The following is a 57,671-nucleotide window of genomic DNA, read 5'->3' as shown; positions in this document are numbered from 1 at the left end:
AATTTTGTATTTGAGAATTAATTTGTTAAAAGAGCATGACATAAAACTGTCATGCTCTTTTGTTTTTCTTTTATATAAAATTTAACGATAAAAAAAATCCTTTAAATAATAATTTTTTATTGTAAAACGATAAAACTTGTATTAAAATCAAAATCATAATAAATGAGTGAGGTGCTTTTGTTAAAAGGTAACAACCTTATTTTTTAAATTAGAGGAGGTATAACTATGAACATTAACAATTTGATTGTTAAAAATATGGATAACCCCCATGAGTTGGAGAAGATGTATAGAAAAGATCCGAAAGCTTTTAAAAAAGCATTCTCACAAGCATGGGACCAAAATCCTGATTCCCAGGTTCTAGCTGCTTGGTATGAAAGGTTGCATTTCAAGGAGAAAGTAAATAAAGAAAAAACATCTTTGTTTCAAAAAGGTTTCTTATTCATGGGCCTTTTAGCTATTCTGGCCGGCATAAGCACCAGGATCATTTTCCACTTTGTTGAGCAGGAAGCAATTGCTCCAATTAACTTGGCTTTTGGTGTAATTCCCTTTATTGCTGCTTATTTTGTTTACAATAATACTCCGAAAAAAAGTATTATTTATTCCCTTGCAGCGTTGTTCCTAATTTCCGGGTATTATCTTAATACGCTGCCAGTAAATTATAAAGACAGTACCATACTTGCGTATTTACATCTTCCTATATTTTTATGGGTCTTAGTAGGGCTTGCATTTACAGGAAATGAATATTCAAAAGGCAGTACAAGATTAGCCTATATTAAATTTAATTTAGAATATTGTCTTCTCTACGGGAGCATGGCAGTGAGCGGAATGATACTTGCGGTATTCACCATGCGTTTATTTAGCTTTGTTGACTTAGATATAGGAGAATTCTATTTTAGTAATGTTGTTTTATTTGGAGCAGCGGCTCTCGCTATTGTGACTGCATACTTAGTATCAATGAATCTTAAGCTTGCTAAAAATATTACACCATACATATCTAAAATTTTTAGTCCTCTCGTCCTGATTACGTTGCTTATCTATCTTATAACGGTAATTTGGGTCGGGAAAAATCCATTCTTGGATCGCAATTTCCTAATGGCCTTCAACGGAATATTGCTTGGCGTATTGGCTGTTACTATATTTTCTATCGTTGAGAGTGACTCGGACGAGAAAAAGAACATTTCAGATTATATAAATTTTTCCTTAATTGTTCTGGCGCTTATTATTGACACTGTCGCATTGTCAGCCATAGTATTCAGACTTTCTTCTTACGGGATTACACCTAATAGACTTGCTGTTTTAGGAGTAAACATACTGATTTGGGCAAATCTCATTTGGATTATGTTTGCCTATATGCGTTTCTTGCAAAATAAATCAGGACTAAAAGCTATCCAAGATGCCGTTACGAAGTATTTGCCAATATACGGACTTTGGGCAGCTTTCGTTATATTTACGTTTCCTATCATTTTTAATTAGAAAGGATCTGTTAATGCGGGAGTGGTGAGGGCTAATAATCATTGGGGGATTAACAAAACCCCCAATGATTAAAGTTTCACTTTATTACAATTGGTATTATTACGTTTGTAGTTTCGGTAATTTCATTTGTATTGATAAATAAGAAGCAAGTGTTGTATGTAATCTTTCCATAATAAAAACCGTCCCAAAATGGGACGGTTTTTATTATGCGTATTGCCGTTTTTTCTTAATAAGCAACAAAACTTGTGAAACAAAAGCTAGTACCGGTAACTCAATCAACGGTCCAATAACGAGTGCAAGTGCGATAAGAGGCTCGTCTGGAAAAGCTGTTACAGCGATAGCGAGTGCAACAGGTGAGTTTCTTGCTAACGTTGTTAAGCTTAGACTTACTGTATCTTTGTAAGATAAATGCATGATGCGCCCGATAAATTGTCCTAGTAAAAAATTAATGATGAAGAACAATAGAACAGGAACGAGTAATAATAAAACGACATTCATATTTTGCAGTAAATATTTACCTTGTGATGCAAACATCGCTATTATTGCTAAACTTAAAAATACAATTTGAGCAGAGCTGAAAAACGGAATGAGTTTATTCTCGAGAGTTTCAGCTTTTTTCATTTTATTCATAATGAATTTTGTAACGTGTGCAAGTATAAATGGTAAGACGATTACGATAACAATACTTTCTACTAAAACAGAAACCGCTACAGTTTTCATGACACCAGCAAATAAAAATAAATAAATTGGAAGGAGTAGTACTTGCAAAATTAAATTTACAGGTAAAATTGCAGTAGAAAGTGCTACATTTCCTTTCGCTATTTCAGTAAAGATTAAGTACCAATCTGTGCATGGAGTAACCATTAACATTATAAATCCAACCCAAAGTGCTGGATGATCTGAAAGAAATAGTGCTCCTAATCCCCAAGCGAGTAAAGGTGTCCATAAGAAGTTAATAGTAAGACTTGTTCCAGCAAATTTTAAATTACGAAATCCGTTTTTTATTTCTTTTAATGGGATGCTGAGGAATAATCCATATAGCATGAAAAATAAGAAGGGGACAATAAACTGGTCTGAATACGTATGTATCATATTAAATTGTCCGAGTACGATGCCGCATGTAACAGCAAAAAGAATAATAAAAGTTTGAATCTTTTCTATAGTGCTCATGAATAAATCCTTTCTATATATGAATTTTCCTCTCTAAGTTTATTATACAAGTAATAAAGATGTATTTGGTGTTCAATTGTATTTTAGTTAATATTTTTGAATTGAGATTTTATTTTTTATTAAAAGTTACTTGACTAAAGTAAGTGACTATATTACAATCACTTACATAAGGTAATTAAATAACAAAAAGTTTTGATAGCTTAACTTAAGGTATCTATTGGAACTTTTTCTTAGAATAAGAATTTTTATGATGATGAATAATGAATATGAAAAGAAAGATTAGGTGAAGAAAATGGGACTATTTAGCTCATTATTTGGTAAAAAAGAAGAAAATACGAATGTAGAGGGGAATAAAAAAATGTCAAAAGTATTATTTGTAAAAGCAAACGATCGTCCAGCGGAGCAAGCAGTTAGTTCAAAAATGTATGAAACATTTGTAAGTACTTATAAAGAAGCAAATCCAAATACAGAAATTACGGAATTAGATTTATTTGCATTAGATCTTCCTTATTACGGAAATATCGCGATTTCAGGTGGATATAAACGTAGCCAAGGCATGGAGTTAACTGCTGAAGAAGAGAAGGCAGTTGCTACAGTAGATCAATATTTAAATCAGTTTTTAGAAGCTGATAAGGTTGTATTTGCATTCCCATTATGGAACTTTACAGTACCAGCGCCATTAATCACATATATTTCATACTTATCTCAAGCTGGAAAAACGTTTAAATATACAGCAAATGGCCCAGAAGGTTTAGTTGGTGGTAAAAAAGTAGTTGTGTTAGGTGCTCGTGGTTCAGATTACTCTTCAGAGCAAATGGCTCCTATGGAAATGGCAGTTAATTACGTAACAACGGTACTTGGATTCTGGGGAATTACAAATCCAGAGACAGTTGTAATTGAAGGACACAATCAATATCCAGATCGTTCACAACAAATTGTTGAAGAAGGTCTAGAAAACGTTAAAAAAGTAGCAGCAAAATTTTAATTCATGATAGTAAATGGAAAAACCAACATGGATGACCATGTTGGTTTTTTAGTCTATTTTTCATGTTAAAAAATGTATATTTATAAAATAAAAGAAAAGTTCGAAAATAGTATTGCAAAATATTATATAGCAAACTATAATGAGTTCAAGAATAGTTGATACTTAAATTAAATATTCAGAAAATTCAATTAGTTAAAATTGGAAAATGAGATAAGGAAACTTGAATGGGGGTTATATTATGGCGAATAAAGTACCGTTTTCGTTCATAGTAGTTATTGGATTAATGTTATTTGCACTATTTTTTGGAGCGGGAAATTTAATTTTCCCAGCGATGCTTGGTCAATCAGCAGGAGAGAATGTATGGATTGCTAACGCTGGATTTTTAGTAACTGGTGTTGGATTACCATTACTAGGTGTGCTAGCATTTGGTTTTTCAGGTAAAGATGATTTGCAGTCGTTAGCTAGTCGTGCTCACCCAGTGTTTGGGATTGTGTTTACAACAGTTTTATACTTAGCGATTGGTCCGTTATTTGCAATACCGAGAACAGGAAATGTTTCTTATGAAATTGGTCTTAAACCGTTTATGCCAGAAGGAGTAGGTTCTACACCTTTAATTCTTTTCACAATTATATTCTTTAGTATCACTTGTTTTTTTTCGCTAAATCCCGCGAGAATTGTCGATATTGTTGGAAAAATCTTAACACCAATTAAGTTGACTTTCATCGGTATTTTAGTAATCGTTGCTTTTATACATCCGATTGGAGATATGCAAGCACCAGTGGAAGCTTATACATCACATGCATTCTTTAAAGGATTCCAAGAAGGATACTTAACGATGGATACGCTTGCATCATTCGTATTCGGGATTATCATTATCAATGCTATTAAAGAAAAAGGTGCGAAAACGAAAACACAAATTATGGTCGTTTGTGCAAAAGCGACAATTATTGCAGCATCTATTTTAGCAATTATCTATACAGCACTTTCTTATATGGGTGCTTCAAGTGTTGCAAAGCTTGGACATTTAGAGAACGGCGGAGAAGTATTAGCAAAAGTTTCTAACTACTATTTCGGATCATATGGCGGAGTATTATTAGGATTAATGATTACAGTAGCTTGTTTAACAACTAGTGTGGGACTTGTATCAGCATGTTCTTCATTCTTCCATAAGTTATTCCCAAATGTTCCTTACAAAGCAATTGCAATCACGCTATGTGTATTTAGTGCAATTGTTGCAAATGTAGGATTAACACAGTTAATCGCAGTTTCTGTTCCAGTATTAACAGCAATTTATCCACTAGCAATCGTATTGATTTTCTTAACATTCTTCCATTCATTATTCAAAGGAAGAGCTGAAGTTTATCAAGTGAGCTTAATCGTAACATTTATCATCAGCTTATTCGATGGATTAAGTGCAGCTGGAGTTAACATTGAAGTAGTAAGCCAAGTGTTCACTAAATTCCTTCCGATGCAGGAAGTAGGATTAGGCTGGATCTTCCCAGCGATTATCGGTGGATTTATCGGATATGGACTTAGCATTTTAAAAGTGAAAAACCAAGTTCAACCAGAAACTAGAGCGGATAAGAAAATAGGTTAAATAAAAAAGTTATAGAACTTGTTTCTATAGCTTTTTTTGTTACTATTAATAATGAGAAAAAATAAAGTAGTAGGGGAAATAAAATGAAAAAAACAATTGATCATATCGGAATCGCAGTTCGTGATATAGATAGTACGATACGTTTTTATGAACAGGTTCTATCAGGAGAATTAATAGATCGTTACGTAAGTGAGGCAACAGGTGTAGAAAGTGAAGTAGCCATTCTTGAAGTGGATGGAGATAGAATTGAATTACTTGCACCGACAAATAACACCACTTCACCAATTGCCCGATTTATAAAACAAAAAGGTAAAGGTGTACATCACGTTGCGTATCGTGTCGATGATTTAGATGTGGCTCTAGAAGAGTTAAAAGAACAAGGTATTCGGACATTAGAGCATACACTACGCATTAATAAGCACGGTAGAAGGTTAATTTATCTTAACCCAGCGGATACTGAAGGAACGATTATCGAGTATTGTGATTATCCGGAAGAGAAATAGAAGAGGGATATTTTTTTAAAGGTGTTACGTAATAACGTAATACCTTTTTATTTATGTATTTCACATTTTCTTCACAAATGATTCACGATAACTTTTCTTCTTTGATAACTTACATAAATATATTTTATGATATAATAACAATCGGCTTTAAAAATGTAAGTTGTATCTATCATAATAGTTACTATTATATTGGAAGCTTAGAGGTGGAAGAGAAATAAAGAGTTATACTTTATAGAAATTTATATTTAATCAGGTTAATATTTTGCCCAAGAATCAAACTTTGGAAGTTAAAATAATGAAAATAGAGCAATGAGGAAGAAAGAAGTGAAATGAGTGTGAAAGTAATGAGAAGATTAGGGACATGGCTATTACTTGTGTGTGTGCTTATCATATTGATCCCGCAAAGTGCATCTGCTCATGCGTACGTTGTGAAATCAAACCCTACTGAAAATGAAACATTGAAGAAAGCACCATCTGTTGTAAAAATCGAATTCGATGAGGACATACAAATCTCAAGTTTTAATACATTGTACGTGAGAGATACATCAGGTAAAAGGGTCGATTTAAAAGATGCTCATATTGATAAAAAAAATAAAAAGCTATTAGAAGCTGGATTGAAAGAGAATCTTAAAAATGGTCTCTACTCTATTCAGTGGAAAGCTATTTCAGCTGATGGACATCCCATTCAAGGAGTTATTCCATTCCGTATTGGATTAGCGGAAGCTGGAGCAGATGATATACAAGTAGAAGAGATGGGATATGTTCCGCAAATTGATATGATCATTGAACGTGGAATTTTATATACAAGTTTCTCACTATTTATAGGAGTGCTATTCTTTAATCTTATTATGTATAAAGGGAATGCAACCTCGGTTCGATCAAGGAGTAAGAACATAATATGGATTTCCTTATTAGGGATATTTACTAGCTTGTTATTCAATCTACCACTGCAAGCGAAAATAAATGCTGATGTTTCATGGCTAGAAGCATTCAATCCTTTACTATTAAAAGAAACGTTACAGCTTTCTGTTTTTAGTTATGTTTGGATTACTCAAATGGTTCTCGTTAGTTCGCTTATAATCGTTACGTATTTTGCGATGAGGCGTGAGAAGCTATCGTCTTTTAAAGTATGGAGTATTCCAATAGTGCTGTTTATTGGAATACTTGTTATGAAAGCATTTAATAGTCACGCATATGGTTTAAAGTTTAAAGATATTGCTGTTGTTATGGATTTTTTACATTTATTCGCAGCTTCATTATGGATTGGTGGTTTATCGTCTATTATTCTTCTGTTACGTAAAGAGGATAACAAATGGAATATGTATTGGGATATGATTAAGCGTTTTTCACCGTGGGCAACATGCGCTGTCATTGTGATTTTAATAACAGGTCTTTTTAACAGTACATTTTTTATTCCAACAATCCACTCGTTATTTGATACGAAGTATGGAGTAGCTTTACTAGCAAAGCTACTTTTATTCGTTTTCATGGGGATATTGGGAATTATTCATTATGTGAAAGGGAAAATGAGAGCGGAGCAAGGATTAGGTGCTACGGTGAAAGTAGAGTTTATCATTGGAATTATCATTTTCGTCATCGGAGCTTTTATGACAAACGTACAAACACCACCGATGCCTCCTACTGGACCTTTTACAGAGAGTAAACAATTAGATAATGGATATGAAATGACGCTAAATGTAAGTCCTAATAGAGTAGGACAAAATATATTCCATATTACTTTAAAGGATGAGAACGGACAACCCGTTACTGATATGGAACAAATTATATTAACGACTCAATCGTTAGATATGAATATGGGAAAAGGATCATTTAAAGTTTCGGCAGTTTCACCGGGAGAATATGAAGCAGAAGGTATGTATATTAACATGACAGGAAACTGGAATATACAAGTACATGGATTAACGAAATCGCTTGATAGCTTCGATACGGATTATAAATTTATTGTAGGTGGCAGATAAAGTGAAACTTTAAGCAGCCCTCATCAATTGGGCTACCCGGCGAATAGCGGGATAAAGAGTAGGTATAGATAAAAAGGAGCTAATTGAAAATGGAACGTATAAAAAAATTAGGAACAACAATGATCGCAACAGCAATTACAATGGGAATGTTTTCGTTACCTGTTAGTGCGCACGTTACTGTGAAGCCAGCAACTTCTGACATCGGTTCTTGGGAGACTTACACGATAAAAGTACCAGTTGAAAAGAATATAGCAACAACAAAAGTTACACTGAAAATACCGTCTGGTGTGGAATTCCAACAGTATGAACCAGTGCCAGGGTGGAAAATGGAAGAGCAGAAAGATAATGCCGGAAAAGTGAAAACTGTAGTATGGGAAGCAATAGGAGAAGGGATTTTACCCGGTCAGTTCCAGCGATTTACTTTCGTCGCTAAAAATCCGGATAAAGAACAAAAAATAGCTTGGGATGCATATCAACAATATAAAGACGGAGAAATTGTTGAATGGACAGGCGATGAGAAAGCTGAAAAACCGCATTCACTTACTACAATTGCAAAAGGTACGTCATTAACAGGAGAACATGGTGAAGTATCTAATGTAGAAAAGAATGAAGGTACTAGTAATATGCAGTTGATAGCAATTGTTTTATCTATTTTGGCAATTGTATCTTCGGTAGGTGCGTGTGTTTTTGTAGTGCGTCGTAAAAAATAAGATATAAAAAAGAGCCTACAAATAGTAGGCTCTTTCTCATATTTATTTCACTTCAACCTGCTGCCTTACAGCAAGTGTTTTCGGCTTTATATTTACAAAACAAATGCTCACAACAATAAATAATAGGCCAATAAATAAGCTCATTGTAATGGCTTCATGTAAGAAGATTGAACTTACAATAATAGCGATAAGGGGAATAAGGAATGTATAAGCCCCTACTTTACTCGCTTCACCAGCTCCAACGAGTGTGAAGTATGCAAGCCACCCCATTGCAATAACAAAGAATGAAATAAAGAGTAGTACACTAACAAATGGCATACTCCAAGCAATACTAGACCAACTTTCAAATTCTGAGCCAAATCCGATTAAACAAAGACCACCGATAAGAAGCTGAATTGTTACCATCCAAATGGCATTCACACGGTGACCAGTCTTCTTAATGAATACTGTGCCAAGTGCCCAGCCAATAGCGCATCCTAACGCGAGAAGGATTCCAATAACAGAAATATGTCCTGTTAAACTGCTTGAGCTAATAACACCTACACCAATAAATCCGAGAACAAGCCCGAAAATTTTCAAGCCGTACATTGATTCTTCAAGCCATATCCACGAGAAAATACCGAGTAAAACTGGTTGTAGAAATACAATGGCGGAAAATAACCCAGCAGGCATATATTGAAGACCAACAGTTTGTAACCCGTAAAATATAATGATGTTAAGTAAAGAAGAAATAACGTATAAATGCCACGTTTCTTTTAAATGTAATTCTTTATATTTGGGTAGAGCGAAAAGGAGTAAAATGAATCCTCCAATTAAAGTTCGAACGCCTGCAAATAAAACGGGTGGTGTATAATGCAGGGCAAACTTAGATAAAGGCCAATTGATTCCCCACATGAAAACGAGAAAGGTAAGGATTATGGCCGTCTTAGTTCGAGAAAGCTGTGTCACGGTAAGACCTCCTTGTTGTTATTCATTTCACTATGATATGATATCGAATGTAATAAATAAAATGAATCTTTTTTATAAGGAGTATAAGTGATTAGTTATGACTATTACACAACTGCAAGTATTAATAAAAACTATTGAGTTAGGTAGTTTTACGAAGGCTGCCAGGGTGTTAAATATGACGCAGCCAGCTGTAAGTCATGCAATTTCAAGTATTGAGTCAGAGTTAGGAGTTACGATTCTTATACGTGATAAACGACAAGGATTACTCGTTACGGATGTAGGAAACAGAATTCTTGTACATATTAGAGAGATTTTGAACGGTGTAGAGAAGATTGAACAAGAAGTTGCGATGGAGAAAGGACACGAAGTGGGGACGATTCGAATTGGGAGTTTTCCGAGTGCTTCTGCACATTTCTTACCGAAAATGATAAACCATTTTAAGGAGAAGTATCCGAGCTTAGAGGTCGTTCTTTGTGAAGGAACAATTAAAGAAGTTGAAGATTGGTTAATATCGAGGGTTGTTGATATAGGAATTGTTATTTTGCCTAATAAAGAGATGGAGATTGTCCCGTTAACGAAGGGAAAAATGGTTGCTATCTTAAGAGAGGATCATCCTCTTTGTAAGAAGGACTCTATTACAATTCGTGATTTGGAGAATGAACCGATCATATTATGTAAGGGCGGATACGAACCACCCATCATTGATATGTTTAAACAAGCCAACGTACCACTTCGGGCTGAGTATGTAATTTCTACCGTTACTACAGCTTTAAATATGATTCAAGAAGGATTAGGCATTGCAATATTAGCTGAATTATCTTTAACGAATTTACCACAGAATGTGCAAACGAGAGAATTGGAGCCGCAAGTATGGAGAGAAATTGCTTTAGCTGTTCCTTCATTAAAGGATTCTTCAATCGCTGTACAGCTATTTATTGAAGAATTTCAAGCGCTATTTGCAGAATAAAAAGGGGTGTCTCATATATCATAATGGGGCACTTTTTAATTTGCTTATAAAAAATCTATGAAAAGGATTGACTTATTTTTTAGTTGTAACTATAATGATTACATCGAGGTGGTGATTACGATGAAAATTAGTAGCCGCTTTTCCATAGCTGTTCATATTTTATCTATTTTGAAAAACAATCCATCTTCACTTTGTACTTCAGACTATATGGCTGAGAGTGTCAATACAAATCCAGTAGTCATTCGTAAAATCATGTCGTACTTGAAACAAGCTGGCTTTGTTTACGTAAATCGTGGACCGGGTGGCGCGGGATTACTAAAGGATTTACATGAAATCACATTGTTAGATGTGTATCATGCAGTGAACGTAGTCGAAGAAGACAAGCTATTTCATATTCACGAGCAACCGAATCCAGATTGTCCAATTGGGGCGAATATTCAAGCGGTGTTAGAAATTATTTTAATTCAAGCACAATCCGCGATGGAAGAAGTTTTGAGAAATATTACGATGGGGCAGTTGTTTGAAACTTTGCAAGAAAAAATGAATGCTTAAATAATATTTATATTTTTTTATCATCAATGTAACTGATTTGATTACAACGATAAGGTAAGGTGTAAAAGTTATGACTGTAAAAATGAAAGTATACTCAGATTTTATATGTCCGTTTTGTTTTTTAGCAAAAGGTCCATTAGATGAGGTAGCGAAAGAGAAAGATGTAGAGATTGAATGGATGCCATTTGAATTACGTCCAAGTCCATATTCAAAAATAGATCCATGGAATGAACCAGAAAAATTAGGTTCATGGGATGCTTTCATTCTTCCGACAGCGAAGAAGTTAGGAATTGATATGCGCTTGCCACGTGTTTCACCACATCCATATACACATTTAGCTTTCGAAGGATGTCAATTTGCGAAAGAACGTGGACTAGGTAATGAGTATCATCACCGCGTATTCACAGCATTTTTCCAAGAAGAGCAAAACATTGAAGATATTGATGTGTTAACAAAATTAGCGGTAGAAGTAGGACTTCCTGAGGCGGAATTTAAAGATGCTTTAGTAACTCGTAAATATAAAGAAAAGCATCAAGAAGCAATTCAACACGCATATGATGAAGCGAATATTATGGCTGTTCCAACTGTCATGATTGGAGATGAAGTCATTCAAGGGCTTGCTAGTAAAGAAACACTAGAAAGGGTCATTGATAAAGAAATTGAAAAGGATAAAACAAATTCATTTGAAGGTATGCAATGTAATACCGATGGATATTGCTAATTCGCTTGTTATGAAATAACAAAATAAATGATAAAACAAACATTTGGAGGAATTAAAATGTCAGCAACTACAACAAACTTAAAAGAAGCAATCGTGAACCGCCATTCAATTCGTAAAGTAACAAAAAACGATGCAATTACGAAAGAAAAAATTGAAGAAGTGTTAAAAACAGCTTTACACGCACCAACATCTTTCAATATGCAAAGTGGTCGTATGGTTGTATTAATGGATGGAGAGCATGAAAAGTTTTGGGATATCGTTAAAGAAACACTAAGAGCACGAGTACCAGCAGAAAACTTTGAAGCGACTGTAGAAAGACTAAAAGGCTTCCATGCAGGTGTAGGAACAGTTCTATTCTTTGAAGATCAAGCAACTGTAGAAAAAATGCAAGAAAATGCCCCATTATACAAAGATCAGTTTCCATTCTGGTCTCATCAAGGAAATGCGATGTTACAACTTACTGTGTGGATGCTATTATCTGCTGAAGGAATTGGGGCGTCATTACAACATTACAACCCAATCGTAGATGCTGAAGTGAAAGAAACTTGGAACATTCCGGCAGAGTGGAGCTTAGTAGGTCAAATGCCATTTGGTGAACCAAACGAACAACCAGCAGAAAGAACGTTCTTGCCTACTGAAGATGTAGTGAAATTTTATTAAGAAATACAATATGTAACGAGAAGGAAGCTGTGCTTAAAAACAGCTTCCTTTTTTGTAGTGGTGTTAATTTATGCGCATTTAGGGAAGAAATATAAGAAATAATACGGTGAGAAGGGAATTAGAAAAATGAATGATGAGAAAAAATATACAGTGGTAGGTACTGATGTTGAGGAAGTAAAGCGTTTAAATAAAAATTCAGGGTTAACGTATAATCAAGTGAAAGAAATGTTAGCAAAGCAAATGCAAAAAAAGAAGTAATTAGATTGAAATCTTTCATTTTTTCATTTAGCATTTTGATTGGAGAGAGTTAAGTAAAAGGTAACTCTCTTTTTTGTATAGCTAAGCATCTTATAGAGTGGAGGAAGCAACATGAAGAAATGGGTAAAGGTAACGCTGTCTATCACTGGAGGCATTGTCTTATTAGCGTGTGCCGGCGGATATTACGTGTATAAAAATTATTTTCCAAAGGAACCTGAGCGTATTGTATATGATAAAGAAAGAGTGCTACAACCGATACATAATCAGCTTAAAGGAATCAATATAGAAAATGTAAAGATAAAAGAAAGAGAAGTCGTAAATGCGACTGTAGATGAGCTTCAAAAAATGATTGATGATGGAAAGTTGTCATATGAAGAATTAACGAGTATTTATCTCTTTAGAATACAAGAACATGATCAAAATGGAATAACATTAAATTCTGTTACAGAGATAAATCCTAATGCGATGGAAGAAGCAAGAAAGTTAGATCAAGAGCGGGGTAGAAACAAAAATTCGAATTTATATGGTATTCCTGTCGTTGTAAAAGATAATGTACAGACGGAAAAAGTGATGCCGACTAGTGCAGGAACTTATGTATTAAAAGATTGGATTGCAGATCAAGACGCAACAATTGTGAAGCAGTTGAAAGAAGAAGGAGCATTTGTTTTAGGAAAAGCGAATATGTCTGAGTGGGCGAACTATTTATCTTTTACAATGCCAAGCGGGTATAGCGGGAAGAAAGGACAAAATTTAAACCCGTACGGTCCGATTACATTCGATACTTCAGGATCAAGTTCAGGATCTGCTACAGTAGTTGCAGCAGATTTTGCGCCGCTTGCAATTGGAACAGAAACGACGGGATCGATTGTTGCACCAGCGGCGCAGCAATCAGTAGTTGGGTTACGTCCATCTTTAGGTATGGTAAGTAGAACAGGAATTATTCCATTAGCTGAAACTCTTGATACAGCAGGACCTATGGCAAGAACAGTAAAAGATGTAGCAACGTTATTTAATGCAATGATAGGTTATGACGAAAAAGATGTTATGACAGAAAAAATGAAAGATAAAGAAAGAATTGATTATACAAAGGATTTATTAATAGATGGATTAAAAGGGAAAAAGATAGGGCTTCTTTTTTCTGTAGACCAACAAGATGAAAATAGAAAAGTAGTAGTAGAAAAAATTAGAAAAGACCTTCAAGATGCAGGTGCGATATTAACTGATAATATCCAGTTAAGTGCTGAGGGTGTAGATAATTTGCAAACATTAGAATATGAGTTCAAGCATAATGTAAACGACTATCTTTCACAGCAAAAGAATGTACCGGTAAAATCGTTAGAAGAGATTATAGCGTTTAATAAAAAGGATAGTAAAAGACGAATAAAATACGGACAAACATTAATTGAAGGGTCTGAAAAATCTGCTATAACGAAAGAAGAGTTTGAAAACGTAGTGCAAACGAGTCAAGAAAATGCAAGAAAAGAGCTAGATAGGTATTTAGTAGAAAAAGGTTTGGATGCTCTAGTTATGATTAATAACGATGAAGTCCTTCTATCAGCTGTAGCTGGTTATCCGGAATTAGCGGTTCCTGCTGGATATGATAAAAATGGAGAACCAATCGGTGTAGTGTTTGTAGGGAAACAGTTTGGTGAAAAAGAGCTTTTCAATATTGGATATGCGTATGAACAGCAGTCTAAAAATAGAAAATCACCTAGTTTATAAAAGATTATATGAAAAATAACTGCCACCGAAATTATGTTGGTGGATTCCAGTTAAACGAATCTAACAATATGAAAAGAAAAAAAGGATTCTTCTCAATTAGTAAGAAAGATTGTCTATAGGAGTTCATAAAATGTAATATATTCAATTTCCATCCATTGAAGGGGGGTTAATTCTTAATGAATGAAGTAAAGAGTTTTTTTCGAAGTAGAGGGTTTCAACGGTTTCTCGTTTTAATAATAGTAGCGCTTGTATTATACGCATTAAAAAGTATGATTAATTTAATATTAATTACGTTTATACTGACGTTTTTAATGGATCGATTTCAACGTTTTATTTCAAGAAAATTGAAAGTAAACCGGAAAATTGTTATTGCATGTTTATATATAATACTAGTTTCCTTTATAGGCACAACATTATATAAATATTTACCTGTGCTGACGATACAAATTTCACAATTAATTTATCAATTTAAACTGTTTTTTCAAAATCCACCTGATAATGAAATCGTTAAATATGCACTTTCGACAATTAATGGGATGGAAGTATCAAAATATATAGAACAAGGTGTAGACGTCATATATCAATCAATAGCAAATATAGGAAAGGTAAGTTTACAAATATTATTATCTCTAATTTTAAGCTTATTTTTCTTATTAGAAAAAGAGCGTATTATTACATTTACATCAAAGTTTAAAGATAGTAAGTTAAAAATCTTTTATGGAGAAATTGCATATTTTGGTGAAAGATTTGCAAGATCGTTCGGCAAAGTAATTGAGGCTCAGTTTTTAATTGCCGTTGTAAATTGTATTCTTACTGTCATTGCATTAATCGTTTTAGGATTTCCACAGCTACTTGTATTAGCTGTTATGATTTTCTTACTAGGGTTGATTCCTGTTGCAGGTGTGATTATTTCTTTGTTTCCACTTTGTATCATTGCTTACAACGTAGGCGGAGTTATGTACGTAGTATACATACTCGTATTCATAACAGTAATCCATGCTCTTGAAAGTTATTTTTTAAATCCGAAGTTTATGTCTGCAAAAACAAATTTACCAATATTCTACACATTTATGATTCTTATCTTCTCAGAGCATTTCCTTGGAATATGGGGGCTTATTATCGGGATACCAATCTTTATCTTTTTATTAGATGTACTTGATATAAATAATGAGGATGCGACTAAAAAATAAGAAATGATAGAAAATCACTAAAAAGTCATAGGAGATAATGAAAATAAAAAGCAATCCAAAATAAATTGGATTGCTTTTTATCTTAATTAAAGAACCGGAGCCATTGTTTCTTTCAATACTTGAACAGAGTGGTCGAATTTTAATTCTTCATCTTCACTTAATTCAACCTCTAAAATTTCACGAACACCGCCGCGATTTAAAACAGCAGGTACCCCGATATAAACATCTTTTTGACCGTATTGACCTTCTAAGTAAGCTGATACAGTTAATACACTATTTTCGTCGTTTAAAATTGCTTTTGTAACACGTAGAAGTGACATACCGATACCATAATAAGTTGCGCCTTTACGCTCAATAATATGGTAAGCTGCATCACGGACGTTTATGAAAATTTTGTCTAAATCTTCTTGATTATACGTGTTGTCTTTTTCAAGCAGTGTTTGTAGTTTTTGGATACCAACGGAAACATGGCTCCAAACTGGAAGTTCAGTATCGCCGTGTTCTCCGATAATATAAGCGTGAATGTTGTGTGGACCAATATCGAAGTACTCACCTAACATATAGCGGAAACGAGCAGAATCAAGCGTTGTACCAGAACCGATTACACGTTCTTTCGGTAAACCAGATTCTTTCCAAGTTACGTAAGTTAAAATATCTACAGGGTTTGTTGCGATTAAGAAGATGCCATCAAATCCGCTATCCATAATACTGCGAACGATTTGTTTGAAGATTTTAGCGTTTTTCTCAACTAAATCTAAACGTGTTTCGCCTGGTTTTTGTGGTAATCCAGCTGTAATAACTACAAGGTCAGCATCTTTACAATCTTCGTAGCTGCCTTTCCATACTCTAGTTGGAGCTGGTGCGAATGGAACAGCATGACTTAAGTCCATTGCTTCCCCTTCAGCTTTTGCCTCATTTACATCGACTAAAACAAATTCTTCAGCTACAGCCTGGTTAATCATGCAGTAAGCATAACTACATCCAACTGCTCCTGTTCCTACTAATACAACACGGTTAATACCTTTTTTCATTTCAAAATTCCTCGCAATTTCATTGATTTTATTATGTAAGATAATACGTCTTACTTCTATAGAGTCATATCTAGTTTATTACATTTTATAAAAGATATTCAAGTATTTGAAAATGTATCCGTGCAAATCCGCGAACAAAACATAGGAATTCAGTGAACCGAATATAATTCAGTAAAATCCTTTGTAAAAGGGGAAATGGCATGGGGAATCCATTAGCAATGGAAGAAATGCTTCATATTATTCATGCAGGGCTTGTTAAAAAGAATAACCCAAAACGGATTACGATTGCAGGTGCAGGGATTTCTGGATTAGTTGCAAGTTCTTTATTAAAAGAGGCTGGGCACGAAGTAACGATTATAGAAGCAAATAACAGAATAGGTGGCAGAGTGTATACGATTCGGGAACCATTTAGTGTGGGTTTATATTTTAATGCGGGACCGATGAGAATCCCTGACACCCATAAGTTAACCTTAGCGTATATTCATAAATTTAAACTACCTTTAAACCTTTTTATAAATAAAACTTTTGCAGATATCATTTATACGAATAACATTCAAACGAGATTGAATGTGTTTGAAAATGATCCAAGTGTACTTGAATATCCGGTTTTGGATAAAGAAAGAGGAAAAACGGCAGAAGAGCTAATGATTGAAGTATTAGAACCAATACTAAATTACATTAAGAAGGATCCTGATAAAAACTGGCTTATCGTTGAAAAAAAGTATAAAACGTATTCGCTTGGTTCATTTTTAATGGAGTATTATTCAGATGGTGCGATAGATATGATTGGGGTACTTCTTGATATGGAAGCTTATATGGGAATGTCCTTAATTGAAGTATTACGTGAAATGATTTTCTTTACTTCAACAACGAAATATTATGAAATAACTGGTGGAATGGATAAGTTATCGAATGCATTCTTACCACAATTAAGGGAACATATTTTAATGCCGTATAAGGTTGATAAAATTATACAAGAAGATAATAAAGTAATGTTACAAGGAAATCATGAACAAACGTTAGAGCAATTTACAATAACAAGTGATTTTGCTATTATTACAATTCCATTTTCAGCGTTAAGATTTGTAGAAGTTCAGCCATACTATTTATTCTCTTATTTTAAAAAAAGAGCAATTCGTGAATTAAATTATATTGCTGCAACTAAAATTGCAATAGAGTTTAAAAGTAGATTTTGGGAGAAAGCGGGACAGTGTGGCGGTAAATCTATTACTGATTTACCGATACGGTTTACATACTATCCGAGTTATGGCATTCATACTCCAGGACCAGCTATCGTTATAGCAAGTTATACGTGGGCAGATGAGGCGCTAACATGGGATAGTCTCCCGCAAAGAGATCGTATTCGGTACGCATTAAAAAATTTAGCGGAAATATACGGGGACATCGTCTATAGTGAGTTTGTCACTGGAACATCTTTTAGCTGGAGTAAAAATCCGTATTCTTGCGGTGCATTTACAGCTTTCGAACCAGGCCAAGAGCTCGAGTTATTTCCGTATATTACACCACCATCTGGAAAAGTACATTTTGCAGGAGAGCATACGACATTAACACATGGATGGATGCAAGGGGCAATTGAGTCTGGAGTTAGAGTTGCATATGAAGTAAATGAACAGTGAATCTCTTATATTTACAAATGGTCATTCTTTTAATAAAATGATAAATATAAATCGTAATTATTACGCTTTGAATACATTTGAAGTAAAGAAATGGATGGTCGGTTGAATGAATAAAGTGGAGATTCATATATTAGGTGGTTTTTTAGGTAGTGGAAAATCAACATTATTACAAAATTTATTGTTAGCAGAGAAAAAGAAGAATAGAAAAGTTGCAGTATTAATGAATGAAATTGGTGAATACTCAGTAGATACAGATATTATTGGAAAAGAGAATGTTTTAAGAGAACTTCTTAAAGGATGTATTTGTTGTACGTTAAAAGAAGAGCTTGAAATACAATTACATTCGTTATACCAACAAGAAAGACCAGATGTAATTTATATAGAAACGACAGGTGTTGCGCATCCAATTGAAGTGTTAGACGCGTGTGTCTCGCCAATTTTAGCTCCTTTTCTGGAAGTGAAATCAATTGTAGTCGTTTTAGATGCAGTAAGGTGGTTAAATCGAAGTATATTAAGTGCAAATGTACAACAGCTATTGCATGAGCAACTGAAATTTGGTAGTCACATTCTTGTTAATAAAGCAGATTTACTAACAGATGAAGATAAGAATACAGTATTTGAAGAAGTAAAGGCAATAAATGATCATGCGAAAATGTATGAGACAAAGTATTGTAATATATCTTTAAAAGATATAGAAGAAGCAGAATTTCCAAATGATGAGGAACACGAGACACTACATGTCAAACAGCATTTACATATACAAACAATGACATATCAATTTACGAAACCGATTGATCAAGACAAATTATATGAATGGCTTTCGAATTTACCAGATAGTATTTATCGAGTGAAAGGTTTTGTGAAATTCCATGGAGATAAATACCCTCACCTATTCCAATATTCGTTCGGAGTACCAACTTTATTAGAACAAGACTTCGGTTTCCCGACAAACTTAGTAGTAATAGGAGAAGGACTAGATAAGAAACAATTGGCTGAAGGGTTAGAGAAAGTAGAACTTAACTCTAATTAAGGGGAAAAGACTAACTTAAAAATAAGTTAGTCTTTTTGTATGGTCATTACTGAAATGAAACAGTATTTTCAATTGGATTGCAGAATATATATTGATTGTATGTCCGTTTCCATTACATAGGAAGGTGATTATATATTTGTGCCGAATGTAGAGGGTACTACAAGAGTTTTCCATTATCTATCGAATTAGTTAGTCATGATTACGGACAGGGGATTTTGGCGTGTTTGATTCTATCAGAAAGTAAAGTATGGGGAGGATCACAATGTCGATGAAAAAACGTAAGTGGCTAAAAACAATGTTTACTGGTTGTGTTTTAGGTTCGTTATTAATAACGGCAGCTTGTTCAGGAAAGAAAACAAGTACAGAGGATGAAAAAACGATTAAGGTAGGAGTCCTTGCTTCTTTAACAGGACCGCTAGAATCGTATGGAAAACAAACAGTGAACGGATTTGAATTAGGGTTAGATTATGCAACTGGTGGAACTGGGAAAGTAGATGGGAAAAAGATTAAGTTTGTTGTAGAAGATACAGAAACGAAAGCGGATGTAGCAGTTAAAAAAGCTACGAAGTTATTAGAAGAAGAGAAAGTTGATTTTTTAGTTGGATCGTCTAGTTCAAGTGATACGTTAGCGGTTTTACCACTGGCTGAAGAATATGAAAAGATTATGGTTGTAGAACCGGCAGTTGCGGATAGTATTACCGGGAAGAACTGGAATAAATATATTTTTAGAACTGGAAGAAGTTCCTCACAAGATGCGATTGCAGGAGCAGCAGCAATTGCGAAAAAAGATGTAAAGATTGCAACATTTGCCCCAGATAACGCTTTTGGTCGTGAAGGGATTGCTGCATTTAAAGCGGGTGCGAAAAAATTAGGTGCGAACATTGTGAATGAGCAATACGCGGATACAAATTCAACAGATTTTACAGCGAATATTCAAAATATCATTAGTTCAAAACCAGATTATTTATTTATCGTTTGGGCAGGGGCAAATTCACCTTGGAAACAGTTGAAAGATATGAATGTGGAAGCGCAAGGTATTAAAATTTCTACAGGTGCGCCAGATATACCAGCATTAAAAACAATGGATGCATTAGTAGGTATGCAAGGTTTTTCTGTATATTATCACACACTTCCAAAAAATAAAGTGAATGATTGGCTAGTTGAAGAGCATAAAAAACGTTTTAATGGTGCAGTGCCAGATTTGTTTACAGCAGGAGGAATGTCAGCAGCAATTTCTATTGTAGAAGCCTTAAAGAAAACAAAAGGTGATACAGATGTAGATACCTTGATTAAGAAAATGGAAGGAATGGAATTTGATACACCGAAAGGAAAGATGAAGTTTAGAGAGAAGGACCACCAAGCGATGCAGACACTGTATTCTATCACATTGAAAAAGCAAGACGGTGTTGATTATCCGGTGCCAGTGTTAGAGCGAGAATTAACGATGAAAGAAACAGAACCACCAGTTCAAAATAAATAGACTGAATTTTCTGTTGTTTTTGTATAAAGAGGGGGGACCCTCTTTATACATATTTCTTTCATACTCACGGCTTTAAAGGGAGGGATTTCGTGACACATTTGCTAGAGACGAAAAATCTTAGTGTATCTTTTGGTGAACATCAAGTTATTAAAGATGTAAATTTAACTGTCCAAAAAGGAAAGCTCATTTCTATTATTGGGCCAAATGGTGCGGGGAAGACAACGTTATTTAATTTACTAAGTGGACAGATTTCACCCACAACAGGTGAAGTGTATTTTAAAGGGCAAGATATTACAAAACTATCGATTTCAGATCGAACACGCTTAGGAATCGGTCGCTCTTTTCAGCTTACAAACATATTCCCAGAATTAACGGTACTTGAAAATGTCCGTTTAAGTGTTCAATCATTCGTACAAGATTACTATAGTTTTTTCCCGAGTTCAGCAAAATTAAAGCAACAAGTTGGAGAGGCGAGACGTTTCTTAAAAACAGTATTACTTCATGAAAAAGAGAACGTATTAGCGAAAGATTTGGCACATGGAGAGAAAAGGAAGCTAGAACTTGCGATGTTATTAGCTTTAAAAACGGATGTGTTATTACTTGATGAGCCGACGGCAGGTATTTCGGTTGAGGAAGTCCCTGCTATATTACAAGTGATTGAAAATATTAAGAAACATCCAGAGAGCACAATTGTACTTATCGAACACAAAATGGATATGATACTAGGTTTGTCAGATCATCTTATCGTTTTATTTCATGGAGAGTTATTGGCTGAAGGATTGCCAGAAGAAATTATGAAAGATGAGCGTGTACAAAGTGCTTATTTAGGGGGATTATATAGTGGCACTATTACAAGTGAATAATATAGAAACGTATTTAGATCAGTTTCATATTTTGCAAGGAGTATCTCTTGCTGTTGAGAAAGGGACGATTACTGTACTGTTTGGTAGAAATGGGGCAGGGAAAACAACGACATTACGTTCAGTGATGGGGTTTCACCGCATTGCAGATGGTGAAATTTATTATGATAGTGCAAAAGTGAGTGGATTACCTACACACTTAATTTCAAGGAAAGGAATAGGGTATGTACCAGAAAATCAAGGTATTTTTCATGATTTGACAGTAGAAGAAACTTTCGCTCTTGCTAGGGGAAAAGGTGAGGAAGTAGAAGGGAAAATAGAGTGGATGCTGGAACTATTTCCGGATTTAAAGCAGTTTTGGAATAAGAAAAGTGGGCTCTTGAGCGGAGGGCAAAAGCAAATGTTGGCTATTTCAAGAGCGTTTATTAATAGTGATGGATTATTACTTATTGATGAACCGAGCAAAGGGCTATCCCCGATAATGGTGGAGAAATTAATGGTAGCTATTTTGAAGATGAAAGAGAAAACAACAGTTTTACTTGTTGAGCAAAATTTTATGATGGCCAGTCAAATTGGCGATTATTTTTACATTATGGATAACGGACGAATTGTTCATAACGGTTTTATGAATGAATTAAAAAAGGATAAGGAAATGTGTCATAAATATTTAGGAATCTCTTAACATGAATCCGAGGTGAAAAGGATGGATGTGTTAATCAATTTATTTGTAAATGGGATTTCAACAGGGATGCTCATTTTTTTGTTAGCATCAGGTCTTTCACTTATTTTCGGTTTAATGAGCGTTTTAAACTTTGCACACGGTGGTTTATTTGCATGGGGAGCATTTACAGGTGTTTGGTTATTTAATGTGACAGGAAGTTATATATTAGCTTTAGTTGGAGCAGTAGCCATGGGAATGTTCCTAGGATTTATTTTAGAAAGGTTTCTTATTAGGCCGGTATATGGAAATCATGTTCGACAGCTGCTCGTTACGCTTGGAGGAATGCTCGTTCTTAGTGAGTGTATTAAAATATTTTGGGGGCCAAACCCTATTAGTGCAAAATTACCGTTATGGTTACAAGGAAGTTTTACATTCGGAGGTATTATATTAATTAAATATCGTCTATTTGTTATTTTGATTGGGATAATTATTTACATTGCACTACTACTATTACTCAAAAAGACGAAGATAGGTCTTATGATCCGTGCAGGTGTAATGGATAAAGAAATGGTTCAAGCGCTTGGTATTAATGTAAAAGCGATATTTTCTTTCGTCTTTTTATTAGGGGCAGGGATGGCAGCTTTGGGAGGATTCTTATTAGCACCGTATTCGGGCGTTATTTTCGCCGAGATGGGCATGCAGTATGCAATTTTAGCTTTTATAGTAGTAATTATCGGTGGATTAGGAAGCGTTCAAGGTTCAGCTATTGCTTCTTTAATTGTCGGATTAGCTGGTGCTTTTACAGCGTATTTTATACCAGATTTATCACTTGCAATTAATATGTTAATGTTACTATTTTTCTTAATAGTGAAGCCAACTGGACTTGTTGGTGAAAAGGGGTGAAATGGTGAACAACACATCGGACCGAATTAAAGTATACTTCGGAGTATGTATGCTCATTTGTTTAAGTGTATTTCCGTTCGTAAATGATTCACGGAGCCTGTTAATTTTGTTCACTCAAATCTTCATCTTTGCTATTTTTGCAATGAGTTTTGATGTATTGCTTGGGTATACAGGAATTGTATCGTTCGGTCATTGTATGTTCTTTGGGATAGGAGCATATGGGGTAGCGCTTTTATTTGATCGACAAGGCGTATCAATAACGAACTTTTTAATTGGAATAGTAGCTGCAATTATCGTTTCAGCAATCGTTAGTTATATAATTGGTTTGCTTTCTTTACGATTGAAAAGTCATTTTTATGCAATGTTAACACTTGCTATTTCACAGTTATTTTTTGTACTTGCTGAAAAATGGCGTGGGCTTACTCACGGAGGAGATGGTTTTACATTTGGTGTACCAGACGTATTCCGTGATCGTTTTACGTTTTATTATGTAACACTTATATGTTTACTTATCATTTTTTTTCTGTTACGTCTTTTCACCAAATCTTCTATTGGAAAAGTATTAAAGGCAATTTCCCAAAATGAGCAACGTGTTGAAGTACTAGGATATAAAGTGCTTCATTATAAAATTATTGCTAGCATTGTTGCAGGAGTAGTAGCTGCGATTAGCGGTGGTTTATTTGTTATCACATTGCGTTTTGTTAATACGACTGTATTTTCAATTGAAATGACATTAAATGCATTATTGATGACGATGATTGGTGGGGTTGGAACGTTAATAGGAGCAATTGCAGGAGCTGGAATTATTGAATCTCTAAAATATTATTTATCAGAACTAGCTACAGAGTATCCGATCTTTGAACGATGGACGATTATTCTTGGTTTATTGTACATTATCGTATTGCTAGTTTTCCCGAAAGGATTAGTTGGCACGGTTAAGGGACTGAAGAATATGAAACGGAATAAGAAGGAGAAAAGTGCAGAAGTGGAGCAAAATGTGTGAAAAATCAATTGTATAGAATATGAAAATCCCTCTTTTAGATTCATAAAGGAGGGATTTTTTATTAACCAAATAGTTCATCAGGGATTTGTTTGAAAGAGTTTTGATTTGTAAAAAAATGAACAGCTAATTTCTCAACTGGAAAATCTTCAATTGGTACCAATTTATCATTTTTAATCGGCAAAAAGGCTATCCCTTTTCCGTCCTGAATAAACTCTTCCATAAGCGAATAAGAATCTAATTGTTGAAGTTGACGCTGAGATAAATTATTTTCTTTTAGAAATTGTATCGTCTTATTTCTAAAAGGGCACTTTTTGTCATTACTAACGAAGAAGAGTTCCTTTGAATAGTCAAGGATACATTTTTCTTGATCTTTTAGTAAGCCTATAGAAATTGAAGTAGTAAATACTTTTTTAAAACCTGCACCAAAATCATCCTCATAAGTGATGACCATATCAACTTTTTGTTGCTGCAGTAATTTTGGCAAATGACTACTATTTTCTACATATATTTGATAATTCATGAAATTTTCTTTAATACGCTTACTTAAATAATTAGTCAAAATCGATTGTGACGTCGCGATTATATAAGAAGACCCACTTGTTTTAATTTTATCTTTCGCTTCTTCTAATAGAGTTAATATTTGATTCGTGTAATCTAATAAAATGTCACCAGAAGGTAATAAGGAAACGCCTTTGTTATCTCTATGTAGTAAGGGTGTTTCTAATTCTTGTTCTAATTTTTTGATTCTTTCAGTTACGTTCGGTTGAACATAACCTAACTCTTTAGCAGCTTTACTAATAGAACCCTCACTGGCTACAGTTTTGAATATAATAAGATCATTTATTTCCATATATCTCAGCCCCTTATGCACTATCATTATAAATGATACCAAACATAATTTATACCTATTTTACGTTAGCTACTTATCGATTTATCATAATGTATATAAGATTGAAAGCGAGTGATAAACATGATTGGAATGCAATATAAGGTCATTTTGCCAAAGGATTATGACATGGAAATTATTAAGAAAAGGGTAAAGGATAATGGTTATAAAACTGATGGTTTCCAAGCACTAAATTTTAAAGCTTATTTAATTACGGAAACGGAGAAAGACGGGAATTTTTATAACTGCTATGCACCTTTATATATTTGGAATGGGCATGAAGGGATGAATAAATTTATCTTTGAAGGGTATTACGATAATATTTTACAATCGTTTGGTTGGCAACAAATACATATAGGTGTTCCATTAGTTGTTAATCTAAGTGATGGATTTAAGAAAAGTAGATATGTTGTTGAATATGCAGGAAGTATTGCTCAAAGTAAAACGCTGATTGGGACTCAATTAAACATGATGAATGAAAATGTACAAAACAATGAAAAGTGTTTAGGGAATGTAATCGTTTATAATCCGGATAAATGGGGATATAGTAGGTTTGAGTTTTATGAAGAGAAGCCTGATATTATAGTAAATAAAGGTGCTACAGTATATGAGATTTTACACATTTCACGATGAAATTTTGTTGTATATTAAAAATAAGAAAAGGAATGAAAGTCTATGCCTTTTGTGAAGATTTATTATCCTGAAAACATATTAAATGAAGAAGAGTTGGAAAAAATGGGGGAATGTATCCATCTTTCGTTAATTGAACATTTTAACATCCCTGAAAATGATTATTTTCAAATGTTCTTACCTTACCAACAAAATAAATTTTTATATAATCCATATTATTTGTTGGAAAGAGGAGAAAAGAGAACAGAGAATATGATATATGTTTCTATTACATGTGGACCGGGAAGAACGGTGCAACAGAAAAAAGATTTGTATCAATCGGTATCTTTAAAAATTACGGAATATTCCGACGTTAAAACTTCGGATATTTTTATTACACTAAATGAGACAGCTGCTGAAAACTGGTCATTTGGTCAAGGAATAGCACAAATGGTGAAAATAAAGGGAGAAAAAAATGAAAAATGAACTTATTGAAGTACATATTAAAAAGAAAATGAGAGAAATGGCACCTGCATTTGCTCATTATAGTGAAAAGATATTATTTGAGGAAGTGTGGCGGGATGCCACTTTAACATTAAGGGAAAGAAGTTTGTGTACTGTGTCAGCACTAATCAGTCTCGGTAATACAGAACAATTACAATTTCATCTGAAGCTAGCTAAACAAAATGGGATTAAGGAGAATGAATTGGTTGCATTAATAACACATATGGCTTTTTACGTTGGTTGGCCAAAAGCTATGTCAGCTTTAAATATAGTAATGAATGAAATGAAAAGCTAAGAATAATGATAAGTAAGAATTCATGTTTATATGAATTCTTACTTATCATTATTTATGCAATACTCTATCGCTATATTTATTACATTTTCTCTTGCTTTTTTATCACTTGCGTAGTAAAGTGATAGTAAGATTAACGCTAGGAAGTGACAAAACATGCGTGATAATACGATAGGATCATTAATATGGTTACGTTTAATACGATTTACGAACCAAAGTAATCAAATGTCAAATGAGTTTTTAAAACGTTTTGATTTAACGACAGCTCAATTTGATGTGCTTTTGCAAATACGTACGTATCAACCACTAACACAAATGGAGTTAGCTGAAAAGGTAACTGTTACACAAGGTGGCATTTCTCGAATGTTAACTCGTCTTGAAAAAGAAGGATATATTGTACGAAAACAAGATTGGAAAACGAAAACAATTAGTCTTACAGAGCAAGGAGAAGCGGCTTTAGAGAGAGCATTGCCAGAGCAACTTGCATTTCAATCTTCGTTTTTTGATGATGTATTAAATGAAGAAGAGCAGAAAATATTATATGAGCTGATGACGAAAGTTCATAAGCATAGTGAAAAAAAAGAATTACCGCAAGAGTAATTTTTTTTACACCATCAATTGACTAATCAAGTGATGGTGTAGGTAATACGGAGATAAACTTGACTTACCAACGTTTTTAGAAAAAAACTAATACTACTTTATTAAAGGGGAGAGTAACTATGGAAAAATACCGTATAGATACAAGAAAAGGAATTGAGTTTGGATTATATTCAATTGGTGATCATGTTTTAAATCCACATAATGGGGACAAAATTACGCCAGAAAAAAGAATTCACGAACTAATTGAAACAGCTAAGTTAGCAGATGAGGCAGGACTTGATGTGTTTGCTGTCGGCGAAAGTCACCAAACACATTTTACAACGCAAGCTCATACAGTTATTTTAGGTGCGGTCGCGCAAGCTACGAAAAATATAAAAATTGCAAGTTCCGCAACGATATTAAGTACATCTGATCCAGTTCGAGTATATGAGGATTTCGCTACCATTGACTTGATTTCTAATGGACGTGCAGAAATTGTGGCTGGTCGTGGATCTCGTATTGGAGGATATAGTTTACTTGGTTATGACGTGAATGATTATGAAGAATTATTTGAAGAGAAGATGGATCTTTTATTAAAAATTAATAACGAGGAACATGTAACATGGAATGGACAGTTCAGAGCACCGCTCGCACATGCATCGGTTATTCCAAGAGCGAAAAATAATAACTTACCAATTTGGCGTGCAGTTGGAGGTCCACCAGCTAGTGCAATTAAAGCAGGACGTGCAGGTGTGCCAATGATGATAACAACACTTGGTGGTCCAGCAATTAACTTTAAAGTGTCAGTAGATGCTTACCGCGAGGCTGCTCAGCAAAGCGGATTTGATCCAGCTAGTTTACCAGTTGCGACAACGAGTTTATTTTATACGGCAAAAAATTCACAAGATGCACTTAGTGAATATTACCCTCACATTAATGCTGGTATACTTACACTGCGCGGTGATGGGTATCCGAAACAGCAATTTACAAATGCAATAGATTACCGTGATGCTTTAATGGTTGGTAGCCCACAACAAATCATTGAGAAAATGCTTTACCAATATGAATTGTTTGGCCAACAACGCTTTATGGCACAAATTGATTTTGGCGGTGTACCATTTGATAAAATTGAGAAAAATATTGAATTAATTGCTACTGAAATTTTACCAGCCGTTAGAAAACATACAGCAAAATAAATAAAAAAACTGAGAGTTTAATCGACTCTCAGTTTTTTTATTTGTTCTGGAAAAATGACAAAAAAATGAACTTTTAGTCGAGGAAGAGGGAAGTTGTTTTCTATTTTTGAATAACATTATTTCGAGTTTGAATTTTGAAAATACATTTTTCTCTTGACAAAAAATAAGCATTTATCGTGGGTGCTTTCGAGGACATTTTTCCGAGTAAAAGTCAAGCGTATGAAGAAAAAACGATTGTTTTATAGATATAAAAGTAAGAAGTATATTGAAAAAACACATTTTTCTAATGAGAAAAATCTGATTCAAAAAAATGACAAAAGACATATTTCAGACAAAATGATGTCAATAATACGTCAAAAATAACCTGAATTTACTATGCAGGTATATTATACAATTCGATTAACGAATAAAACACTACAGAAATAGTGAAAAGGTAAAAAATAGCATTACAATAGTTTGAAAAACTGAAACTTCATATTTTTCGACAATACATACAAAATGTTTTTGTCTTTTCGTATTTCTTAATAATTGAGTTTGATAAGATTGCTCAATTAACTTTTATTATAAAAACTATGAAGGAAGTGATTTTAGTATGGAAACGCTCGAATTGGCACGAATACAGTTCGCATCAACAACGATTTTTCATTACTTTTTTGTTCCGCTGTCAATTGGTTTAGCTTTTATTATTGCGATCATGCAAACGTTGTATGTGGTAAAAGGGCAAGAAGTATATAAGAAGATGGCAAAGTTTTGGACGCAATTATTCCTTATTAACTTTGCAGTAGGTGTAGTAACAGGTATTTTACAAGAATTCCAGTTTGGTATGAACTGGTCAACGTATTCACGTTTTGTAGGTGATGTATTTGGTCCATCACTTGCGATTGAAGGATTACTGGCATTTTTCATTGAGTCTACATTCCTGGGTTTATGGGTATTCGGTGAGGATAAATTACCGAAGCGAATTCACTTAATGTGTATTTGGCTCCTTTCAATTGGAACGATGTTATCAGCATTCTGGATTTTAACTGCAAGTGCATTTATGCAGTCACCTGTCGGGTATGAAATGGCAGCTGATGGTCGTGCACAAATGAATGATTTCTTAGCCATTATTCAAAACCCACAACTATGGGTACAATTCCCGCATACAATTACAGCAGCAATTGCAACAGGTGCATTCTTTATTGCTGGTGTAAGTGCATGGAAAATTACAAAAGGACAAGAAACTGTAGTATTTAAAAAATCTTTCCGAATTTCTATCATTGTTGGAACAATTACAACGGCGCTTGTATTATTCTTCGGTCATGCACAAGCGCAACAATTAATTAAGACACATCCAATGAAGATGGCGGCAGCTGAAGCGCTATGGAATACAAGTGAGGATCCAGCACCATTTACAGTATTTTCGAAAATTGATACAGAGAAGAAAGAAAATTCGTTTGAAATTCAAATCCCTTATATGCTAAGTCTATTATCGTATGATAAGTTTAGCGGTCAAGTTGAAGGGATGAATCAAATTCAAAAACAATATGAGGAAAAATATGGACCTGGAGATTATATTCCTCCAGTGCATACAATGTTTTGGAGTTTTAGAGCGATGGTAATGAGTGGAACATTCATGCTTCTTCTAGGAGCTTACGGATGGTTCTTATCAAGAAAAGATCGTTTAGCGGAAAAAACGTGGTATTTAAAATTAATGGTGTATGCAATTTCTCTTCCATTCATCGGTAATACAGTAGGGTGGATTATGACTGAAATGGGTCGTCAACCTTGGGTTGTATTTGGTGTAATGAAAACAGAAGATGCTGTATCACCAAATGTAACATTCGGTGAAGTATTATTCTCACTTATTTCATTCACATCAATGTATTTAATTATGGGTGGAATTTGTGTGTACTTATTTGTTCGTACCATTAAGGGCCACACGAATAAGAAAACGAAAAAGGATTATCAAAGCCATGATCCATTTGATAAGGAGGAAGAGTATGTTATCTCTTAATGAGTTATGGTTTTTAGTTATTGCAATCTTGTTTGTTGGATTCTTCGTACTGGAAGGTTTCGATTTTGGTGTAGGAATGGTTTCGAGGTTTTTAGGAAAGAATGATTTTGAAAAACGAGTTTACTTAAATACAATAGGACCGTTCTGGCACGCGAATGAAGTATGGCTTGTTTGTGCTGGTGGAGCCATGTTTGCGGCATTTCCGCACTGGTATGCAACTTTATTTAGTGGTTTTTATATTTCATTTGTATTTATGCTTCTTGCTTTAATTTTAAGAGGTGTTTCCTTTAAATTTCGTGCGAAAATAGATAATCATAAATGGAAGAGCGCATGGGATTGGGGGATGTTTATTGGAAGTATGTTACCTCCTATCCTTTGGGGAGTTGCGATTGCAAACTTTATGGTAGGTGTACCTATTGATGAGAGTAAAAATGTTGTAGGTGGATTCTTGCAATTACTTCATCCATTTGCGTTACTTGGAGGAGTAATGTTTCTCCTACTATGTATTGTTCACGGATTACAATTTCTTACGATACGTACAACTGGTAAATTGAGAGAACGTGCACGAATTGCTGCAATAAAAATTGCACCATTTTCATTACTTACACTTCTTGTTTTTGCTGGTGTGGGGTTATGGAAAACCGACATTTTCACTGCTCATGGAACAGAATGGATTATGGTACCAATCGGAGCTTTTGTAGCACTATTAGTGTCCACTTTATTAAATAAAAGAAGAAGAGATGGTTGGGCTTTCTTTATGACGAGTTTAACGATCATTTTACTAAGTGCGAGTGTATTTATCGGTATGTTCCCACGTGTTATGATTAGCTCTTTAGGAGCAATGAATGATTTGACAATTTACAACGCAGCATCAGGAGCTTATGCATTAAAACTTATGACTTACTTTGCGATTGCTATTTTGCCTTTCGTTATCGGAAGTCAAATATGGAGTTATTATGTATTTAGACAACCTGTTAAGTCAGACAACGATTTGGAGTACTAATGAAAAGAAAAAGAGGACTTCCGTCTTATCCCGGTAGCCGTATTTTATATGTAGCGTTAACGATTATTAGTATTTTAGAAGCTTTTAGTATTATTGCGCAAACAATCTTTTTAGCACGAGCTATTACGTTTTTATTTCATGGAGAGACAGTACAAACAATATTAAGTGAAGTTGTTTATTTTGGTATCGCGTTTGCAGCGCGTAACATAGTAGTTCGAACATCACAAATATTAGTGGAACGTTTTGCTGAAAAAACAGGGTCGTTACTAAGAAAACAATTGATAGAGGCATATTTCACATTGGGTCCAAGGTATGTTCAAACTGTTGGAACTGGTCATCTGGTTACCTTATCAATTGAGGGGATTGAGAAATTTAAAACATATATTGAATTAACGATTCCTAAAATGATTAGAAGTAGTATCGTTCCAGGTCTAATTGTACTATATGTTTTTACGCTAGATATTGAGTCTGGAATCATTTTAGTTGTAACGATTCCTATCGTGATCATATTTATGATTCTTCTCGGATTAGCAGCGCAAAAAATGGCAGATAGTCAGTATGAGATATATCGTGTACTTTCGAATCATTTTGTAGATACGTTAAAAGGTTTAGAAACATTAAAGTATTTAGGGAAAAGTGAACAGCACGAAGGAAAGATTGAAAAAGTAAGTAAAAGATATAGAAAAGCAACGATGCGTACTTTGCGAGTTGCTTTTCTTTCTTCTTTTGCATTAGATTTCTTTACGAGTTTATCAATTGCGTTTGTGGCAGTTGGATTAGGGATACGTTTAATAGATGGAACGATTATACTATTACCAGCCCTTACAATTTTGATTTTAGCTCCGGAATATTTTCTGCCGATTAAACAAGTGGGAGCAAATTATCATGCGACATTAGATGGACAAATTGCGATGGAGCAAATAGAAGAGATTTTGCAACAACAAAAAGGAATACAAAAGAAAGATTTAAATGAAGATATAGTATGGAATGCCTCTAGTAGCTTGAAATTACAAGATATCAAAGTTAATAATACTGAATCTGAAAAGGCTATATTAGAAGGAATTAATTTTACTTGGGAAGGTAACGGTGCTATTGGTGTTATTGGTGAAAGTGGTGCAGGGAAATCGACGTTAATCGACGTATTAGCAGGTTTTTTATCTCCTTCGAGTGGAAAGATGTTAGTAAATGGTGTAGAAGTTGATGGATCTACTCGTGAAGATTGGCAAAAAAATATTGCTTATATTCCGCAGCAACCTTATATTTTTCCGCTTTCATTAAAGGATAACATTCGTTTTTATGAAACAAATGCAACAGATGAAGAAGTTGAAAGAGTTATTAATGAAGTCGGCCTTCGTTTACTCGTTACATCACTTCCAAATGGGATACACGAAAGAATTGGAGAAGGTGGACGTATGCTAAGTGGCGGACAAGAACAGCGTGTTGCTATGGCGCGTGCGCTTTTAAGTAAAAAACCAATCATTTTATTAGATGAGCCTACGGCACATCTTGATATTGAAACCGAATTTGAAATAAAGCAAGCGATGTTACGTCTATTTAATGGAAAGTTAGTATTTTTAGCAACTCACCGTCTACATTGGATGAAACAAATGGACCATATTCTTATTCTAAATAAAGGGGAAATGAAAGAAAGTGGGACGTATGAAGAACTTTTAGAGAATGAGACATTACATTTTCATAGGGAAGAGAGGGGAGAGAAATGAGTAACTGGGTTAAACCTTATATAAAACAAAATAAAGGTAGAATGACTTTAACTATTTTCCTTGGTCTTCTTGGAGTTAGTTCAGGAGCGATGTTACTTTTTATTTCAGGTTATTTGATCTCAAAATCTGCCCTTAGACCAGAAAATGTAATGGCTGTATATGTTCCTATTGTTGCAACAAGAGCGTTTAGTATAGGGCAAGCTGTATTTCATTATATAGAGCGCCTAGTCGGACATGATGTCGTACTACGTATATTAGAAAAAATGAGAACGAGGCTATATAGAATAGTAGAACCACAGGCGTTATTTTTCCGTTCTCGATTTCAAACGGGTGATATGTTAGGAGTGTTATCCGAAGATATAGAGCATTTGCAAAACCTATATTTACGTACAATATTTCCTAGCATATTAGCGCTAGTTGTTTATAGTATCTTCGTACTTGTTATCGGTGCATTTGATTTTGTTTTTGCACTTATTGTAGGTTGTAAGTTAGCTATTATCGTTTTTCTTCTTCCGTTTGTATCATTACTTTTGATGAAGAAACATCATGTTACTTTAAAGCAAGGAAGAAACCGTTTGTATCAACAACTGACAGATGCTGTTTTTGGATTATCTGATTGGCAAGCAAGTGGTCGTAAAGATGAATTTATTAATGAGTATGTAAAACAAAATGATCAGTTGTTAAAAATCGAAAAGAGAGTGAAACGCTGGTATCATATTCGGGACAGTATCATTCAATTAGTAGTAGGTATTGTAGTTATTTCGATGATCATATGGACTGGGAATGAAGCGGCAAGTGAACAAATTGCTCCTACAGTTATCGCAGCTTTCGTATTAATGATTTTATCTGTAACAAACGCGCTTATTCCTATTGCAGATGCCATCGATCGAATACCGTCGTACGTAGAATCTACCCATCGTCTTAATGGCGTAGAAAGTGATAGTGTTTTACATGATGAAACGGATTTGCATGGAGAGAAAGATTATATTGAACCAAAACATGTAGATATTGAACTGAATCACGTATCGTATAGTTATCCAGATAGTAATGAGATTGTATTAAAAGATGTATCATTACAAATAAAAGCAGGGAAGAAAATTGCTATTTTAGGGAGAAGTGGGACAGGGAAATCTACTTTACTAAAATTATTAACAGGGGCGTTAAGCCCAGTAAATGGCCAAGTTGTATTGAATGGTGAACGAGCTCATACGAATCTTTTATCTAAATATATTTCTGTATTAAATCAAAAGCCGCATTTGTTTGATACGACAATTGGAAATAATGTACGAATTGGCAAACCAGAGGCGACGGATGAAGAGATATGGAAAGCTTTAGAGAAAGCACAATTAGCTTCACATGTTACTTCTCTTCCAGACGGATTACAAACAAAAATGCATGAAATGGGAAAGCGGTTTTCTGGTGGGGAAAGACAAAGGGTTGCTTTTGCTAGAACTCTTATGCAAGAAACACCAATTATTGTACTTGATGAACCGACTATCGGTTTAGATCCAAAAACAGAATTGTCTTTAATCGAAACAATGTTTTCTGCAACGGAAGAAAAGACGGTTATTTGGATTACGCACCATCTTGTAGGAATAGAACATGTAGACGAAGTTATATTCCTTGATCGTGGCCAAATTGTCATGCAAGGTAGTCATAAACAACTTCTGAAAGAAAATGAAAAGTATCGTAAACTTTATGAGTTAGATAAAGGAATATGATTTGAATAAGCAATAATTGTAAAAATAGCTACGCCTAATGGTGGAGCTATTTTTTTGTTAGATTGCAGGTGTATATGATTGTTACGAATTAAAAATGAATTTCATATTATACATATAATGGAGGGGATGTACATGAAGGAGCAATATAAAATCATTGTTTTAAGTGATGAGTTATCAGGGGAGAGGATTCGAAATACGTTAGACAAAAATAAATGTAAAACAATAGTTCATGTTGTAGACGTTTCAGATGTTGTTCGTATAGAAAGTTCTTTTCAATATATAGTCATTTGGAGAGGGGACGCAGAAAAACTTACAAATGACTTGATAAATAGGGGCGTGCAAAGTTCAAAAATTATTAATTTAACAAAATACATGTATGAATGGAAGGATAAATTAATTTCTATCTATCAAATAAATCCGGATCTTATGTCTTTATACATTGCTATGAAAAAAGCAAAGAGTGATCCGACGTATGAATTGTTTGCTACCGGTTTGTCTTATCCACATTGTGGCATAAGTACGGAGCTTCTCTCAAAAAAGTCAATAAAATTAACACTTCCATCGCAAGATCTATACTATGATTATTTAATAGCGTCACAACTTTTATCAAACAATCATTCATTTCAATATTGTTTAATAGGAATAGCCTATTTCTCGTTTTACTTTGATATGTCGTTATCATCTGAATCATATAGAATTCACAAAGTATATTATCCATTGTTTCAAGATGGTCATCATACTGCAGTTCATTCTCCTCTACCCACTGATGGATTCTCACATCTAAATACTCCGAAACCACTTCTTTCTATTTTTAATTTGCATTTTGAATATATTTTATTAGACGAACTAAAAGATGAATCATTGACGCTGCCTTGGATAAATGCTGAATGGAATACTACTTCTCTTCATATTCCTTTTGAAGAACACGGGAAAATAAGAGCAGCTTCACATGCTAAATTGGCGTATCCTCATACTTTAGTTGAAAATAAAATGATTTTTAAGAAATATTTAGAATTACTGTTAAAAAACGATATAAAGCCATTAATTGTTGTGTTCCCTGTTACTTCACATTATTTCAATTGTAGTAGTAAGAAATTAAAAGAAGATTTTTATAAAGTTATAAATGATTTTCAAACTCAATATTCTTTTCAAATTATAGATCTATTTGATTCGCCATTATTTTGTGACGATGATTTTTATGATAGTGATCATATGAATAAAAAAGGTGCAAATAAAATGTCCGCATTATTAAATATGTTTATTCAGGAATGAAAAGTATGATATTTTGTTTCATGTTTGCATAAAAGTATATAGGCTCCATACAGTTAAAGTAATGTGATTTTTGTGTCGCGTATATAAATAATATGCGAAGAGGTGAGAGAGTTAAAATGAGAACTCGTATTGAAAGAACTGAAGAAATGGTAGAGCAACTTCCGTTGGTAAGTGTATTAATTCCTACGTATAATCGTCCTAGTTACTTTGAAAAGGCGTTATGTAGTGTGTTAGAACAAACGTACCCTAATATAGAAATTATAGTTGGAGATGACAGCACGAATGATGAAACAGAAAAATTGTTACAAAAATACTTATGTGATCATTCAAATATTATTTATATAAAAAATAGATCAACTCTCGGACAATTTGAAAATGCGTTAATGTTATTTAATGAAGCGAACGGTGAGTATATAAATTTTTTAATGGATGATGATGTATTTCATGTGAATAAAATTGAAAAAATGATGAAGTATTTTTTCAATGATTTAGATAATGAAATTAAGCTTGTAACATCTCATCGTCAAGTAATTGATGATAAAGGGAAAGAACTGCGACATATTTATTCGACTGTCCGTTTATTTGAAGAGGATACCATTATAGAGGGAACAGAATTAGGAAATAAGGTAATTGTGGATCAAAAAAATTACATTGGAGAACCGACAACAGTTTTATTTCGTAAAAATGATTTACAAGAACCATATGGGATTTTTGATAAGAGGCGGTATTTATGTAACGTAGATATAGCTTCATGGTTATCTTTATTAAGTAAAGGAAAAGCAGTATATATAGCAGAGACACTTAGTTACTTTCGATTACATCCAGATCAACAGTTAAATGAATCTAATAAAATGATGGATGGGTTAGAAGATTTTTCACACAGTATTATAGCAGGAGAACAATATGGTTTCTTATCCACCGAAAAAGAGTTAGACAAAGCGATAACTAATTTTCTAGATTATGCAAGAAGGATAGTTCCATCATCAATATTATATACATTAGACTATTACCAAAAAATTAGAGCGAAGAAAATAAACATAGAAAAGAAAAAACAACATATAAATAATAATTCTTCATTACCGAAAGTAAGTATACTTATTCCTGCATACAATAGACCTTATTACTTGGAATTAGCACTCAACAGCGCTTTGAATCAAACATATGAAAATATTGAAATTATTATTTCTGACGATAGTACAAATAATGAAGTCAATGCTATGATTCAACCGTACTTACGTGAATATGAGTGTATTACATATGTTAAAAATGAAACGCCGTTAGTTGCTGAAAACTTTAATAAGTGTGTAGAACTTGCAAATGGGGACTATATAAACTTTTTATTAGATGATGATTTATTTCATCATGAAAAGATCGAGAGAATGATGAAATACTTTTTGACGTTAGAAAATATTTCATTTGTGACGTCATATCGTGAACTGATTGATGAGAATGGAGAGATATTACCACCTTCAACATTAAATATGAAAATCGCGAAAGAAACTACACTTTTTGAAGGAAAAGAATTAGGGAATTATATGTTAAAAAACTTGAAAAATGTAGTTGGTGAGCCGACAACTGTTTTGTTTAATCGGGATTTGTTTGACGGGAAGTTTGGATATTTTAAAGGAAAGGCTTATTCTGCTATTAATGACATTGCAACTTGGCTAGATATGATGAGGAAAGGAAAAGTAGTTTATATACATGAACCTCTTAGTTATTTTAGACAACATAGTGGACAAAATCAAAAACAAATGCATTTTATTTTAATGACAATTGAAGAGTGGATTGAATTAATTATAGATGCATATAATAGTGGGTTTTTAAGCTCCGAAAGTGAGTATAAAGAGAGTTTATCTTATTGTTTAGAAAATGCGGGATTTATAGTTAAGGATGCAGTAAGAAATGGCGAACTAGATCAAATTTATAATGAAAAGATAAAAAAAGGCTTAAATAATTTAGTTGCTCATATGTTCGAGAAAGAATCTTGTTATTGTCAATATTGTAATCAACAATTTGAAAAATTTTCACCTTGGCCAGCACATTATGATTTTCCGAAATATAAATTTGAAATGTGGAATAAAGATACAGGGATATGTCCAGTTTGTAATTCGATGGATCGTGAAAGATTGTACCGTGCGTACATTGAAACGGAAACGGACTTGTTAAATAGAAACTATACAATGCTTCATATTGCACCTGAAGCGAAGTTAAGAGATTGGTTTAACGAGTATAAAAATATTACGTATGTATGTGGTGACTTAGAACCAAAGGATCCATTAATGAAGGAAATTGATGTTACAAGGATTACATATGATAGTAATACTTTTGATGTAATAGTATGTAGCCATGTGTTAGAACACGTTCCTGATGATGACAAAGCAATGCGAGAGTTATATAGAGTGTTAAAGCCAAATGGATGGGGAATTATTCAAGTACCAATCGTAATGAATGTAGATTTTATTGTAGAGAATGAATTAATTGTAACACCACAATTGAGGAAATTAGCTTTCGGGCAAGAAGATCATGTGAGAATTTATAATCAATCGGGATTTATTCAACGATTAATGAATGCAGGATTTAAGGTAGAATTATATAACATAGCGGAAAAACAAGGAATGAAAAGTGCTAGGAAATTTGGATTATCTGAAACAGATATGCTCTATATTGTCCGAAAATGATAGGAAGGAATAGATAGATATGGAGAATATTCCTTTTTTAAGTGCTTCAACTGTACCTGTAAGTGAGTATTTGGACGAATTGAAGGAAATTGATACATCTCACATATATACGAATTATGGACCTATAAATCAACGTTTTGAGGAAACAATTATGTCGTCATTTTTTCAAAACAGGGGAGCTGTTACAACAGTAGCAAACGCAACGTTAGGGTTAATGGCGGCTATTCAACTAAAGAAAAGAAGAAAGGGAAAGTATGCTCTCATGCCTAGTTTTACATTCCCTGCGACTGCCTTAGCCGCTATTTGGTGTGGACTGGAACCTTACTTTATTGATATTTCAATAGATGATTGGTATATGGATAAAACCGTACTTTTGGATAAGATAGAAGAATTAAAAGAAGAGGTTGCGATTGTTATCCCGTACGCCACTTTTGGATCATGGATGAACTTAGAAAAATATGAAGAATTAGAGAAGAAGGGGATTCCGGTTGTCGTAGATGCGGCGCCGGGATTTGGTTTAATGAATGGAGGGATGCATTACGGTCAAGATTTTAGTGGAATGATCGTATATAGCTTTCATGCAACAAAGCCTTTCGGAATTGGTGAAGGAGGGCTCATATATAGTAAAAACGAAGAAGATATACAACATATTAAAAGAATGGGGAATTTCGGATTTGATAAAAATCGTGAATGCACGATGATGGGGTTTAATTGTAAAATGTCTGAATACGCAGCCGCTATTGGGATTGCGACTATAAAAAAGTGGGATCAAAAATTAAAAGAACGCAGCCGTATTTCTGAATGGTATAAACAGTTGTTACAAAATACTGGGTTAATGAAAAAAGGGTGGAAAGTCCAAAAGACAGAAGCAGTTATTCACCAATTTATGCCTATCATTTGTCCAGAAGAAGTTCGCAACATACAAGTAATAGAAGAACTGAAAAAACAGAAAATAGAAGCTAGATTATACTTTTCACCATCTTGCCACCAACAAGTTCTTTTTAAAAACTATAAGTCTACAGATTTAACAAAGACGAATAAAATAGCAAAACGAATCGTAAGTTTACCTTTATGGGAAGGAATGACGAAAGAACTAGTAGAGCAAATTGTAATTTGTTTAGAGCAGAAGGTGGTGTCGGTAGATGAATAGTTTTTATAGTCAAGAAGAACTAAAGAAAGTTGGATTTTTATCTGTTGGGAAAAATGTATTGGTTAGTAAAAAAGCAAGTATATATAATCCGAGTGCTATATCAGTTGGCAATCATGTAAGAATTGATGATTTTTGCATTTTAAGTGGTAAAATCACAATTGGAAGTTATTCGCACATATCAGCGTATACAGCGTTATATGGAGGGGAAGTTGGGATTGAAATGCATGATTTTGCAAACATCTCAGCTAAAACAATCATATATGCAGTACTTGATGATTTCAGTGGAAATACATTAATGGGTCCAACCGTCCCGAATCAATATAGGAATGTGAAAGCAGAAAAAGTTATTTTAAAAAAACATGTGATTATTGGTGCTAATTCTATTATTTTTCCAAATGTAACGGTAGGAGAAGGTACGGCAGTCGGTGCGATGAGTATGGTAAAAGAGAGTTTAGATGATTGGTATATTTACGCTGGAGTTCCCGTAAGAAAAGTAAAACCTCGTCAAAAAAAGATGCTAGAGTTAGAAATTGATTCTTTAAAAAGCATTCATTCTTAACAAAAAAGAATGAATGTTTTTATTTTTATCTCGCTATTTGCCGGGCAGTAAGACCCTACCTCAAAATTCAGCGGAAGTAAAGAAGTTAGGTGGGGATCGGGCTGATAGCCAGTGGGGATGAACAAAATCCTCACTGATTAAACTTTCACTTTATGATAGAGCAGAGAGTATCTTAACTTATTGTGTTTTAAATTTTGCTGACCAAGGCAATACTGAGCCATAGTGAATGTAAAGTTGGAGGGCGAGCGTATATGTTTGATGAAGATGGGATTGTTTTAATTATGGAACCAGCTGATGAAAGAAACTTGAGGAGATTTATTTTTTCAGTGCCAAAGTCAGTGTATGAAAAGAAGGGGCTTACATTACACTATGGAACAGCTATAGGACAAGGCTATATGGATATAATTGAAGATATTATAAGCGTACATATAGAAATAGATGTTGTAACGATAATAGGGCATGTAAGAGGATAAATAGCTATTTGAAAAAGGTTATAAACAATTTAGCTAGAAGTTATGTATAGAGAAAATTACAGACAATGATAAAGACGAAGGGAGTCTAAAATGAAAATAAAAACAATTTTATTAGTATTTATAGTTTCAATTGGTTTAATGGGATGTTCAATAGTGGAAGAAGGAAAGAACTCCATAGATTATGCTCAAAAGGCGACAGACTATGTAAATGAAATAAGTGCATTTGCAAATGATGCACCAGCATTAGCAGAAAAGGCCGTTAATGATAGCGAGGCTCGAAAAGAATTAGAAACGAAGCTTAGTGAAATTAAACAAGATATACCCGCATTCAATGAATTAACGCCACCTGATGTAGCAAAGGATATTCATCAACAAATCGTCGGATATAACGAAAAGTTAAATACGTTAATTGATACGGCGATGACAAAGATAGAAGAAGGAAAAGTGGATGTAGAGCAATTTAAAAACTCTGAGCTTATGCAGACGGTAGATCAAGTTCGAGATTTGAAAGATAAAGTGCAAAATTTAGGTCAATAGTAAAAAGCTCCGTTTGTGATAAACGGAGCTTTTTACTATTGGATACAATAAACGATTACACCAACGATAATAATCATGTTGCCGATGAGTTTACGTTTCGTTATTTTTTCTCCTAGGAAATACCAACCAAAAATTAATATGATGATATAACTTAAGGATTCTAATGCTGATGCTTGTTTTAATGCCATGCCCTTCATGGCGATAACATTTAATCCGGCGTTAATTACAAATAAAGAGTAGCCGATAATAACATAAGGATTCACATATTCTTTTATTCTAGAATCGTATTGTTGCAAAGTAGCTTTTTTTAATAATATTTGTGAGTAATTAGCTAAAATTATCCCGAAAATAAATAATGACATATAACTATTCATCTTTTGTCACCACCACAATTCCGACGATAATAATAGCTGCACCAAGTAAATGATTCCACTGAATCGTATCTCCAAATAGAAATACTGACCAAAGCATTGACCACAGTATAATAATCCCGCGATGTGAATATGCTTTTGAAATTTCGAAATGTTTAATTACTTGTTGCCATAAAATTGCATATCCGAATAAAAGTATAACTAATCCGAAATAAGCAACAAAAAATGAGATGGAAGCAATGGGGAATTTAGCTGCCCATTTCATGTAAACCATAATGATAGAATATATCAAAAAAGCTACATGTAAAAATACGTAATTTTTAATAGTTGGTTTCATTTATTCACTCTCTTTTGCATATAAATATATATTTATACCTAATTTTTCTAGTGTTAGATATTGGAACATATTTTGTTTAATCTTTCACATTTCAAATTATATAGTATCATGGCTTTTATTGTAAAACAATAGAAGCTATGCATTCATTTTTTCCAAGGTTCTACAATATGTATCGTTTTATTTGTTGCATCCAACTCTACTTGAACACCGATAGGCATGGTAATCATTGGATGTGTATGACAACAATCGAAGTCAGCTAGAAAAGGAATTCTTTGATTTTGAAGTACTTCTAGTAGTATTTCAAAAGGTTTTCGATTTGTACCACAATCATCAAATTGCTCATGTTTTCCAAGAATGATACCTGAAATTTTATCGAATACACCGTTAATTTTAAGTAATGAAAAGCTTCTTTCAATAGTAGCTGCATCTTTTGAACTGTCCTCAATGAAGAGAATGTCGCCTTCTTGAATATGTGGCATATAGGGGCTACCCCAAATTCCTTGTATCGTGTTTAAATTCCCGCCAATAATACGCCCAGTAGCTTTTCCATCAATTACTGAAATCCAATCGTTTGGTCGAAGTTCTTTCTCCTTTGTCTTTTCTTCCCAATTAATAAATTCATCTGACCAAAATAATGGTTGTTTTATATGATAAGGAAGAGAATGATCATGTAGTAAAGTTTCAGCGAAATATTTGTATGTGCAATCAACAAAAGGTTCAAATTCGCCAAAGGAAGGGACGAGAGCTGGTCCATAAAATGTAGGGATTCCTGTTTTGGTGTAAATTGCTAGTAATAAAGCAGTTGCATCTGAATACCCAATCATTATTTTAGGGTTCTTTAGAAAAGCATCATAATCAATATAAGGTAATATTGAATTTGAATTCATCCCACCAATTGTTGACATAATACAAGAAATATTAGGATTTCTTATTAAGACATTTAGCTCCTCAGCACGCTCTTGTATACTACCAGAACGATAAAAATCATATCGACCTGTTAATGAACCTTCTAATATATGAAACCCTTTCTGTTGTAAGTAAGATTTTGCTCGTTCAAATCTCTTTGGTGAAGTGTAGGTTACTGGTGAAGAAGGGGAGTAAATCCCAACTGTGTCTCCGTATTTTAATGATTTTGGAAGTAGCATTTGTATGAATCCCTTCTATTAAATAGTTTATCTCGCTATTTGACGGGTAGCCTGATTGGTGGGGCTGATTAAAGTTTCGCTTTATTTACGAGATTTTATTATTAAATATTCTTACGTTTCAATATTGTAAGTTTAACATAAATAAATTAAAATAATCATTGCTGTACTATGAATAAATATACCTTTTACCTTGACTGTATAAAGGAATTGTTGATAAGGTTAAATGTGAGTGTATAAAAGGTTTGCTAAAGGAGTTTTGAAATGAATCGGTTAAAATGGGGAAGGATGACAGTCCTATTAGTCATTATTTTAGGGATATGTTGGTTCTTATTCCAAGGAAATCAAAAGAGCATAGCGAATGTAGAGGGACAACCTTTGCAAGTGGCAGAACTACCTAAAGCAGGATTTACTGAAAAAGTAGTCCCGCCAAAGTACATCCCACCAGAAATTAACGCAAAAGCAGCTATGATTATCGATGCGAGTGATGGAGATATTATTTATCAATATAATGAAAATGAAGCTTTTGCACCGGCTAGTATGTCTAAGATGATGACAGCGTATCTCTTACTAGAGAGTATACATAACGGGAAAGTTCGCTGGGAAGATCCAGTAAAAATGAGTGCGAAGGCGGCACAAACAGAGGGAGCGAGAATCCCAGTACAAGTTAATGATACATTAACTGTTAAAGATTTATATCATGCATTAATGATTGAGTCAGCTAATAATTCAGCTGTGGCTTTAGCAGAACATATGGCAAAATCGGAGAAAGATTTCGTTCAGCTTATGGATGCAAAAGCGAAACAGTTAAAAATGTCGGAACATGCTAAATTTGCAAATGCTTCTGGATTACAAGAGCCAGATGGAAGTGAAACAAAAATGACGGCTGCTGATGTAGCGCAATTGGCATATCATCTTATAAAAGATTATCCGGAAATATTAGAAGTGACTCACTTACGCCAAAGTCAGCTAGCATTTAATAATATTAATGTTATAAGCACAAACGACATGTTAAATAAAAATAATAAAAGTTTATATATAGAAGGAATGGACGGACTAAAGACTGGATTTACAGATAGTGCAGGATACTGTTTTACTGGGACTGCAAAGCAAGGTGATAATCGAATTATTACAGTGGTCATGGGGACATCAAGTAAAACAAAACGTTTTACAGAGACAAATAAGTTAATGTCGTATGCATTTGGATTAGTTAATTAAGTAAGTAAAATACGAATCTAGATCGCTACATAAGTAAGACTGTTTGTTGTTACTAATTTTAGATAACAACAAACAGTCTTTTTATTTTTATTTTAAAAAGGAAAAAGCTTCTAAATACAAGTGTTATCATTTGAGTTTATTTGTTGCTGTGATATTATAAAGTTATAAGCTTATTAATAATAAGTTTGAGGGGCGTAATATGATATATACATATGAAATAGCCTCAATTGAAAATTGGAGGGAATTATGATGGCAAAAGATTTTTACTCAGCAATTGAAGACAGAAGATCTATTTATGCAATTAGTAAAGAGCAAGTAGTTTCTGATGAGAAAATTCAAGAAGTGATTTATCATGCTGTAAAACATACACCTTCAGCTTTTAATTCTCAAAGTGCTCGCGTTGTTGTTTTATTAGGAGAACAACATGATAAATTATGGGATATTACGAAAGAAACGTTACGAAAAATTGTACCTGAAAATAACTTTGCACCTACTGAAGAAAAAATGAATGCATTTAAAAGTGGTTATGGAACGGTTTTATATTTTGAAGACAGTGAAGTAGTGGAAAGCCTTCAAGCAAACTTTGCATTATATAAAGATAATTTCCCAACTTGGTCTCAGCAATCATCAGGAATGTTACAATTTGCAATTTGGACAGCTTTAGAAATTGAAGGGTTTGGTGCTACGTTACAGCATTACAATCCACTAATTGATGAAAAAGTGAGAAAAGAGTGGGATGTTCCAGCAAATTGGAAACTCACTGCGCAAATGCCATTTGGTAAACCGGTAGTACATGCTGGTGAAAAAGAATTCCAACCGTTAGAAAACCGTGTGAAAATTTATAAATAAAATAATTTGATAAAAGGTGAACAGGAATATAACCTGTTCACCTTTTTTTATACGTAATAAGGGTTTTTTTGTCCGGCATTTTTCATCTGATTTTTTAATTCATTTTTACGTGTTTCAATAGCTGATACTTTTTGTAATGTTATCATTGAAACGAATTGAATAAAAGCATAGTATAGCTCTATGTTTTTTTGTATTGGATCATCTATTATATTTCTCACAAATATGCCTCCTCTTTTTATTCCAATAAAACTCCGCATTAATGGGCAGCCCGAGTGGTGAGGGTTAATAATTAGCGGAGGATGTATAAAACCCTTCCTGATTAAAGTTTCATTTTATAAGGGAATGAAACTTTAATCAATTCGCTAAAATTCTTGTTTATTAAGATATGTATATAATACTATAAATATCCTATAAATTCCATTATAAGAAAAAGAGAACAGTTGATATAGTGTGTGTTTTCTTTAAAGGAGAAATGGCTTTTGTGAAATAAATCTTACAATTCGTCAAATTATTTCAAAATTGTAGATAGTATAGAAATTTAGTTTTCTAAAAATATTATACTATTGATAAATAGAGTGATTTTTGTCATGATGAAAGTATACTTCATGTAAGGAGCTTTATAAGGAAATACATACTTGAGTTTATATTAGGTTAATAGAATTTTTTATAATAGATAGAAAAGGGATATTTTATATTAAAATATTAAATAGAATGTCGAATTTTCATGCGATATATAAGAAATTTGAAAAAACCATTGCAAAAACACTGTGTTTAATGATAAAGTTCACATGAAGTTCACACGGATTTCACTTTGTTCATTTAAAATGAACTCTGTGTGAAAAATAAAACTCTTGCTAAAAAATGGAACTGGATGAATATTTTACTTTGATAATATTGTAAAGTATTAAAGTTTTAGTTTTTTTTAAGAGGATAGTAGGGAAAGGAAGTAAAGACAACTTATGAAAAAAGTAATTGCAGGTTTAGCAGCAGCTTCTGTAGCTGGCGTTGCAGTTCCAGGAATGGATTCTGCTCATGCACAAGTTTCAAATGAAGCGCTAAAAGAAATTAATGGACAAACTCAAACTCAAACTCAAACTCAAACGACTGTAACTGAAACAAAAACTGTAGAAACAACTTCTGAATTAAAATACACAGTAACTGCTGATGTATTAAATGTTCGTTCAGGTGCTGGTACAGGACATAACGTTATTTCTAAAGTAAAATCAGGCCAAGTGCTACAAGTAGTTGGACAAGAAAATGGTTGGTTCAAAGTAAACGTAAATGGTCAAACAGGTTATGTAAGTGGTGACTTCGTAACGACTGGTGGCAAAACAGGAACGACTGTTCAACAAGGAACAGGTACTTACACAGTAAACGTTTCTTCACTTAACGTACGTACAGGCCCAAGTACATCTCATACAGTATTAGGTTCTGTAAACAAAGGTAAAACAGTACAAGTTGTAGGTGAAGTACAAGATTGGTTTAAAATCAACTTCAATGGTGGAACTGGATACGTAAGCAAAGACTTCGTAACAAAAGGTGGTTCTGCTGTATCTAACGAAACACAACAACCAACTACAAACAACAATACTACAACAGTTCAAACTGGTGGTTCTTATGTTGTTAACACTGGTGCTTTAAAAGTACGTACAGGCCCAGCTACATACAACGCTGTAATCGGTGGAGTAACAAATGGTAAAGTATTAAACGTTACTGGTGCTGAAAATGGTTGGTACAAAATTAACCATAACGGCCGCACAGGTTACGTAAGTGCAGACTTCGTTAAGTTTGTAAAAGGCGGAGTAAACAACGTTACAAACAACAATAATGTTACAAATAACGTTCAACAACCAGGTAAAGACGTACAAAAACCAACAACAGGTGGAGATACATCTTCAATCGCTGGATTCGCTAGATCTTTAAATGGTTCACCATACAGAACTGCTGGTACAACACCTGCTGGTTTTGACTGCAGTGGATTCATTCACTACGTATTAAATCAAACTGGTCATAAAGGCGCTCGTCAAACAGTTGCTGGATACTGGAGCTCTAAAACAAAAACTAGCAATCCACAACCAGGTGATTTAGTATACTTCCAAAATACTTATAAATCAGGTCCTTCTCACATGGGTGTTTACTTAGGAAACGGTCAGTTCATTAGTGCAGAAACAGATGCAACTGGTGTACGTATTAGTTCTGTAAGTAACTCTTACTGGAGCAAGCACCTATTAGGTTACACAAAAGCATACTAAGAAAAAGTAGTTTTATATACTTTTCGTATAGAGAAAAGGCTTTCCAAGGAAACTTGGGAAGCCTTTTTATAGTTGAATAAATTGGAAGTTTAATAGTTTTTATTTTAACTTTCCATTTAAAAATCGATCATATAAGTCATGGAAATAGTTAGGACGAAATAAGTTCGCTGCATGTCCCGCTAACGGTATTTCCTCATATAGAACGTTAGGCAAAATAGATTTCAAATCAAATAGACAAGATTTATAGAGATGATCATGCTCTCCCATTACCCATAGTATAGGGTGAGGAAGTGATTTTAATTTAGATTTTAAATCGAATTCTAACCGATGTCGTAATGACTGGGCAATTATGGATGAATGTAATTGTAATCCGAAACGGTAGTAAATATTTCTTGAAATGACTGCGAACGGATTTGCTTTTAATATACCGCTTGGAAAAATAGTATTTGCGTATTGAGAGAGCCATTTAGAGTATTCATCTCCTCGCTTCTCCCAAAAATTTTGAAATACATTATATAAACGAGAAGGGTTATTGTAATGTCCTCCAATATGACAAATACTTAATACTTTTTCTGGATGCATTTGTGCAAAAATTGTAGAGATGTAACAGCCGTAACTTAGCGCACAAATATGTGCTTTTTTAATACCTTCTTGTTCATATAAGTTTAATAATTGATCTACGAGGCGCTGTAATGAAAAGTCGATTGCTTCTCCTTTATCATCACCGTGACCTAATAAGTCATAAGTTATAATGTTGTAGGAGGCAGAAAATCGTTTTTGCTCTTTTTTGAAGGCACGACGATTGCCAACTAATCCATGAATAAAAATAATTGTTTCCTTTTCAGAATGTATATTTGTTTGCAAAAAGGATACTCCTTTCACTAACTGGAGATTTATATCGTGTTTTAAATTATTTATCTATAATTTACATAGAATAATATTAAGTACCAGGTAATAATATCAGATGTTTATATCTGTTGTAAAGATGAGTTTTTATGTATATTTTGTAAAAATAGAAAAAGTGTGTTTACATTCAGTTTACATTTGTATCGTATTCTAATTTTAGAAAGAACAGTTTTGTTTAACATGAGGAGATGAACAGGAATGGAAGTTAGAAATGAAATAAAGAAAAAAGGGAGTTGGAGGCAGTTTTTACGCCTTATTCAAGATACAAATCCTCCGAAAGGAATTTTAGTTTTTGCGTTGTTAATGAGTTTGCTTTCTACGGGAGCGAGTTTATTTATTCCTATGCTGACAAAAGGATTAGTAGATAATTTTTCGCTTTCTTCAATTAGTGTAGGACAAATTGTTGGGTTAATTGCTTTCTTTGTAATGCAAACTATTGCGGCAGGGTTGTCTATATATTTACTAAATTATATTGGGCAGAAGATTGTAGCGGGACTAAGAGAACGTTTGTGGAAAAAGGTACTTATCTTGCCGGTATCTTATTACGATCAAAATAGAACAGGTGATACGATTAGCCGTATGACGAATGATACAGGTGTTGTGAAAACGTTAATTTCTGAGCATTTGTCAAACTTATTAACAGGTGGTATTTCAATTGTTGGATCGTTAATTGTATTATTTGTTTTAGATTGGAAAATGACTGCGTTACTTTTAACGGTTATTCCGTTGTCTGTGTTAATTTTAGTTCCACTTGGACGAAAAATGTATAAGATTTCAAAAGCGCTTCAAGATGAAACTGCATCTTTTACAAGTGTGTTAACGCAAGTGTTATCAGAAATTCGTTTAGTGAAATCTTCAAATACAGAAAAGAGAGAATATGAAACGGGTAATACAGGTATACAAAAGTTATTACAATTTGGTTTGAAAGAAGGAAAAGTGCAAGCATTAATTTCGCCAGTTATGTCGTTTGTTTTAATGGCACTACTTGTTATTATCGTAGGGTATGGCGGGATGCGAGTTTCTAGCGGTGCATTAACAACCGGTGAACTTGTAGCGTTTATTTTGTATTTAGTTCAAATTGTAATGCCAATGAGTCAATTATCTATGTTCTTTACACAATTCCAAAAGGCAATTGGTGCAACGGAAAGAATTAGTACGATTTTAGAATATGAAGTAGAAGATCATGAAACTGGTGTGAAAGTGACAAATGCTAAGCAACCGATCGTTCTTGAAAATGTACATTTTGAGTATAACGAAGAAGAGCAAGTTTTGAAAAATATTGATTTCACAATTGAATCTGGAAAAGTGACAGCAATTGTAGGACCAAGTGGTAGTGGGAAAACAACGTTATTCTCATTACTGGAACGTTTTTATGAGCCAACTAGTGGTGCCATTAAATTAGGAAAAGAATTAATTACGAGTTATTCATTAGAGTCATGGCGACGTCAAATCGGTTACGTATCACAAGATAGTCCGTTAATTGATGGAACGATTCGTGATAATATTTGTTACGGCGTTGAGGGCGAAGTAATAGATGAAGAAATTGAAAAAGTAGCAGCAATGGCATATGTTGATGCATTTATTCATGACTTACCAAACGGTTATGCAACAGAAGTTGGAGAACGCGGTGTGAAGCTTTCTGGGGGACAAAGACAGCGAATTGCCATTGCCCGAGCGTTGCTTCGAAATCCGCAAATTCTTATGCTAGATGAGGCGACTTCAAGCTTAGATAGTAAATCTGAGTCTGTCGTTCAAAAAGCGTTAAATAACTTAATGAAAGGCAGAACAACGTTAGTGATTGCGCATAGACTTTCTACTGTTGTAGATGCAGATAAAATTGTCTTTATTGAAAAAGGGAATCTTACAGGTAGTGGTACGCATGATGAATTATTACAGACGCATGATATGTATCGTGAGTTTGCAACGCAACAATTGAAAATTAAAGAGGGTGCATTATAAAATGAATCATCAGCGGGAAGTTTACTCCACTGATGATTCATTTTTAAAAAATATATTAGATGCTAAGTAGAAAGGAAATGGTTCCTTTGATACCTAAAATTTTAATAGTAGATGACGATCCACACATTAGAGAACTCGTTTCGGTATTTTTAGAACGAGAAGGTTTTCAAACATATGAGGCAATTGATGGAGTAGATGCACTTCAGAAAATGGATGACGTAAAAGTCGATATGGTTATTCTTGATATCATGATGCCAAATATGGATGGATTTGATGTATGTTTTGAATTAAGAAAATACTATGATATCCCGGTTCTGATGCTAACTGCCAAAGGGGAAACATCACAAAAAGTAAAAGGATTTCACCTTGGGACAGATGATTATCTTGTAAAACCATTTGACCCTATAGAATTAGTAGTGAGAGTAAAGGCATTATTGAAACGTTACCAAATTACAGTTTCCCAATCGATTCAAGTTGGAAATGTATTATTAAATCGTAAAACATTCGAAGTTACATCTGGAGAACAAACGGTTACATTACCGTTAAAAGAATTTGAGCTGCTCTTTACTTTAGGGTCTAAATCGGGAAGAACTTGTTCGAGAGAGCAATTAATTGAAGAAATATGGGGATATGATTTTGAAGGGAATGAACGTACACTAGACGTTCATATTAATCGGTTACGTGAGAAGTTTCAAGAAGAGCAGTCGAAATTTAGTATTAAAACAATAAGAGGATTAGGGTATCGCTTAGAGGTAAGTAAATGAGAAAAAGAAAACGAATGAGTAAGTTGAAGATGCTGAAAGTATTTGGAGCGGTATTAGCGCTCTTTTCTTTTCTTACTATAATTTGGTCTATCGCATTTTATGTAGCAACTAGTATATTGAATGCTTTTGACGTAAACGTATCGCCGTTTGTTGCTTTTCTAATTAGTGATATGGTCGGTTTTGTCTTTATTATTCTTATTTGGACATTGATTGGAATATTAATGAGACCAAAACGAGAGGCGATGATTTGGACTATTATTGAACCGATACAAAAAATTGCAAAAGGAGACTTCTCCGTAAAAATAAGAAATGAAGAAAAGTATGATGGTGAAATTGGCGTGCTCGTAAAAAGTATAAATGATATGACAGATGAACTGAATACGATGGAGAAAATGAGACAAGAGTTTGTATCGAATGTTTCTCATGAAATACAGTCACCGTTAACTTCTATAAAAGGATTTGCTAGAGCACTACAAGACGATAATCTTTCTGAGGAAAAAAGAAAGCATTATCTTACCATTATTGAAACTGAAACAACGAGATTATCTAAACTAAGTCAAAATTTACTAAAGCTAACTCTTTTAGAATCAGAAGAGTATACACCAGAAAGAGTGAGCTATCGATTAGATCAACAATTAAAGCAAATTGTGTTAAATAGTGAACCACTCTGGGCTGAAAAAGAAATTGAGTTAGAACTAGATTTAGAAAAAGTATATGTTATTGCTGACCAAGAAAGTATGAGTCAAGTGTGGATTAATTTAATTCATAATAGTATTAAATTTACTCCAAGCGGTGGTACGATTACTATTCAGTTAAAGGAACATGAGACAGTAGTGGAAGTGCGTATCCGTGATTCAGGAATTGGTATATCAGAAGAACAGAAACAACATATTTTTGAGCGTTTTTATAAAGCGGATTCTTCACGAAATCGTGCCTATGGAGGAAGTGGCTTAGGTTTAGCTATTGTAAAGAAAGTACTCGACCTTCATCAAGGAGAGATAAAAGTGGAGAGTGAGGAAGGAAAAGGTACTGAATTTATTGTGCGTATGCCGAATCATGAAGAGAAATAGTGTTAGAAGGAGAACCTTCTAACACTATTTCTCTTTAAAAATGCATTTACCGTTACTGCAATTATATTGAAAAGCTTTTCCTTCGCTTTTCATACTCATACACTCCCCTATGCTGGATTTGTTTTTATTTTACATGAATAATGGTAAAAAAATGAAACTTATAAATAAAAACTTTCTATAGTTACCTACAAGTAACCTACGCACATGAAAGTGCATCATTGCCTTTTTACATAAACATAGATACAATTTTAATATAATACATAACTGAGATGATTAAGGAGTGTTATACTTGGCAGAATTATTACAAGGTAAAAATGCTTTAATTACAGGAGCAGGTAGAGGGATTGGTCGCGCTGTAGCAATCGCATTAGCGAAAGAAGGCGTAAATGTAGGCTTATTAGCTCGTTCAGAAGAAAACTTAAAAGCTGTAGCAAAAGAAGTAGAAGCAGAAGGTGTAAAAGCTGTTATTGCAACTGCTGATGTTTCTTCATATGAAGAAGTAACAACTGCGATTGAAACGTTAAAAAATGGTTTAGGATCTATCGATATTTTAATTAATAACGCTGGTATTTCTAAATTCGGTAAGTTTTTAGAACTAGACGTTGCTGATTGGGAAAAAATCATTCAAGTAAACTTAATGGGTGTATACTATGCAACTCGTGCAGCTTTACCGAGCATGATTGAACAACAATCTGGTGATATCATTAACATTTCATCTACAGCAGGACAAAAAGGTGCACCTGTAACAAGTGCATATAGTGCTTCTAAATTTGGTGTCCTTGGCTTAACAGAATCGTTAGCGATGGAAGTTCGCAAACATAACATTCGTGTAACAGCTTTAACTCCAAGTACAGTAGCAACTGATATGGCTGTAGATTTAGGATTAACTGATGGAAACCCTGATAAAGTAATGCAAGCAGAAGATATTGCAGAATTTATCGTAGCGCAGCTGAAATTAAATAAACGTACATTTATTAAATCTGCTGGGCTTTGGTCTACTAATCCATAGGAATTAAATTTAACTTTAAAAGAAGGGATATCTATTCTGTAAGGGGTAGATGTCCTTTCTTTATTTTTTGTATTCGAGACAGAATTTTCGGTATAATTAAAAGTGAATGGTAGAAAGCATTGGGAAATTGAAAGGGATGGCAGTTGTAAAAGAGTGATGTAAGGAGGAACAAGGGATGAAAAAGAAGTTTCAAAAATTATAACATGTATCGTGTATAACGAGATTAGCTCGTGGACCTCCAATATACATAACACTATATTATATATTAAAAAATTGGAGGATATAAATAGATGAGAACTGAAAAAGAAATGTTAGACGTAATTATAAATATAGCAAAAGAGGATGAAAGAATTCGAGCAGTTATCATGAATGGATCGCGTGTAAATCCAAATGTGAAAAGAGATTGTTTTCAAGACTATGATATTATGTATGTTGTAAATGATATACAATCTTTTACGTCTAATCATAATTGGGTTCATAGATTTGGAGAAATAATGATAGTACAAATGCCAGAAGAAATGTCGTTAGTTCAACCAGATGAAGATGGGAAGTTTCCATATTTAATGCAGTTCATGGATGGGAATCGGATTGATTTAACGCTAGTTCCAGTTGAGTTAATAAAAAAGTTCGTTGGACAAGATAGTTTAAGTAAACTGCTTCTTGATAAAGATAATTGTCTGGAAGAATTCCCGCCAGCAAGCGATAAGGATTACTTAATAAAAAAGCCTACAGAAAAAGAGTTTTTGGATTGCTGTAATGAATTTTGGTGGTGTAGTACAAATGTGGCAAAAGGGTTATGGAGAGAGGAACTTTCTTATGCAAAAGGAATGCTTGAAGGACCAGTGCGAGATATGTTCATCGTAATGCTAGAATGGCATATTGGTATGAAAACAGACTTTACAGTTAATACAGGGAAGTTTGGAAAGCATTTCGAGCAATATATTGAAGAAGATATGTGGGAGCAATTTAAAAGGACATTTTCTAATGCTGAATATGAAAACATATGGGAGTCATTCTTTGTCATGAGTGATTTATTTAGGGAAGTGGCGAACGAAATCGCTAACACGTATGAATATCAATATCCGCAAGAAGATGATGATAAAGTGACGAACTATTTAAAACATGTGAAAGCTTTGCCAAAAGATAGTACATCAATTTATTAATAATATAAAGTAGTAAGGCTGTCCTAATTAAGGACAGTCTTATTTTTGTTTATGAATAACAATTTCTCTAACAAAGTGCAGATGAATCACATATGAAAATTTAGGGAGGTTTTTTATCATGTATTATTTTTATTCGCCAGAAATGTTTGCTCCATATCAATGGGGACTAGAACGAGATGTTTCGTATGCTTATATGCCATATAACTCATTTTATTATGGAGATTATATAAGCGCATTGCCATACGCATATATCCCTCAAAGCTATGAAGTACAAATGAAAGCAGATGATCGTGGATCGTGGACACCATTTACATGGGTTGAAAAATATGCGTACGCATTTTCAGGACCGTATAATAAAGCGGAAGTAGCTCTTACATTTGATGATGGACCAGATTCAGAATTCACGCCAAAAATATTAGATAAGTTAAAACAACATAATGTAAAAGCTACTTTTTTCTTACTTGGTGAAAACGCAGAAAAATTTCCGAATGTAGTAAAGCGTATTGCAAATGAAGGGCATGTAATTGGTAATCATACGTACAGTCATCCGAATTTAGCGAAAGTAAATGACGCTGAGTACCGTAATCAAATTATAAAAACGGAAGAAATATTAAAACGTTTAGCCGGCTATGCCCCTAAATTTATACGTCCACCGTATGGTGAAATACTTGAAAATCAATTGAATTGGGCAACTGAGCAAAATTTTATGATTGTACAGTGGAGTGTTGATACAGTTGATTGGAAAGGTGTAAGTGCCGATACGATTACAAATAATGTGTTAGGGAATTCATTTCCAGGTAGTGTCATACTGCAGCATTCTACTCCAGGTGGGCATTTACAAGGATCTGTTGATGCACTAGACAAAATCATTCCGCAGTTAAAAACGAAAGGGGCACGTTTTGTAACACTTCCAAGTATGTTCCAGACATCAAAAGAAAGAAAGTGAATGTGTTATAAATTGGAAAAATAAGGGTTGTGTCGTATAATGAAAGTGTAAGTTAGGGGGGGATATAATTGATTGATGCACTAGTAAACATAGGAATAAGCATATTGATTGGTATTATTTTTATACTTGCGGCAATTATTCTTCAAAAAAATCCACCGACCGATATTAATGCGGCATATGGTTATCGTACGAAACGATCTATGAAAAATAAGGAATTATGGGATGCGGGTAACAGGTATAGTGCAGAAGTGATGAAGCAAAACGGATTTATCATGATGTTAATTGGAAGTGTTATTAGTATACTGTTTAGATATCCACATACAATAATAGTGATTATAGTGGTTATGCTGTTATTAATGATTCGTTTATTTATACAAGTAGAGAGTAGATTAAAAATCCTTGAACAATAATAAAAAATAGGACTCTACGCAATATTATGCTAGGAGTCCTATTTTATTTATAAACTATTATTTTTTAATAATTCTTTTCCTTGCTCTATAACAAATTCATAGTATGCAAGATCATACGGATAAATATCTTCAAATGTTATCGTAATCGGTGTATTGTTTAAGACTGAAATAGTCGTTAAAGATGAAATCTCTCCTTTTAATAGTTGTAGAAAAGAAGTTGCATGTACTTTCATCACATCGTCTACTTCTTCACCTGGTGCGAATGGAAGTGGATTGATGACGTTGTGAAAATACATATGACAAAACTCGCGATCAGTAAGATTTGAAATTTCATAATCTATTTTAAAGATTCCCTTGTATGTTAAATCATTAGTTTGAAAGGAAAGCCCTAATTCTTCCTCAATTTCACGAAGACCACCAATTTGTACATCTTCATCATGCATAATATGTCCAGCTGAAGTAATATCCCATATACATGGAGCTTCTTTTTTATTTTTAGAGCGTAATTGGAAATATAAAAACATATCTTCATTATCTTTTTCTACAAACCAGCAATGAAATGTTTCGTGCCAATCGCCGTCACGATGCACTTCATCACGTAATTTCTTCCCAAGTGTATTTCTTTCAGGATCAAATATTGTTAACCACTCTGTCATTTTAATTCCCCTTTCCTCAAATTTTATTATACAATATTTGTATTGAATTTTGGGAAAATAAAGAAAAAGGAGTGGTTATAAGTGGGGATAGAGCGTACGGAAATAAAATCGATTATTTCAACAGAGGAAGAGTTACGGAAAATATTGGGGCAACCAAGTGAGCGAGCGTTGAAAAAAGTCATTTCATCATTAGACCACCATTGCGTAGATTTTCTTTCTAAATCTCCTTTTCTAGTATTATCCACTGGAAATAAGTTGGGGGAGTGTGACGCCTCGCCGCGAGGAGATGCACCTGGATTTGTATACGTACTCAATAATAATAAAATTATCATTCCAGAAAGACCAGGAAATCGTCGTATAGACTCCATTTTGAATATTATTTCAAATCCACGTGTAGGATTAATCTTTTTTATTCCAGGTCTTGGGGAGACACTCAGAATAAATGGCCGAGCGTATATTACAAACGACGAAGAAATTTTGAAAGAAATGCAGGCGAATGGACGCAATCCGTTGCTTGGAATTGTTGTTGAAATAGAAGAGTGTTATATTCATTGTGCAAAAGCGTTTATTCGTTCTAAGATGTGGGATCCAGAATCTTGGTTAAATAAAAAAGAGTTACCATCAGCAGCAAAAATGTTGCTGGAGCATGCGAAAGTGAATACTTCAGAAGAAGATGTTGCACGTTCTTTAGAAGAAAGTTATACAAAAAGATTGTATTAAAAATTTTATTAATATAGTTTTGTAGAGCGGATATGTACGGTTTTTAGAATGGGGAATTTATATATGAACCGTTGATTTATAAACTGGAGAAATAACAAAATAGGTAAATTGAGTGGCGGTTGCATAATGATATTGTGAAATATAATAAAAAAAATTCTTGAAAATAGTTAGTAAAAATAGGCTTGCTTTTTAAAAAGTTGATAACTATAATGAATTAACAAATAGACATGAACGAAAAAGTAACGATAAGGACAAGAAATCATTTTTACGGTTTACAGAGAGGGAAGCCAAGGGTGTGAGCTTCCTAACACGAGAAATGATTTTACCACCTTTGAACTTCAATAGTGAACGAGTAATCTAGTAATTATTGACGGTATCAGCCGTTATCTGAACTTGAGCAATCTAGGGAGAAATACGTCTAGATTGGAACAAGGGTGGAACCACGAAAACACATTCGTCCCTTTCCTAGGGATGAGTGTGTTTTTTTACGGATTTAGAGATTGAAAATTTAAAATAATTTAAAAATAGTATTGATTTTGTTTTTTATGCGAGTATAATGAGTTAACAAATAAACATGAACGAAAAAGTAACGATAAGGACAAGAAATCATTTTTACGGTTTACAGAGAGGGAAGCCAAGGGTGTGAGCTTCCTAACACGAGAAATGATTTTACCACCTTTGAA

Annotated in this window: 57 protein-coding genes, 1 pseudogene and 1 other annotated feature (1 of these 59 running past the window's edge); of the genes and pseudogenes, 47 read left to right on the top strand and 11 right to left on the bottom strand. The window is 33.8% G+C overall.

The annotated features are described in order from the left end of the window. Positions 1–21 carry the 3' end of a DNA topoisomerase III gene (gene topB / locus ACUN13_RS06245; protein WP_000766755.1) on the top strand. Its footprint begins 2,124 nt before the window's first position, so the window shows 21 of its 2,145 coding nt (coding positions 2,125–2,145); the start codon falls outside the window, past its left edge; it ends in the stop codon at positions 19–21. A 204-nt stretch (positions 22–225) separates the two neighbouring features. After that, positions 226–1,473 (top strand): DUF4153 domain-containing protein, encoded by a 1,248-nt coding sequence (locus ACUN13_RS06240; RefSeq protein ID WP_025687213.1) that lies wholly within the window; start codon positions 226–228, stop codon positions 1,471–1,473. Between the two features lie 204 nt (positions 1,474–1,677). Here the strand turns inward: ACUN13_RS06240 and ACUN13_RS06235 are convergent, their stop codons facing one another. After that, on the bottom strand, positions 1,678–2,643 hold the full coding sequence (locus tag ACUN13_RS06235; protein WP_445423729.1) for an arsenic resistance protein: 966 nt from the start codon (positions 2,641–2,643) through the stop codon (positions 1,678–1,680). Between the two features lie 292 nt (positions 2,644–2,935). Here ACUN13_RS06235 and ACUN13_RS06230 point away from each other — a divergent pair, with 292 nt between their 5' ends. The 5 genes from ACUN13_RS06230 to ACUN13_RS06210 all read left to right on the top strand — a co-directional run bounded on the left by ACUN13_RS06230 (position 2,936) and on the right by ACUN13_RS06210 (position 8,417). After that, the gene (locus ACUN13_RS06230; protein ID WP_000522528.1) at positions 2,936–3,628 is read left to right on the top strand and encodes an FMN-dependent NADH-azoreductase; all 693 of its coding nucleotides are present in this window, start codon (positions 2,936–2,938) and stop codon (positions 3,626–3,628) included. A gap of 238 nt (positions 3,629–3,866) precedes the next feature. After that, positions 3,867–5,225 (top strand): branched-chain amino acid transport system II carrier protein, encoded by a 1,359-nt coding sequence (gene brnQ / locus ACUN13_RS06225; protein WP_342761749.1) that lies wholly within the window; start codon positions 3,867–3,869, stop codon positions 5,223–5,225. An 83-nt stretch (positions 5,226–5,308) separates the two neighbouring features. Then, positions 5,309–5,728 (top strand): VOC family protein, encoded by a 420-nt coding sequence (locus ACUN13_RS06220; RefSeq protein ID WP_000750856.1) that lies wholly within the window; start codon positions 5,309–5,311, stop codon positions 5,726–5,728. Positions 5,729–6,057: 329 nt separating this feature from the next. Beyond that, entirely contained in the window at positions 6,058–7,707 is a 1,650-nt protein-coding gene (locus ACUN13_RS06215) for a copper resistance CopC/CopD family protein (RefSeq protein WP_445423728.1), read from the top strand. 89 nt (positions 7,708–7,796) lie between these two features. Further along, positions 7,797–8,417 carry a YcnI family copper-binding membrane protein gene (locus ACUN13_RS06210; RefSeq protein WP_000439685.1) on the top strand — a complete coding sequence of 207 codons (621 nt, stop codon included), beginning with the start codon at positions 7,797–7,799 and terminating at the stop codon, positions 8,415–8,417. A gap of 42 nt (positions 8,418–8,459) precedes the next feature. Here ACUN13_RS06210 and ACUN13_RS06205 read toward each other — a convergent pair whose 3' ends face one another. Continuing rightward, positions 8,460–9,365: a DMT family transporter gene (locus ACUN13_RS06205; protein ID WP_000192812.1), complete on the bottom strand. Its 906-nt coding sequence runs from the start codon at positions 9,363–9,365 to the stop codon at positions 8,460–8,462. A 97-nt stretch (positions 9,366–9,462) separates the two neighbouring features. Between ACUN13_RS06205 and ACUN13_RS06200 the strand changes: the two genes are divergently transcribed. The 7 genes from ACUN13_RS06200 to ACUN13_RS06170 all read left to right on the top strand — a co-directional run bounded on the left by ACUN13_RS06200 (position 9,463) and on the right by ACUN13_RS06170 (position 15,435). Then, positions 9,463–10,332 carry a LysR family transcriptional regulator gene (locus ACUN13_RS06200; RefSeq protein ID WP_000156743.1) on the top strand — a complete coding sequence of 290 codons (870 nt, stop codon included), beginning with the start codon at positions 9,463–9,465 and terminating at the stop codon, positions 10,330–10,332. A 120-nt stretch (positions 10,333–10,452) separates the two neighbouring features. Beyond that, positions 10,453–10,884, top strand: a complete 432-nt coding sequence (locus ACUN13_RS06195) for an Rrf2 family transcriptional regulator (protein WP_000704073.1) — start codon at positions 10,453–10,455, stop codon at positions 10,882–10,884. Between the two features lie 70 nt (positions 10,885–10,954). After that, complete coding sequence (locus ACUN13_RS06190; protein ID WP_000216673.1) at positions 10,955–11,605, top strand: DsbA family oxidoreductase; 651 nt, start codon at positions 10,955–10,957, stop codon at positions 11,603–11,605. Positions 11,606–11,662: 57 nt separating this feature from the next. Next, entirely contained in the window at positions 11,663–12,265 is a 603-nt protein-coding gene (locus ACUN13_RS06185) for a nitroreductase family protein (RefSeq protein ID WP_342761751.1), read from the top strand. A gap of 126 nt (positions 12,266–12,391) precedes the next feature. Further along, entirely contained in the window at positions 12,392–12,523 is a 132-nt protein-coding gene (locus ACUN13_RS06180; RefSeq protein WP_000997344.1) for a hypothetical protein, read from the top strand. Between the two features lie 111 nt (positions 12,524–12,634). After that, on the top strand, positions 12,635–14,245 hold the full coding sequence (locus ACUN13_RS06175; protein WP_445423727.1) for an amidase family protein: 1,611 nt from the start codon (positions 12,635–12,637) through the stop codon (positions 14,243–14,245). Positions 14,246–14,421: 176 nt separating this feature from the next. Beyond that, positions 14,422–15,435, top strand: coding sequence for an AI-2E family transporter (locus tag ACUN13_RS06170; protein ID WP_048518828.1), 1,014 nt, complete (start codon positions 14,422–14,424; stop codon positions 15,433–15,435). A gap of 86 nt (positions 15,436–15,521) precedes the next feature. On the opposite strand, the gene ACUN13_RS06165 is transcribed toward ACUN13_RS06170, so the two are convergent. After that, positions 15,522–16,466, bottom strand: coding sequence for an L-lactate dehydrogenase (locus ACUN13_RS06165; RefSeq protein WP_000715321.1), 945 nt, complete (start codon positions 16,464–16,466; stop codon positions 15,522–15,524). Positions 16,467–16,666: 200 nt separating this feature from the next. On the opposite strand from ACUN13_RS06165, the gene ACUN13_RS06160 reads away from it, so the two are divergent. The 7 genes from ACUN13_RS06160 to ACUN13_RS06130 all read left to right on the top strand — a co-directional run bounded on the left by ACUN13_RS06160 (position 16,667) and on the right by ACUN13_RS06130 (position 24,040). After that, positions 16,667–18,103: a flavin monoamine oxidase family protein gene (locus ACUN13_RS06160; RefSeq protein ID WP_445423726.1), complete on the top strand. Its 1,437-nt coding sequence runs from the start codon at positions 16,667–16,669 to the stop codon at positions 18,101–18,103. Positions 18,104–18,209: 106 nt separating this feature from the next. Further along, positions 18,210–19,133: a CobW family GTP-binding protein gene (locus tag ACUN13_RS06155; RefSeq protein ID WP_001044939.1), complete on the top strand. Its 924-nt coding sequence runs from the start codon at positions 18,210–18,212 to the stop codon at positions 19,131–19,133. A gap of 262 nt (positions 19,134–19,395) precedes the next feature. Next, complete coding sequence (locus ACUN13_RS06150) at positions 19,396–20,613, top strand: substrate-binding domain-containing protein (protein ID WP_000061996.1); 1,218 nt, start codon at positions 19,396–19,398, stop codon at positions 20,611–20,613. Between the two features lie 89 nt (positions 20,614–20,702). Next, positions 20,703–21,476, top strand: coding sequence for an ABC transporter ATP-binding protein (locus tag ACUN13_RS06145; protein WP_000149338.1), 774 nt, complete (start codon positions 20,703–20,705; stop codon positions 21,474–21,476). After that, complete coding sequence (locus ACUN13_RS06140) at positions 21,454–22,155, top strand: ABC transporter ATP-binding protein (RefSeq protein WP_001196696.1); 702 nt, start codon at positions 21,454–21,456, stop codon at positions 22,153–22,155. Before ACUN13_RS06145 ends, ACUN13_RS06140 begins: the two co-directional genes overlap by 23 nt. Positions 22,156–22,176: 21 nt before the next feature. Then, positions 22,177–23,037 (top strand): branched-chain amino acid ABC transporter permease, encoded by an 861-nt coding sequence (locus ACUN13_RS06135; protein ID WP_000382805.1) that lies wholly within the window; start codon positions 22,177–22,179, stop codon positions 23,035–23,037. Positions 23,038–23,086: 49 nt separating this feature from the next. After that, positions 23,087–24,040, top strand: a complete 954-nt coding sequence (locus ACUN13_RS06130) for a branched-chain amino acid ABC transporter permease (RefSeq protein WP_342761911.1) — start codon at positions 23,087–23,089, stop codon at positions 24,038–24,040. A gap of 61 nt (positions 24,041–24,101) precedes the next feature. Here ACUN13_RS06130 and ACUN13_RS06125 read toward each other — a convergent pair whose 3' ends face one another. Continuing rightward, positions 24,102–24,890, bottom strand: coding sequence for a LysR family transcriptional regulator (locus ACUN13_RS06125; RefSeq protein ID WP_000405003.1), 789 nt, complete (start codon positions 24,888–24,890; stop codon positions 24,102–24,104). Positions 24,891–25,010: 120 nt separating this feature from the next. Between ACUN13_RS06125 and ACUN13_RS06120 the strand changes: the two genes are divergently transcribed. From ACUN13_RS06120 to ACUN13_RS06050, 15 genes are all read left to right on the top strand, one after another. Then, a complete protein-coding gene (locus ACUN13_RS06120) occupies positions 25,011–25,559 on the top strand; it encodes a DUF4865 family protein (protein WP_000579893.1) in 549 nt (182 codons plus the stop codon). A 42-nt stretch (positions 25,560–25,601) separates the two neighbouring features. After that, positions 25,602–26,021 (top strand): tautomerase family protein, encoded by a 420-nt coding sequence (locus tag ACUN13_RS06115; RefSeq protein ID WP_227900849.1) that lies wholly within the window; start codon positions 25,602–25,604, stop codon positions 26,019–26,021. Next, positions 26,011–26,334, top strand: coding sequence for a carboxymuconolactone decarboxylase family protein (locus tag ACUN13_RS06110; RefSeq protein ID WP_000787196.1), 324 nt, complete (start codon positions 26,011–26,013; stop codon positions 26,332–26,334). Before ACUN13_RS06115 ends, ACUN13_RS06110 begins: the two co-directional genes overlap by 11 nt. A 153-nt stretch (positions 26,335–26,487) precedes the next feature. Then, complete coding sequence (locus ACUN13_RS06105; RefSeq protein WP_001205523.1) at positions 26,488–26,931, top strand: MarR family winged helix-turn-helix transcriptional regulator; 444 nt, start codon at positions 26,488–26,490, stop codon at positions 26,929–26,931. Positions 26,932–27,050: 119 nt separating this feature from the next. After that, complete coding sequence (locus ACUN13_RS06100) at positions 27,051–28,106, top strand: LLM class flavin-dependent oxidoreductase (RefSeq protein WP_445423725.1); 1,056 nt, start codon at positions 27,051–27,053, stop codon at positions 28,104–28,106. Between the two features lie 592 nt (positions 28,107–28,698). Continuing rightward, complete coding sequence (cydA, locus tag ACUN13_RS06095; protein WP_000448870.1) at positions 28,699–30,102, top strand: cytochrome ubiquinol oxidase subunit I; 1,404 nt, start codon at positions 28,699–28,701, stop codon at positions 30,100–30,102. Beyond that, positions 30,089–31,105 carry a cytochrome d ubiquinol oxidase subunit II gene (gene cydB, locus ACUN13_RS06090; protein ID WP_445423724.1) on the top strand — a complete coding sequence of 339 codons (1,017 nt, stop codon included), beginning with the start codon at positions 30,089–30,091 and terminating at the stop codon, positions 31,103–31,105. Before cydA ends, cydB begins: the two co-directional genes overlap by 14 nt. Continuing rightward, positions 31,105–32,826: a thiol reductant ABC exporter subunit CydD gene (cydD, locus tag ACUN13_RS06085; RefSeq protein WP_445423723.1), complete on the top strand. Its 1,722-nt coding sequence runs from the start codon at positions 31,105–31,107 to the stop codon at positions 32,824–32,826. The genes cydB and cydD overlap by 1 nt, the downstream gene beginning before the upstream one ends. Beyond that, complete coding sequence (cydC, locus tag ACUN13_RS06080; RefSeq protein WP_445423722.1) at positions 32,823–34,547, top strand: thiol reductant ABC exporter subunit CydC; 1,725 nt, start codon at positions 32,823–32,825, stop codon at positions 34,545–34,547. The genes cydD and cydC overlap by 4 nt, the downstream gene beginning before the upstream one ends. A 132-nt stretch (positions 34,548–34,679) precedes the next feature. Next, positions 34,680–35,819 carry a hypothetical protein gene (locus tag ACUN13_RS06075; protein ID WP_342761755.1) on the top strand — a complete coding sequence of 380 codons (1,140 nt, stop codon included), beginning with the start codon at positions 34,680–34,682 and terminating at the stop codon, positions 35,817–35,819. 116 nt (positions 35,820–35,935) lie between these two features. Beyond that, the gene (locus tag ACUN13_RS06070) at positions 35,936–38,497 is read left to right on the top strand and encodes a glycosyltransferase (RefSeq protein WP_322357979.1); all 2,562 of its coding nucleotides are present in this window, start codon (positions 35,936–35,938) and stop codon (positions 38,495–38,497) included. Between the two features lie 19 nt (positions 38,498–38,516). Then, positions 38,517–39,647, top strand: coding sequence for a DegT/DnrJ/EryC1/StrS aminotransferase family protein (locus ACUN13_RS06065; RefSeq protein ID WP_445423721.1), 1,131 nt, complete (start codon positions 38,517–38,519; stop codon positions 39,645–39,647). Beyond that, on the top strand, positions 39,640–40,206 hold the full coding sequence (locus tag ACUN13_RS06060) for an acyltransferase (RefSeq protein ID WP_445423720.1): 567 nt from the start codon (positions 39,640–39,642) through the stop codon (positions 40,204–40,206). Before ACUN13_RS06065 ends, ACUN13_RS06060 begins: the two co-directional genes overlap by 8 nt. A gap of 251 nt (positions 40,207–40,457) precedes the next feature. Continuing rightward, positions 40,458–40,679 (top strand): hypothetical protein, encoded by a 222-nt coding sequence (locus ACUN13_RS06055; RefSeq protein ID WP_000459099.1) that lies wholly within the window; start codon positions 40,458–40,460, stop codon positions 40,677–40,679. Between the two features lie 90 nt (positions 40,680–40,769). After that, on the top strand, positions 40,770–41,216 hold the full coding sequence (locus ACUN13_RS06050) for a DUF6376 family protein (protein ID WP_025687202.1): 447 nt from the start codon (positions 40,770–40,772) through the stop codon (positions 41,214–41,216). Positions 41,217–41,251: 35 nt separating this feature from the next. On the opposite strand, the gene ACUN13_RS06045 is transcribed toward ACUN13_RS06050, so the two are convergent. The 3 genes from ACUN13_RS06045 to ACUN13_RS06035 form a co-directional block, all read right to left on the bottom strand. After that, positions 41,252–41,590, bottom strand: a complete 339-nt coding sequence (locus ACUN13_RS06045) for an EamA family transporter (protein WP_445423719.1) — start codon at positions 41,588–41,590, stop codon at positions 41,252–41,254. Then, the gene (locus ACUN13_RS06040; RefSeq protein ID WP_000805125.1) at positions 41,583–41,924 is read right to left on the bottom strand and encodes an EamA family transporter; all 342 of its coding nucleotides are present in this window, start codon (positions 41,922–41,924) and stop codon (positions 41,583–41,585) included. The genes ACUN13_RS06045 and ACUN13_RS06040 overlap by 8 nt, the downstream gene beginning before the upstream one ends. Positions 41,925–42,067: 143 nt before the next feature. Continuing rightward, on the bottom strand, positions 42,068–43,069 hold the full coding sequence (locus tag ACUN13_RS06035) for a S66 family peptidase (RefSeq protein WP_000926333.1): 1,002 nt from the start codon (positions 43,067–43,069) through the stop codon (positions 42,068–42,070). Between the two features lie 261 nt (positions 43,070–43,330). On the opposite strand from ACUN13_RS06035, the gene ACUN13_RS06030 reads away from it, so the two are divergent. Both ACUN13_RS06030 and ACUN13_RS06025 read left to right on the top strand, forming a co-directional pair. After that, complete coding sequence (locus ACUN13_RS06030) at positions 43,331–44,284, top strand: D-alanyl-D-alanine carboxypeptidase family protein (protein ID WP_001080870.1); 954 nt, start codon at positions 43,331–43,333, stop codon at positions 44,282–44,284. A gap of 246 nt (positions 44,285–44,530) precedes the next feature. Then, positions 44,531–45,133 (top strand): nitroreductase family protein, encoded by a 603-nt coding sequence (locus ACUN13_RS06025; RefSeq protein WP_025687201.1) that lies wholly within the window; start codon positions 44,531–44,533, stop codon positions 45,131–45,133. A 47-nt stretch (positions 45,134–45,180) separates the two neighbouring features. On the opposite strand, the gene ACUN13_RS06020 is transcribed toward ACUN13_RS06025, so the two are convergent. After that, complete coding sequence (locus ACUN13_RS06020) at positions 45,181–45,351, bottom strand: hypothetical protein (RefSeq protein ID WP_001244279.1); 171 nt, start codon at positions 45,349–45,351, stop codon at positions 45,181–45,183. Positions 45,352–46,092: 741 nt separating this feature from the next. Here ACUN13_RS06020 and entFM point away from each other — a divergent pair. Next, positions 46,093–47,385, top strand: a complete 1,293-nt coding sequence (entFM, locus tag ACUN13_RS06015) for an enterotoxin EntFM (protein WP_000755498.1) — start codon at positions 46,093–46,095, stop codon at positions 47,383–47,385. Between the two features lie 99 nt (positions 47,386–47,484). Here the strand turns inward: entFM and ACUN13_RS06010 are convergent, their stop codons facing one another. Next, positions 47,485–48,249: an alpha/beta fold hydrolase gene (locus tag ACUN13_RS06010; protein WP_445423718.1), complete on the bottom strand. Its 765-nt coding sequence runs from the start codon at positions 48,247–48,249 to the stop codon at positions 47,485–47,487. 240 nt (positions 48,250–48,489) lie between these two features. On the opposite strand from ACUN13_RS06010, the gene ACUN13_RS06005 reads away from it, so the two are divergent. From ACUN13_RS06005 to hitS, 3 genes are all read left to right on the top strand, one after another. Next, the gene (locus ACUN13_RS06005; RefSeq protein WP_025687790.1) at positions 48,490–50,250 is read left to right on the top strand and encodes an ABC transporter transmembrane domain-containing protein; all 1,761 of its coding nucleotides are present in this window, start codon (positions 48,490–48,492) and stop codon (positions 50,248–50,250) included. 86 nt (positions 50,251–50,336) lie between these two features. Continuing rightward, positions 50,337–51,014 (top strand): envelope stress response regulator transcription factor HitR, encoded by a 678-nt coding sequence (gene hitR, locus ACUN13_RS06000; RefSeq protein ID WP_000612414.1) that lies wholly within the window; start codon positions 50,337–50,339, stop codon positions 51,012–51,014. Beyond that, the gene (hitS, locus tag ACUN13_RS05995; RefSeq protein ID WP_001231621.1) at positions 51,011–52,084 is read left to right on the top strand and encodes an envelope stress sensor histidine kinase HitS; all 1,074 of its coding nucleotides are present in this window, start codon (positions 51,011–51,013) and stop codon (positions 52,082–52,084) included. Before hitR ends, hitS begins: the two co-directional genes overlap by 4 nt. 24 nt (positions 52,085–52,108) lie before the next feature. Here hitS and ACUN13_RS05990 read toward each other — a convergent pair. Then, positions 52,109–52,177 (bottom strand): annotated as a pseudogene (locus ACUN13_RS05990) (DUF3139 domain-containing protein); the annotation flags it as partial. A 196-nt stretch (positions 52,178–52,373) separates the two neighbouring features. Between ACUN13_RS05990 and ACUN13_RS05985 the strand changes: the two are divergent. The 4 genes from ACUN13_RS05985 to ACUN13_RS05970 all read left to right on the top strand — a co-directional run bounded on the left by ACUN13_RS05985 (position 52,374) and on the right by ACUN13_RS05970 (position 55,612). After that, positions 52,374–53,093 carry a 3-ketoacyl-ACP reductase gene (locus tag ACUN13_RS05985; protein WP_000818985.1) on the top strand — a complete coding sequence of 240 codons (720 nt, stop codon included), beginning with the start codon at positions 52,374–52,376 and terminating at the stop codon, positions 53,091–53,093. A 290-nt stretch (positions 53,094–53,383) separates the two neighbouring features. Further along, positions 53,384–54,256 (top strand): aminoglycoside 6-adenylyltransferase, encoded by an 873-nt coding sequence (locus ACUN13_RS05980; RefSeq protein WP_025687791.1) that lies wholly within the window; start codon positions 53,384–53,386, stop codon positions 54,254–54,256. Positions 54,257–54,374: 118 nt separating this feature from the next. Beyond that, the gene (locus tag ACUN13_RS05975; protein ID WP_000291203.1) at positions 54,375–55,202 is read left to right on the top strand and encodes a peptidoglycan-N-acetylglucosamine deacetylase; all 828 of its coding nucleotides are present in this window, start codon (positions 54,375–54,377) and stop codon (positions 55,200–55,202) included. Positions 55,203–55,273: 71 nt separating this feature from the next. After that, positions 55,274–55,612, top strand: a complete 339-nt coding sequence (locus tag ACUN13_RS05970) for an SdpI family protein (RefSeq protein ID WP_025687792.1) — start codon at positions 55,274–55,276, stop codon at positions 55,610–55,612. 47 nt (positions 55,613–55,659) lie between these two features. Here ACUN13_RS05970 and ACUN13_RS05965 read toward each other — a convergent pair whose 3' ends face one another. Continuing rightward, entirely contained in the window at positions 55,660–56,268 is a 609-nt protein-coding gene (locus ACUN13_RS05965) for an NUDIX hydrolase (protein WP_000141352.1), read from the bottom strand. Between the two features lie 81 nt (positions 56,269–56,349). Here ACUN13_RS05965 and ACUN13_RS05960 point away from each other — a divergent pair, with 81 nt between their 5' ends. After that, the gene (locus ACUN13_RS05960; RefSeq protein ID WP_000510728.1) at positions 56,350–56,988 is read left to right on the top strand and encodes a pyridoxamine 5'-phosphate oxidase family protein; all 639 of its coding nucleotides are present in this window, start codon (positions 56,350–56,352) and stop codon (positions 56,986–56,988) included. 233 nt (positions 56,989–57,221) lie between these two features. Continuing rightward, positions 57,222–57,453, top strand: a binding site (T-box leader). Positions 57,454–57,671 lie beyond the last annotated feature (218 nt).

Source organism: Bacillus cereus group sp. Bce041, from assembly GCF_052646455.1.
This window is presented reverse-complemented; position numbering and strand designations above follow the sequence as displayed.

Coding starts and splice junctions, on each gene's coding strand:
- ACUN13_RS06065 (WP_445423721.1), top strand. CDS start 38,517: ATGGAGAATATTCCTTTTTTAAGTGCTTCAACTGTACCTGTAAGTGAG.
- ACUN13_RS06050 (WP_025687202.1), top strand. CDS start 40,770: ATGAAAATAAAAACAATTTTATTAGTATTTATAGTTTCAATTGGTTTA.
- ACUN13_RS06110 (WP_000787196.1), top strand. CDS start 26,011: ATGAAAAATGAACTTATTGAAGTACATATTAAAAAGAAAATGAGAGAA.
- ACUN13_RS06135 (WP_000382805.1), top strand. CDS start 22,177: ATGGATGTGTTAATCAATTTATTTGTAAATGGGATTTCAACAGGGATG.
- ACUN13_RS06180 (WP_000997344.1), top strand. CDS start 12,392: ATGAATGATGAGAAAAAATATACAGTGGTAGGTACTGATGTTGAGGAA.
- ACUN13_RS05975 (WP_000291203.1), top strand. CDS start 54,375: ATGTATTATTTTTATTCGCCAGAAATGTTTGCTCCATATCAATGGGGA.
- ACUN13_RS06040 (WP_000805125.1), bottom strand. CDS start 41,924: ATGAAACCAACTATTAAAAATTACGTATTTTTACATGTAGCTTTTTTG.
- ACUN13_RS06115 (WP_227900849.1), top strand. CDS start 25,602: ATGCCTTTTGTGAAGATTTATTATCCTGAAAACATATTAAATGAAGAA.
- ACUN13_RS06075 (WP_342761755.1), top strand. CDS start 34,680: ATGAAGGAGCAATATAAAATCATTGTTTTAAGTGATGAGTTATCAGGG.
- ACUN13_RS06100 (WP_445423725.1), top strand. CDS start 27,051: ATGGAAAAATACCGTATAGATACAAGAAAAGGAATTGAGTTTGGATTA.
- ACUN13_RS06035 (WP_000926333.1), bottom strand. CDS start 43,069: ATGCTACTTCCAAAATCATTAAAATACGGAGACACAGTTGGGATTTAC.
- cydB (WP_445423724.1), top strand. CDS start 30,089: ATGTTATCTCTTAATGAGTTATGGTTTTTAGTTATTGCAATCTTGTTT.
- ACUN13_RS05965 (WP_000141352.1), bottom strand. CDS start 56,268: ATGACAGAGTGGTTAACAATATTTGATCCTGAAAGAAATACACTTGGG.
- ACUN13_RS06030 (WP_001080870.1), top strand. CDS start 43,331: ATGAATCGGTTAAAATGGGGAAGGATGACAGTCCTATTAGTCATTATT.
- entFM (WP_000755498.1), top strand. CDS start 46,093: ATGAAAAAAGTAATTGCAGGTTTAGCAGCAGCTTCTGTAGCTGGCGTT.
- ACUN13_RS06200 (WP_000156743.1), top strand. CDS start 9,463: ATGACTATTACACAACTGCAAGTATTAATAAAAACTATTGAGTTAGGT.
- ACUN13_RS06170 (WP_048518828.1), top strand. CDS start 14,422: ATGAATGAAGTAAAGAGTTTTTTTCGAAGTAGAGGGTTTCAACGGTTT.
- ACUN13_RS06025 (WP_025687201.1), top strand. CDS start 44,531: ATGATGGCAAAAGATTTTTACTCAGCAATTGAAGACAGAAGATCTATT.
- ACUN13_RS06105 (WP_001205523.1), top strand. CDS start 26,488: ATGCGTGATAATACGATAGGATCATTAATATGGTTACGTTTAATACGA.
- ACUN13_RS06070 (WP_322357979.1), top strand. CDS start 35,936: ATGAGAACTCGTATTGAAAGAACTGAAGAAATGGTAGAGCAACTTCCG.
- ACUN13_RS06055 (WP_000459099.1), top strand. CDS start 40,458: ATGTTTGATGAAGATGGGATTGTTTTAATTATGGAACCAGCTGATGAA.
- ACUN13_RS06060 (WP_445423720.1), top strand. CDS start 39,640: ATGAATAGTTTTTATAGTCAAGAAGAACTAAAGAAAGTTGGATTTTTA.
- brnQ (WP_342761749.1), top strand. CDS start 3,867: ATGGCGAATAAAGTACCGTTTTCGTTCATAGTAGTTATTGGATTAATG.
- ACUN13_RS06230 (WP_000522528.1), top strand. CDS start 2,936: ATGGGACTATTTAGCTCATTATTTGGTAAAAAAGAAGAAAATACGAAT.
- ACUN13_RS06190 (WP_000216673.1), top strand. CDS start 10,955: ATGACTGTAAAAATGAAAGTATACTCAGATTTTATATGTCCGTTTTGT.
- ACUN13_RS06160 (WP_445423726.1), top strand. CDS start 16,667: ATGGGGAATCCATTAGCAATGGAAGAAATGCTTCATATTATTCATGCA.
- cydC (WP_445423722.1), top strand. CDS start 32,823: ATGAGTAACTGGGTTAAACCTTATATAAAACAAAATAAAGGTAGAATG.
- ACUN13_RS06165 (WP_000715321.1), bottom strand. CDS start 16,466: ATGAAAAAAGGTATTAACCGTGTTGTATTAGTAGGAACAGGAGCAGTT.
- ACUN13_RS06210 (WP_000439685.1), top strand. CDS start 7,797: ATGGAACGTATAAAAAAATTAGGAACAACAATGATCGCAACAGCAATT.
- ACUN13_RS06240 (WP_025687213.1), top strand. CDS start 226: ATGAACATTAACAATTTGATTGTTAAAAATATGGATAACCCCCATGAG.
- ACUN13_RS06235 (WP_445423729.1), bottom strand. CDS start 2,643: ATGAGCACTATAGAAAAGATTCAAACTTTTATTATTCTTTTTGCTGTT.
- ACUN13_RS05980 (WP_025687791.1), top strand. CDS start 53,384: ATGAGAACTGAAAAAGAAATGTTAGACGTAATTATAAATATAGCAAAA.
- ACUN13_RS06120 (WP_000579893.1), top strand. CDS start 25,011: ATGATTGGAATGCAATATAAGGTCATTTTGCCAAAGGATTATGACATG.
- ACUN13_RS06005 (WP_025687790.1), top strand. CDS start 48,490: ATGGAAGTTAGAAATGAAATAAAGAAAAAAGGGAGTTGGAGGCAGTTT.
- cydA (WP_000448870.1), top strand. CDS start 28,699: ATGGAAACGCTCGAATTGGCACGAATACAGTTCGCATCAACAACGATT.
- ACUN13_RS06150 (WP_000061996.1), top strand. CDS start 19,396: ATGTCGATGAAAAAACGTAAGTGGCTAAAAACAATGTTTACTGGTTGT.
- ACUN13_RS06175 (WP_445423727.1), top strand. CDS start 12,635: ATGAAGAAATGGGTAAAGGTAACGCTGTCTATCACTGGAGGCATTGTC.
- ACUN13_RS06045 (WP_445423719.1), bottom strand. CDS start 41,590: ATGAATAGTTATATGTCATTATTTATTTTCGGGATAATTTTAGCTAAT.
- hitS (WP_001231621.1), top strand. CDS start 51,011: ATGAGAAAAAGAAAACGAATGAGTAAGTTGAAGATGCTGAAAGTATTT.
- ACUN13_RS06155 (WP_001044939.1), top strand. CDS start 18,210: ATGAATAAAGTGGAGATTCATATATTAGGTGGTTTTTTAGGTAGTGGA.
- ACUN13_RS06195 (WP_000704073.1), top strand. CDS start 10,453: ATGAAAATTAGTAGCCGCTTTTCCATAGCTGTTCATATTTTATCTATT.
- ACUN13_RS06125 (WP_000405003.1), bottom strand. CDS start 24,890: ATGGAAATAAATGATCTTATTATATTCAAAACTGTAGCCAGTGAGGGT.
- cydD (WP_445423723.1), top strand. CDS start 31,105: ATGAAAAGAAAAAGAGGACTTCCGTCTTATCCCGGTAGCCGTATTTTA.
- ACUN13_RS06185 (WP_342761751.1), top strand. CDS start 11,663: ATGTCAGCAACTACAACAAACTTAAAAGAAGCAATCGTGAACCGCCAT.
- ACUN13_RS06220 (WP_000750856.1), top strand. CDS start 5,309: ATGAAAAAAACAATTGATCATATCGGAATCGCAGTTCGTGATATAGAT.
- ACUN13_RS06215 (WP_445423728.1), top strand. CDS start 6,058: ATGAGTGTGAAAGTAATGAGAAGATTAGGGACATGGCTATTACTTGTG.
- ACUN13_RS06130 (WP_342761911.1), top strand. CDS start 23,087: ATGCTCATTTGTTTAAGTGTATTTCCGTTCGTAAATGATTCACGGAGC.